We start from the raw sequence: 56,795 nt of genomic DNA, 5'->3' as shown, positions 1-56,795 counted from the left end.
TGCGTGGAGCTCAAGGGGAGCGAGTGGTTCCTGCAGAAGGGCAAGATGATCGCGTACTACGGCTCGATGGAGTTCAACGGCATCGGGCACGGCCGCCTCGACCGTCTGGTGCGTACGTCGTTCCATTCGCCACTGCACGCAGGCGACTGGGTGGTGGCTTCCGGCTCGGGCAAGATGCTCCTCGCCGACCGGGCCTTCGATGTGAACTCGTACGACCTGGACGAGGGCAATCTGACCATTCGCTCGGGCAACCTCCTCGCTTTTCAGCCAAGTCTCGCGCTGAAGCAGTCGATCGTGCCGGGCTTTCTGACGCTGATCGGGACGGGCAAGTTCGTGGCCGCCTCGAACGGTCCGGTGGTGTTCATGGAGCCGCCGATCCGGGTCGACCCGCAGGCCCTCGTCGGCTGGGCCGACTGCCCCTCCCCGTGCCACCACTACGACCACGGCTACATGACGGGCGTGATGGGCGGTCTACGTGCGCTGACCGGCATCGGAGGAGCCTCCGGGGAGGAGCACCAGTTCGAGTTCGTGGGCGCCGGCACGGTGCTGCTGCAGTCCAGCGAGACCCTGATGGCCGAGGAGGCGACGGGGGCGGTCCCGCAGCAGGCGGGCGTGCCCGGTGGCGGGCCCGGCGGTCACGGGCCGCAATCCGGCACACCGCGCCTTCCCGGACAGCTGGGCGACCTCCAGCGTCGCTTCGGGCTGTGAGCGGTAGTCTGCGGAGTGTTACATCGAACGCGTGCACACAGTCAGACAAACCCTCATAAGTTCGCCTTTCAACTTCTTAGGTAGAATCCATTTATGGAGACCGAGACGGCCACACGCTGGCTGACCGATGCGGAACAGTGCGCATGGCGTACCCACCTGGAGGTCAACCGGCTGCTGACGTACCAGCTCGAAAGGGACCTCCAGCCGTACGGCCTGACGATGAACGACTACGAGATCCTGGTGAACCTCTCGGAGTCGGAGGGCCTGCGGATGCGGATGAGCGACCTCGCGTCCGCCACCCTCCAGTCCAAGAGCCGCCTCTCACACCAGATCACCCGCATGGAGAACGCGGACCTGGTGCGCAGGGAGAACTGCGAGTCGGACCGCCGTGGGCTGTACGCCGTGCTGACGGACCACGGCCTGGAGACGATGAAGAAGGTCGCGCCCCATCATGTGGCGTCTGTGCGGCGGCACTTCATCGATCTGCTCCCGCCTGAGGCACTGACGGACCTCCACACGTCCCTGTTGCCGATCGCGGATCACCTACGAGGTCACCGGGGACGTCCCTGACGTCGTCGAAGCCCTGATTCACCTCACCTGATCGAGGGGCAGGCGGAGTTCGAACAGGGCTCCGCCTGCGGGCGCTTCGCGGACGGTGAGTGATCCACCGTGCCGTACGGCGACATCGCGGGCGATGGCGAGGCCGAGACCGGCTCCGCCGTCATCACGGTTGCGGGCCTCGTCGAGACGCACGAAGCGCTCGAAGATCCGCTCGCGTTCGGTGGCCGGCACGCCCTTGCCGTCGTCGGCGACCGCCAGAACCGCCTGCTCTCCGTCGCTCCGCACCGTCACCGAGACCGATGACCGCGTGTGCCGCTGGGCGTTGTTCAGCAGATTGCCGAGGACCCGCGCCAAATGGCCGCGCGACCCGGTCACGTCGGCAGGCACGGCGTCGACGGTCACGGCGAACCGGTCGCCGGCCCGCTGGGACACCTCCTCACGCACGAATGCCGCCAGGTCGAACCGCGCGCCCGGGGGCCGCTCCCCCGCGTCCAGGCGGGCGAGCAGCAACAGATCGGCGGCCAGTTCCTGCAGTCGTACGGTGTCCTCTACGGCGCCCCCGACATCCAGCAACTCCGGGTGGGCGACACCCACTTCGAGTTGGGTGCGCAGCGAGGCGATGGGGCTGCGCAGCTCATGCGAGGCGTCGGCGACGAACCTCCGCTGCCGCTCCACTGACGTCTCCAGCGCGGCGAGCGTCTCATTGGTCGTACGCGCCAGCCGGGCGACCTCGTCGTGCGTCTCCGGCTCGGGGACGCGCCGCGCGAGGTCCTCGGAGGCGGTGATCGCGGCCATCTCGCGGCGGATGCCCTCGACGGGGCGCAGGGCTCGGCGGGTGACGACCCAGGTCACCAGGGCCACCACGGCCAGCAGCAGCGGGAAACCGATCAGCATGACGGTCTGGGCGGTGCTCACGGCGCTCTGTTCGGTGGCCAGCGGCGCACCGGCGTACACGGTGAGGGTGCCCTTGTTCTCCACGCCCACCCGGACACGGGCGAAGCGGTAGTCCCCCTCGTCGCCGTCGATCGTGGCGGACCCGTTGCTGAAGGTCGTCTCCGCGTCGACCTCGCCGGGATCGAGGGCCTCGCCGTCGGCGGCCTTGTCGTCGGCGGCCTTGTCGTCGGCCGCTTTGTCGTCGTCGGGTTCCTGGTCGTCATCGTCGTCGTCGCGGCCGGCGGCCGGAGCCGAGGACGCGGCCCGCGGCTTCACGTCGGCCAGACCCGTGCCGCTGATCCGTTCCAGATCCTCGCTGGCCGCGACCAGCCTGTGGGAGTCGTCGACGACTTGGACCGGCCGTTCGTCGTCGTCCAGCGACAGCTGGTCGTAACTCTTCGCGAGGGTGAGAACCGTGGCGATCTCGCGCGCGGAACGGTCCGCCCGCGTACTCGCCTCCCCGCTCAGGCTGGACCGCAGGGACAGCAGCACAGCCGTCCCCGCCGCGACCAGCGCGATGGCGACGACGAGGGTCGCCGCGAGCGTGGCCCTGGCGCGTACGGAGCCGAGAACGCGCCTCATCTCGCCTCCAAGCGGTAACCGGCGCCGCGTACGGTCCTGATCAGCGAGGCGCCGAGCTTGCGGCGCAGGGTGCTGATGTACACCTCGACGATGTTCGGGTCGCCCTCGTACGCGAAGTCCCAGACGTGATCCAGGATGTCGGACTTGGAGACGACCTCGCCGGCGCGCACCACGAGCTGCTCCAGCACCGAGAACTCCTTGGCGGTGAGGGTGATTTCCTCCTCACCTCTCAGGACGCGCTGGGCCGCCGTGTCGATCTTGAACTCGCCCAGTACGTGCACGGGCGAGCCGCCCGACGGTCCGCGGCGCCGCAGCAGCGCCTTCACGCGGGCCACCAGGACGACGTATGAGAACGGCTTGGTGAGGTAGTCGTCGGCGCCGGTGTCGAGGCCCTCGGCCTCGTCGTACTCGCCGTCCTTGGCGGTGAGCATCAGGATCGGCACGTCGTGTCCGGCGGCCCGCAGGGCGCCGCACACCCGGTAGCCGTTCATGCCGGGCAGCATGATGTCGAGGATGACGAGGTCGTACGAGCCCTCGCCGGCCCGGTGCAGGCCCTCCCGGCCGTCGTGGACGACGTCCACGGCGTACCCCTCTGCCGTCAGGCCCTTGGCCAGCGACAGGGCCAGCCGCTTCTCGTCCTCCACGATCAACAGGCGCATGCCCCCAGCTTCGCAGGGCGAACCTGAAGCCTTCTTCAGGCTCCTTCAGCTCCGCTTCAGCGTGCCTCCAGCAGATTGGTTCACGTCGCAACCGGACAACGTCGAAACCGCAGAACCCCCGGAGGAACCCCATGAAGCGCAACATCGTCATCGCCACCATCGCCGCCGCCGCCCTCGTCGGAGGCGGTACGGCGACGGCTCTCGCGGTCACGAGTGACGACGCGTCGGCGGCGACGAAGCCCTCGGGCGTGGCCCCGGCCGACAACAGCCGCGAGGACGCCGACGACACCGACGACGGCCGCGACAAGGACGACCGCGACGACAGCCGGGCCGACGACGACCGGGCTGACGACAACCAGGCCGACGACGACACCGACCAGGTCACGGTCACCAAGGTCACGGCGGCCGAGGCCATCGAGGCCGCCCTCCGTCACACGTCGGGCACCGTGGTCTCCGCCGACCTGGACGGCAAGGACGAGGACGGCCCGGCGAACTGGGAGGTCGAGGTCCTCGCCAAGGACAGCACCTGGCACAGCGTCCAGCTCGACCCGGCCAGCGGCAAGGTCCTCGGTGCGCACGTCGAGAACGTCGAGAAGGACGACGCGGACGACACCGCCCAGGTGCGAGCCGCCCTGAAGGGCGCGTCTGTCTCGGCCGAGGAGGCCGCCAAGGCCGCAGCCGCGAAGGGCACGGTGACGTCCGTGGACCTGGACGACGACGGGAAGTCCCCCTCCTGGGGCGCCGACACCCGCGCCTCGGGCGGCACCGAGCGCGAGTGGAACGTCGACCTGAACAGCGCCCGGGTCACCGCCGACAAGGACAACGCGTCGGACGACGCCGACAACAGCGCCGCCGACGACAAGGACGACGCCGACTCGGACGACTGACGTAGCCCCCTCGCTTCAGCGGACGACCTCAGCAGCCTCCCCGGTGTGCACCGCCGGGGAGGCTGTGCCGCGCCAGGACGCGAGCGCCGCGACCAGGGCGGCCGCGCCGGACACGGCGAAGCACACGGCGAGCGGCAGCCGTCCGACCAGGAGCCCCACCCCGGCGGCACCGGCCGAAGAGCCCGCGTTCACCGCGGTGTTGACCCACGCCCCGGCCTGGGTACGGAAGCCGGGCGGCGCGGCCTCGTCGGCGAGCAGGTAGGACGTGATGAGCGCCGGGGCGACGAACAGCCCCGCGACAGCCATGGCGGCGGAGAGCGTCACGAGGCCCGGTGCCCATCCGGCCGCGCCCAGGGCGAGCGCGAGGCCGACCGCCAGCAGCGGAAGCCGTACGCGGGCGGACACACGCCAGTTGACCGCACCGTTCAGGAGTCCGCCCACCGCGCTGCCCGCCGACAGGGCGGCGAGCACCCAGGCGACGGTGTCGTCCCCGTGGTGGCGCTGCCCGGCGAAGGCCAGCACCAGGAGTTCCACCGCTCCCAGGGCGAGCCCCACTCCCCCGGCCACGGCCACGGGTTGCAGCAGCCCGCCGCGCCGGCCCCGCATCCGCAGGCGCCTGCGCGAGGCCCGTACGGCCACGCCCCGCACGGCCGGGGACATGACGAATCCCAGGGTCCCCGCCCCCACCAGCGCGGCGCTCACGGCGACACCGGCCGCGGGAGGCGCGAACCGGACCACCACCCCCATGAGCAGCGGCCCGGTCACGAACGTCAGCTCCTCGGCGACCCCGTCCAGGCTGTACGCGCGCTGCAACAGCCGCCGGTCCGCGATGAGTTCACCCCATACGGCACGCATGGTGGCTCCGAGCGGCGGCGTACAGGCCCCGGCGGCGACGGCGACCACCGTCAGCAGCGCCGGCGACGCCCCCGGCCGCCAGCTCACCGCGGCCAGCACACCGAGCAGCCCCGCGTACAGCGCGGCCATGGGCAGCAGCGCCCGGCGCGGGCCGTGCCGGTCGACCAGGGCGGCCCGCAGGGGCGTCAGAAACACACTGGCGGCTCCGAAGAGCGCCATCACGGTGCCGGCCACGGCGTACGACCCGGTGGCCCGGCTCACCGCCATCATCACGGCCAGGGAGACCATCCCGTACGAGAGCCGGCCGACGACGGCGGCGGTGAAGGTGCGCCTGGCGTAGGGCATGCGCAGAACCGCGGCATACGAAGGCCGCGTTGAAGACGCAGACATGCGAAGAGTTCCTCAGGGAGAGGGCGCCGAGACGGGCGCCCGGGCAGACAGGGACGCCTGATCGCCGCGACGGCGGCGTCCATGCGCTGCCGATCGCGGGCCGGGGCGGGCCCTATGCCAAGAGGAGGAACACGCGGTCAAGGTAACAGTGGCGTACTCGGCCTGTCCGGCATTTTGAGGACGAGGCCGTTCAGGCCGATACGAGGGTCTGGGGGCGGAGCCCCCAGGTACGGGACGGGTAGGGGCGGCGGGGGCGAGGAAACCTCCCGCGCTGCCCCCTCAGCCCGCGCTGCCCCCTCAGCCCTCGGTGAGCCCTGCCACCAGTTCATCGGCCGCCCGGTAGGGGTCGAGCTCGCCGGTCACGATGCGCTCGGCCAGCGCGCCGAGGTGGCGGTCACCGTGTAGATCGCCGATCCGCTCGCGCAGGGCCGTGACCGCGATCGTCTCGACCTCGTGGGAGGCGCGGGCGAGGCGCCGCTCGGCGAGCACGCCGTGCTCCTCCATCCAGGCGCGGTGCTTCTCCAGGGCCTCGACGACCTCGTCGACGCCCTCGCCGCGCGCGGCCACCGTCTTCACGATGGGCGGGCGCCAGTCGCCGGGGCCGCGGGATTCCCCGAGGCCGAGCATGTGGTTGAGCTCACGGGCGGTGGCGTCGGCGCCGTCCCGGTCCGCCTTGTTGACGACGTAGACGTCGCCGATCTCCAGGATTCCGGCCTTCGCCGCCTGGATACCGTCGCCCATGCCGGGCGCGAGGAGCACCACGGACGTGTCCGCCTGGGAGGCGATCTCGACCTCGGACTGGCCGACGCCGACCGTCTCGACGAGGATGACGTCGCATCCGGCCGCGTCCAGCACACGGATCGCCTGGGGGGCTGCCCAGGCGAGTCCGCCGAGATGTCCGCGGGTGGCCATGGAGCGGATGTAGACACCGGCGTCGGACGCGTGCTCCGACATCCGTACGCGGTCGCCGAGCAGCGCGCCGCCGGAGAACGGCGAGGACGGGTCGACGGCGAGCACGCCGACCCGCTTGCCCTGCCGCCGGTACGCGGTCACGAGCGCGGACGTGGACGTGGACTTGCCCACGCCCGGCGATCCCGTGATTCCCACGACGTACGCGTTCCCGGCGAGCGGTGCCAGGGCCGCCATGACCTCACGGAGCTGCTCGGACGCCCCCTCCACCAGGGAGATCAACCGGGCCACGGCCCGCGGCCGGCCCTCCCTGGCCTGGGCCACCAGCGTGGGGACGTCCTGCATCACAGCTCCCATCCAGTCACTCGTCCGTCCGTACGGAGGTCGATCCGTACGAAAAAAGCAGATGCGCTCACTCAGCCCTTGGGTACCCGCACGATCAGCGCGTCACCCTGGCCGCCGCCACCGCACAGCGCCGCCGCGCCCACGCCGCCGCCCCGCCGCTTCAGCTCCAGGGCGAGGTGCAGGACGAGCCGGGCGCCCGACATCCCGATCGGGTGGCCCAGGGCAATCGCTCCGCCGTTGACGTTCACCTTTTCCGTGGATACCCCGAGGTCCTTCATTGACTGGACCGCGACGGCCGCGAAGGCTTCGTTGATCTCGATCAGGTCGAGATCCTCGGCGCTCAGGCCCTCCTTCTTCAGGGCGTGCTGGATGGCGTTCGAGGGCTGGGACTGGAGCGAGTTGTCGGGTCCGGCCACGTTCCCGTGCGCCCCGATCTCGGCGATCCACTCGAGGCCCAGCTCCTGCGCCTTGGCCTTGCTCATGACGACCACGGCGGCCGCGCCGTCGGAGATCTGCGAGGCGGAACCGGCCGTGATCGTCCCGTCCTTGGTGAACGCCGGCCGCAGCTTGCCCAGCGACTCGGTGGTCGTCTCGCCGCGGATGCCCTCGTCCGTGCTGAAGACGACGGGCTCGCCCTTGCGCTGCGGAATCTCCACCGGCGTGATCTCGGCCTCGAAGACGCCGTTCTTCTGCGCGGCGGCGGCCCGCTGGTGCGAGAGCGCGGCGATCTCGTCCTGCTCGGGACGCAGGATTCCGAGGCGTGTGTTGTGCTTCTCGGTCGACTCGCCCATGGCGATGTTCTCGAAGGCGTCCGTCAGCCCGTCGTGCGCCATCGCGTCGAGCATCTCGATCGCGCCGTACTTGTATCCCTCGCGGGACTTCGGCAGCAGATGCGGCGCGTTCGTCATGGACTCCTGGCCGCCCGCCACGATCACGTCGAACTCACCCGCCCGGATGAGCTGGTCGGCCAGCGCGATCGCGTCCAGGCCCGAGAGACAGACCTTGTTGACCGTCAGCGCCGGGACGTTCATCGGGATGCCCGCCCTGACCGCGGCCTGCCGCGCCGGGATCTGCCCCGCCCCGGCCTGCAGAACCTGGCCCATGATCACGTACTGCACCTGGTCGCCACCGATCCCCGCACGGTCGAGGGCGGCCTTGATCGCGAATCCACCGAGGTCGGCTCCCGAGAAGGACTTCAGGGAGCCGAGCAGCCGTCCCATCGGGGTGCGGGCACCCGCGACGATCACGGAGGTGGTGCTGTTCGTTCCAGACATGAGGAGCGATCCCCTTCCAGCTTGCACAGCTGAGGAGTGAACGAGGGTTTACTTGAATGTACTGAGCGGTAAGCCACCCGTCATCCGGGAGGCGGTGTGATCGCCCGCACGTTGCGTAACCACGTCAGGAGCGCTGCACTAACACCATGCTGACGCGAATCGACCACATCGGGATCGCCTGCTTCGACCTCGACAGGACTGTCGAGTTCTACCGTGCCACTTACGGCTTCGAAGTCTTCCACTCCGAGATCAACGAGGAGCAGGGCGTACGCGAGGCCATGCTCAAGATCAACGAGACGTCCGACGGCGGCGCCTCCTACCTCCAGCTGCTGGAGCCGACCCGCGACGACTCCACCGTCGCGAAGTGGCTGGCCAAGAACGGTGAGGGCGTGCACCACATCGCCTTCGGCACGGCGGACGTCGACGCGGAGGCGGCCGACATCAAGGACAAGGGCGTACGCGTCCTGTACGAGGAGCCGCGCAGGGGATCGATGGGATCGCGGATCACCTTCCTGCACCCCAAGGACTGCCACGGCGTTCTGACGGAACTGGTCACTTCCGCCGCTGTCGAATCGGCTGTCGAACGGGCTGTTGAGTCGAACGAGCGGTGATCTCCGTACTGCATGTTCCGGGGACCGTTTCGTCGGCGCAGTACCGCGGCCCCGGACTCCCCCCAGCCGGAAAAGCCGGTTGGCCAGGCCCCCGGGTGGATGCGGCCCGGTAGGGTTGGGTGCGGTCGTCGCTCCGTGAGGGCGACCGCGGGCCGGGGTCCGGGTTTCGGGGGACGAGCGTCGGGGCAGCAGCCCATGCTCCGCCGTTGATCTGACACCATTCCCCGGGGGCCCCGTTCGGCGGATGGACGGAGCTCGTTTGGAGAGACTTGCGACCAGGGGACGGATGGGACCGCGCAGTGCGGGGCTACGAACGCCAGGAGCGAGAGCCGGCGGCTGACGTCGACCACCTCTCTCGGTTCGAGGCCGAGATGGAACGGCTGAAGACCGAGCGGGAGAAGGCCGTCCAGCACGCCGAGGACCTCGGCTATCAGGTCGAGGTGCTGCGCGCCAAGCTGCACGAGGCGCGGCGCAACCTCGCGTCCCGTCCTGCCTACGACGGCGGCGACATCGGCTACCAGGCCGAGCAGATGCTCCGTAACGCGCAGATCCAGGCGGACCAGCTGCGCCAGGACGCGGAGCGGGAGCTGAGCCAGGCCCGCGCGCAGACCCAGCGCATCCTCCAGGAACACGCCGAGCAGGCCGCCCGTCTCCAGGCGGAGCTGCACGCCGAGGCCGTCTCCCGCCGCCAGAAGCTCGACCAGGAGCTGGCCGAGCGCCGGCAGACCGTCGAGACGCACGTCAACGAGAACGTGGCCTGGGCCGAGCAGCTGCGCGCCCGCAGCGAGCAGCAGGCCCGCCGCCTCCTGGACGAGTCCCGTGCCGAGGCCGAGCAGGCGCTGTCCACCGCCCGCGCGGAGGCCGAGCGGGTCGCCGCCGAGGCCCGGCAGCGCCTCCAGAGCGAGGCCGAGGCCGCCCGCACGGAGGCCGAAGCGCTGCTGCGCCGGGCCCGTACGGACGCAGAGCGCCTGCTGAACGCCGCGTCCACGCAGGCACAGGAGGCCACCGACCACGCCGAGCAGCTGCGCAGCTCCACGGCGACCGAGTCCGACAGCGCCCGCCGCCAGGCCACCGAGCTGAGCCGGGCCGCCGAGCAGCGCATGACCGAGGCCGAGACGGCGCTGCGCGAGGCGCGGGCCGAGGCGGACAAGCTCGTCGCCGAGGCGAAGGAGGCCGCGGCCAAGGCCCTGGCGAGCGCCGAGTCCACCAACGAGCAGCGCACGCGTACGGCCAAGGAGCAGGTCGCCCGGCTGGTCGGCGAGGCCACGAAGGAGGCCGAGACCACCAAGGCGGACGCCGAGCAGGTCGTCGCGGACGCCCGCCTGGAGGCCGAGCGGATCCTCGCGGAGGCCGGTGAAAGCGCCCGCAGCGCGACGGCCGAGGAGACCGCCTCCCAGCTCTCCAAGGCCGCGCGTACGGCCGAGGAGGTCCTCAACAAGGCGTCGGAGGACGCCAAGCAGACCACCAGGGCGGCGGCCGAGGAGGCCGAGCGGATCCGGTCCGAGGCCGAGGCCGAGGCGGACCGGCTGCGTGCCGAGGCGCACGACATCGCCGAGGAGCTCAAGGGCGCGGCGAAGGACGACACCAAGGAGTACCGCGCCAAGACGGTCGAGCTGCAGGAGGAGGCGCGCAGGCTGCGTGGCGACGCCGAGCAGCTGCGTGCCGACGCGGTCGCAGAGGGCGAGCGGATCCGCTCCGAGGCGCGGCGCGAGGCCGTCCAGCAGATCGAGGAGGCGGCCAAGACCGCCGAGGAGCTGCTCGCCAAGGCGAAGGCCGACGCGGACGAGCTGCGCTCCACCGCCACGACCGACAGCGAGCGGGTGCGCACGGAGGCCATCGAGCGCGCCACGACGCTGCGCCGCCAGGCTGAGGAGACGCTGAAGCGCACGCGCGACGAGGCCGAGCGGAACCGGGCGGAAGCCCTGGAGCAGGCCGAGGCGCTCAAGGCGGAGGCCGAGCAGGCCGCGCAGGAGATGCGTAAGGACTCCGAGCGCGCGATCACCGCCCGGCAGGCCGAGGCCGCCGAGGAGCTGACCCGGCTGCATTCGGAGGCCGAGGACCGCTTCGCCGCCGCCGAGCAGGCCCTGACGGACGCCCGCGCGGAGGCCGAGCGGATCCGCCGCGAGGCCGTCGAGGAGTCGGACCGGCTGCGCTCCGAGGCCGCCGAGCGGATCCGTACGCTCCAGGCGCAGGCCGAGGCGGAGGCCGAGCGGCTGCGCACGGAGGCCGCTTCCGACGCCTCCGCGTCGCGCGCCGAGGGCGAGGCCATCGCCGTACGGCTGCGTTCGGAGGCTTCGGCCGAGGCCGAGCGAATGAAGTCGGAGGCCCAGGACTCCGCCGACCGTGTCCGGGCGGAGGCGCAGACCGCCGCGGAGCGGCTGGCGGCCGAGGGCGCCGAGACGCTGGCCGCCGCCCAGGAGGAGGCCGCCCGGCGCCGCCGCGAGGCCGACGATCTCCTCGGCTCCGCGCGCGAAGAGGCCCACCAGGAGCGGGAGCGGGCGCGCGAGCAGAGCGAGGAGCTGCTGGCCTCGGCGCGCAACCGCGTGGAGGAGGCTCAGGCCGAGGCCCGCCGGCTGGTGGAGGAGGCCGACCGCCGCGCCACCGAGATGGTCTCGACCGCCGAGCAGACCGCGCAGCAGGTACGGGACTCCGTGGCCGGGCTGCACGAGATGGCGCAGGAGGAGATCGCCGGGCTGCGCTCGGCCGCCGAGCACGCCGCGGAGCGTACGCGCACGGAGGCGCAGGAGGAGGCGGACCGGGTCCGCTCCGACGCGTACGCCGAGCGCGAGCGGGCCGCCGAGGACGGCAACCGTCTGCGGCGCGAGGCGCAGGAGGAGGCGGAAGCCGCCAAGGCCCTCGCCGAGCGCACGGTCTCGGAGGCGATCAACGAGTCCGACCGGATCCGGTCGGAGGCCCGCGAGGACGCCCACCGCGCCCGTTCGGACGCGGCGACGCAGGCGGACACCCTCATCACCGAGGCGACCGCCGAGGCGGAGCGGCTCACCACCGAGACGAACACGGAGGCGGACCGGGTCCGCACCGAGTCCGTGGCGAAGGCCGAGAAGCTGATCTCGGACGCGACGAGCGACGCCGAGCGGCTGCGTGCCGAGGCCGCCGAGACCGTCGGCTCCGCGCGGCAGCACGCCGAGCGGGTCCGCAGCGACGCGGAGCGGCTCCGCGCCGAGACCGAGGCGGAGGCCGAGCGGGTCATGTCGGCCGCGCGCGATGAGGCCGACCGCACGCTGGACGAGGCCCGCAAGGACGCCAACAAGCGGCGTTCGGAGGCGGCCGAGCAGGTCGACAAGCTCATGACGGAGGCGACCTCCGAGGCCGAGAAGCTGACTTCGGAGGCCCGGCAGACCGCCCTCAAGACGACCGCGGACGCCGAGTCGCAGGCCGACACGATGGTGGGCGCGGCCCGCAACGAAGCGGAGCGCCTGGTCTCCGAGGCCACCGTCGAGGGCAATTCGAGGGTGGAGCGGGCCCGTACGGACGCGGACGAGCTGCTGGTCGGCGCGCGCCGGGACGCCACGGCGATCAGGGAACGCGCGGAGGAGCTGCGCGACCGGATCACCGGCGAGATCGAGGAGCTGCACGAGCGGGCCCGCCGCGAGTCCGCCGAGGCGATGAAGTCGGCCGGCGAGCGGTGCGACGCCCTGGTGAAGGCCGCGGAGGAGCAGCTGCAGGAGGCGGAGGCGAAGGCCAAGGACATGGTCTCGGAGGCCAACTCCGAGGCGGGCAAGGTGCGTATCGCCGCCGTGCGGAAGGCCGAGGGGCTTCTCAAGGAGGCCGAGCAGAAGAAGTCCGCGCTCATCGCCGAGGCCGAGCAGATCCGCACCGACGCCGAGCGTGAGGCGAAGCGGATGGTGGAGGAGGGCAAGCGTGAGCTCGAGGTGCTGGTCCGCCGACGCGAGGACATCAATGCCGAGATCTCCCGTGTCCAGGACGTCCTTGAGGCGTTGGAATCTTTTGAGACCCCGTCGAGCGGCAAGGACGGGGGCGTCAAGGCGGCTGCTGCGGCCGGTGCGACTCGTTCGGGGGGCAAGTCGTCCGACGGCTAGCGTGAAGCACAGATTTTGTGCTTGTTGGGGAGCTTCGGCGCCGTCTCTGGCAAGCTCTCCGGATGTTAGCCACCAAAAAGGGTGTCATTCTCCATATCAATCGGGCTTCTGCTCGATGACACGCCGCCTTGGCCCCTAGGATTCCACCTATCACCTCACTCACCGGTCTCATTCGACAGGAACCCCATGAGCGACACTTCCCCCTACGGCTTCGAGCTTGTGCGGCGTGGATACGACCGCGCTCAGGTGGACGAACGCATTTCGAAGCTCGTCTCCGACCGTGACAGCGCTCTGGCCCGTATCACTGCTCTGGAAAAGCGCATCGAGGAGCTCCACCTCGAGACGCAGAACGCCCAGGCCCAGGTGAACGACGCGGAGCCGTCGTACGCGGGTCTCGGCGCGCGCGTCGAGAAGATCCTCCGTCTCGCCGAGGAGGAGGCGAAGGATCTGCGCGAGGAGGCCCGTCGCGCGGCCGAGCAGCACCGCGAGCTCGCCGAGTCCGCTGCCCAGCAGGTGCGTAACGACGCGGAATCGTTCGCTGCCGACCGCAAGGCCAAGGCAGAGGACGAGGGCGTCCGGATCGTCGAGAAGGCCAAGACCGAAGCTGGGCAGCTGCGTTCCGACGCGCAGAAGGACGCGCAGTCCAAGCGCGAGGAGGCGGACGCCCTCTTCGAGGAGACCCGGGCCAAGGCCGCGCAGGCCGCCGCCGACTTCGAGACGAACCTCGCCAAGCGCCGCGAGCAGTCCGAGCGCGACCTGGCGTCGCGTCAGGCCAAGGCCGAGAAGCGTCTCGCGGAGATCGAGCACCGCGCGGAGCAGCTGCGCCTGGAGGCGGAGAAGCTGCGTACGGACGCCGAGCGCCGTGCCCGTCAGACCGTCGAGACGGCCCAGCGCCAGGCCGAGGACATCGTGGCCGACGCGAACGCCAAGGCGGACCGGATCCGTTCGGAATCCGAGCGCGAGCTGGCGGCTCTCACCAACCGCCGCGACTCGATCAACGCTCAGCTGACGAACGTCCGCGAGATGCTCGCGACGCTGACCGGTGCGGCTGTCGCTGCCGCGGGCACTCCGGAGCAGGACGAGCCGGTCTCTCGTGGCGTTCCGGCGCAGCAGTCCCGGTAAGCGCGGTTCATAGGGGACCTGCGGGTCGGCTGTAGCTGGTCGCGCCCACGCGGCGGGGCCGCACCTGTCACAGCCCCGATCCCCTTTGGGGCGCTCGAAGCCCCCTGCCACTCCGGTGGCAGGGGGCTTTGTCCCGTTTTAGCGTGGGCGCATGATCGAGCTCGAAGGGCTGACCAAGCGGTACGGCGAGAAGCTGGCGGTGAACCGTCTGACCTTCACCGTGCGGCCCGGCATGGTCACCGGGTTTCTGGGGCCGAACGGCGCGGGGAAGTCCACGACGATGCGGATGATGCTCGGGCTCGACCGGCCGACCGCGGGGGACGTGCGGATCGACGGGCAGCACTACGACGGCCTCAGGGACCCGCTGAAGTACATCGGGGCCCTGCTCGACGCCAAAGGCATGCACGGCGGCCGCAGCGCCTTCAACCACCTGCTGTGCCTCGCGCAGAGCAACGGCATCCCGAAGAGCCGGGTGCACGAGGTCCTCGACACGGTGGGCCTGACGGCGGTGGCCCGCAAGAAGGCGAAGGGCTTCTCGCTCGGCATGGGCCAGCGCCTCGGCATCGCGGGCGCGCTGCTCGGCGACCCACGGATCCTGATGTTCGACGAGCCCGTCAACGGCCTCGACCCCGAAGGCATCCACTGGATCCGGACGCTGATGAAATCCCTGGCGGCCCAGGGCCGTACGGTCTTCGTCTCCTCCCACCTCATGAGCGAGATGGCGCTGACCGCCGACCACCTCGTCGTGATCGGCCAGGGCCGACTGCTCGCCGACACGTCCATGGCCGACTTCATCCGGCAGAACTCACGCTCGTACGTGCGCATCCGCTCCCCGCAGCCGGAGCAGCTGCTCGACGCGCTGTCCGGGGCGGGGATCATCGCTGTCCGCGCCGTCGACGGCGCGCTCGAAGTGGACGGCGGCAAACCGGAGCACATCGGCGAGCTGGCCGCGCAGCACCAGGTCGCGCTGCATGAGCTGAGCCCTCAACAGGCGTCCCTGGAGGAGGCGTTCATGCGGCTGACGGCCGAGTCGGTGGAGTACCACGCGCACTCCGGCCCGCCCGGCGCCGGCCGGCCCGACGCCGTCACGCCCGACGCCGTCACGCCCGCGTCGAGGCAGGGCTGGGGCAGCGACTGGAAGAAGGGCTGAACCATGGCCGCGACCCAGGTCGTCCAGTCCGAGTGGACCAAGATCCGGTCCGTGGCGTCCACCGTGTGGACACTGAGTCTCGCCGCGGTGGTCACCGTCGCGCTCGGCATGCTCATCTCGCTCCTGTCCGCGGACGAGTGGGCCACCATGAGCCCGCGCGAAAGGCTGTCCTTCGACCCCACGTTCATCAGTTTCGCGGGCATGAGTCTGGGCCAGCTGGCGATGATCGTGTTCGGCGTGCTCGTCGTCTCGAACGAGTACAGCACCGGCATGATCCGCACCTCGCTCGCGGCCGTCCCGCAACGCGGCACCTTCCTGTTCAGCAAGCTCGCGGTGGCGACCGCGCTCGCCTTCGTCGTCAGCCTCGCCACCAGCTTCGTCGCCTTCTTCCTCGGTCAGGCCATGCTCGGCGAGCACAGCGCCTCGCTCGGCGACGCGGGGGTACTGCGCGCGGTCCTCGGTGGCGGCCTCTACATGACGCTCATCGCGGTCTTCTCGATGGGGGTCGCGGCGATGCTGCGCAGCCCGATGCTCTCGCTCGGCATCCTGATGCCGTTCTTCTTCCTGATCTCCGCCATCCTGGGCAATGTCTCGGCGACCAAGAAGGTCGGACAGTTCCTCCCGGACCAGGCCGGCAGCAAGATCATGCAGGTGGTCGCTCCGGCCGACAACGACACCCCGTACGGGCCCTGGGGCGGCCTGGGGATCATGGTGCTGTGGGTGGCGGTGGCGCTCCTGGGCGGGTACACGCTGCTGAAGAAGCGGGACGCGTAGAGGTCGAGAGGGCCGGGGGGGGCGGGACGGGCAGATGGGGCCGGTCCGACCCGGGGGATTTTGCTCGCTCTTGTAGGGAACCGTCAGCTCCCGGTTATCCTCCTAACCCTTACGGGGGCGTGTGCCCGAAGTCCTGAACCTTTCGATGGGTGCGGAGAATGATCGAGGCAGTCGGCCTGACCAAGCGCTACGGCGCGAAGACGGCCGTGTACAACCTTTCTTTCCAGGTGCGGCCGGGTGCCGTCACCGGCTTCCTCGGGCCCAACGGGTCGGGCAAGTCGACGACGATGCGGATGATTCTCGGCCTGGACAACCCCACCTCGGGGCAGGTGACCATCGGCGGCTTCCCGTACCGGAAGCTGCCGAACGCGCCCCGGCAGGTCGGCGCGCTGCTCGACGCCAAGGCCGTGCACGGCGGCCGGCACGCCCGCAACCACCTGCTGTGCCTCGCTCAGCTGTCGGGCATCCCGGCCCGCCGCGTGGACGAGGTGCTCGGTGTCGTGGGTCTGCAGGACGTGGCGAAGAGGCGCTCCAAGGGCTTCTCGCTCGGCATGGGCCAGCGCCTCGGCATCGCGGCCGCGCTGCTCGGCGACCCGCAGGTGCTGCTCTTCGACGAGCCGGTCAACGGCCTCGACCCCGAGGGCATCCTGTGGGTGCGTAACCTCATGAAGTCCCTTGCCGCCGAGGGCCGTACGGTCTTCGTGTCCTCGCACCTGATGAGCGAGATGGCGCTGACCGCCGACCACCTGATCGTGATCGGGCGCGGTCAACTGCTCTCCGACATGAGCGTGAAGGACTTCATCTCCGCCAACTCCGCTGACTTCGCGCGCGTACGGACGCCCGACACCGAGCCGCAGCAGCGCGAGAAGCTGTCCGCCGCGCTGACCGAGGCGGGCGGCCAGGTGCTGCCCGAGCAGGACGGGGCGCTGCGCGTCACCGGTCTGCCGCTGCCCCGCATCAGCGACCTCGCGCACGGCGCCGACGTACGCCTGTGGGAACTGTCACCGCACCAGGCCTCGCTGGAGGAGGCGTACATGCGGATGACCCAGGGCGCCGTCGACTACCGCTCGACCATCGACCAGCGCTCGGGCCTCCAGCAGGAGATGCCGCCGGGCGCCATGCCGCCGCCGCAGATGCCGGTGGCCGGGCAGGGGCAGCCGGGCTGGTACGCCCCGCCGCCGCCCCAGCAGGGCGGGCAGCCGTTCGCGATGCCTCAGGGGCAGCCCGCCGGCCCGTACGGGGCTCCTGCCGCTCCCGCCGCGCCTGCCGCACCCGGCAGCACCGGCGGGCCGAACCCGTACGCCCAGGCCGCGCAGCCCTCCGCCGCTGCCGCGCAGCCCGCCGCCTCCGACCTGACCAAGCCCGAGGACGCCCGATGAGCACGCCCCAGCCCCCGATGCCGCAGCAGGCCGCACCCCAGCCCTCTATGCCGCCGCAGCAGGCCGCGCCCAACTGGCAGGCGGCGCCCGCCCCTTCGTACACCTCGCCGATCCCGATCGTCCGCACGCACCTGGGACACGCCCTCTCCTCGGAGTGGACGAAGATCAGGTCGGTGCGCTCCACGATGTGGACGCTCGGCGTCTTCGTCCTGCTCGTGGTCGGCATCGGCCTCGCCGCCGGCGCGGCCGTCTCCTCCTCCTCGCCGGACCTGTCCGGCGAGAACCCGCTGTCCCTTGGCTTCTTCGGGCTGCTCCTCGGCAGCATGTGCATCATCACGCTCGGCGTGCTGACCACCGCCTCCGAGTACGGCACGGGCATGATCCGGACCACGATGACCGCGTGCCCGAGCCGAGGACGGGTGCTGGCGGCGAAGGCGATCGTGTTCTTCGTGGTCGCTTTCGTGATCACGGTGGTGTCAGCCGCGTTCGTCGGTTTCGCCCAGGTGGCCATGCTGGACGGCACGGGCGCGGACGAGCCCACCGGCGACGACTGGCTGAAGGGCACCGTCGGGATCGGGCTCTACATCGCGCTGCTCGGACTGCTCTCACTCATCGTCGGATCGCTCGTCCGGCACTCGGCGGGCGCCATCACCATCATGATCGGAACGGTGCTCGCTCCGCTGGTCATCGCGATGTTCATGTTCTCGGAGTCGCTGAGCGACCTGCGCGACGCCCTCTTCGAGTACTCGATCCCGAACCAGCTCAGCGTCTTCTACGACAACTCGCTCAGCCGGTCCGGGCCGTCCGGCTGGGACCCGCTGTGGATCATTCTGGGCGTGACGGCCGTCGCGTTCGTCGCCGCTTACGCCCTGCTGGAGAAGCGGGACGTGTAGCGGACGTAGTGCGAGGACCTCAGAACCTCGGCCCGTTGCGGGACCGCTGCACCCGGGTGGTGCGGCGGTCCTTCGCGTTCCAGCACGCCTTGTGCCAGTGGCGGCGGTCGTCCACGCCCGCGTGCGCGGGCCAGGCCACCACGTGCGGGAGGCCGGAGGGGATCATCTGGTCGCAGCCCGGGCAGCGGTAGGTCTTGCCCTCGGCGCTCGCGCCCGCCACATGGCGCACGCTCCACTCGTCGCCCTGCCAGCTCTCCGTGGACTGCCAGCCGCCGTAGCGGTCGGTACGGTCCTCGCCCCCTCTCCGGCCGGACGAGTCGGCGCCCTTGGGACGATTGCGGCGCGGGGACACAGGACACCTCACGAGCTTTTACAGGGAGCACGGGCCGCCTCCAGCCTACGCGGGGCAACCGTGGGTAGACGTACCTCACCGAGCCCACAGAGCCGCCGCACGACCGGCTCACTTTGCAGACAATCCGCCAATCTCCCCGTCAAGCCGTGTCTTTGGCACGTGTCAGACGGTTATGCGGGTTGGGGGAGTCGCGTCGGCGCCAAGGAGGCAGGAGTGCGATGCGCGTAGGAAGCTTTGTACTGGCAGCCCAGTTCCCGGGGCAGGGCCAGGGGGAGGCGCTGCACCGCGCGGTGCGTTCGGCGGAGGTCGCCGAGGAGGCGGGGCTCGACACAATATGGCTGGCAGAGCACCACTTCGTGCCGTACGGGACGTGCCCGTCGGCGGTCACACTCGCCGCTTTGCTGCTCGGCCGCACCCGTCGCATCCGGGTCGGCACGGCGGTCAGCGTGCTGCCCACCGCACACCCCGTGGCGCTCGGCGAGCAGGCCGCGCTGCTGCACGTGACGTCCGGTGGACGGTTCTCGCTGGGAGTGGGACGCGGTGGGCCGTGGGTCGACCTGGAGGTCTTCGGGGCGGGCCTCGAGGCGTACGAGAAGGGGTTCCCGGAATCACTCGATCTGCTGGTTCGCTGGCTGCGCGAACCCTCCGTCGCGGGCGAGGGCAAGCGCTTCGCCTTCCGTGAAGTCCCCGTCGTCCCCAGGCCGTCGGAGGCCCTGACGGGCGGGGACGGGCCGGAGGTCGTCGTCGCCTGCACATCACCGGCGAGCGTCCGGCTGGCCGCCGAGCGCGGCCTGTCGATGCTGCTCGGCATGCATGTCGGGGACGAGGAGAAGGCGGAGATGGTCGCGCTGTGGCGCGCCTGCGCGCGGGCCGCGGGGCGCTCGTCCGACGAGATCGCGGGCGCGGCCCATGTCTCGGCCGGTGTCGCACAGATCGCGGACCGTCGCACCGACGCGGCCGAAGCGCTCCTCAAGGCGATGCCGGGCTGGCTGAAGCAGGGACTCGAAGCCCATGTGACGGTGGACGGCCGCGCCCGCGCGATGCGCGACCCGCTGGCCTACACCGAACTGCTCTGCGGCCTGCACCCGGTAGGCACCCCCCAACTGTGCGCCGACCGCCTGGCAGCCACCTCGGAACGCACGGGCATCACGCGCTTCGCTCTCCTCGTGGAGGGCTCGGGCGACCTGGCCGCCACGGAGGAGAACGTACGACGCCTGGGCGCCGAGGTACTGCCCCGCCTGCGGTGAACGGCCCCGCAGAACGGATCCACGGAACGGCCCCTCAGCGGGGCTGAACAGGCCGATGCCACGGGAAGCTTGCCGCCCCGGTACCAGATGCACCTCCCGCGTGCGGGGCGGCAAGCCATACGGCATCGCTGCGCTCAGCAGTCCCGGAACTCCGGAGACTGGTTCAGCAGTTGGCTGCGCACCGAGGTGAAGCGCGTCAGGGTGTCGTCCACCGACCCGTCCAGCGGGAACACGGCCACCCGGTGGCAGTTCTGGAAGGCCAGCCGCACTCCGAAGTGCCGCTGCAGCGCACCGCGTATCGCGTCGCTCGCGAGCGCACGCAGCAGCTGGCCACGTGCCTGCTCGTCCGGTGGCGGTGTCTGGTTGTCGGCGAACGGGCCGCCGTCCACCTTCAGCTGGGCCACCAGGGAGCTGATCATCTCCCATGCATAGGGCAGGGAGGTCCGGACGCAGTCGACGAATTCCGCTTCGTCGACCTCGCCTCGCTCGGCCTTTTCGAGTAGGGCCGGTGAGACGTCCAGCGACATGGGTTCTCCTCTCGCACCCCCTCTCGCCAGAGGGGGTTGACTGACAGGGAGGGAGGCCGACCATCGAACACGCTGCGTATACGCACCGCGACCTCCCGTTTATACGGTAGGCAACTGTTCTTGATCGCACCAGGACATCTGGAACACAGACAGGGCCCAATGTGCACACAACCGGCCACTTCCGAACAGCACTTGCCACAGGCAATTGGGCACGACGCGACGATTCGGGTTCAGGGGAGAGAGGTGGCAAAGGGAGAGGTAATGGGTGCGAACCGGAGCTTCTCCACGGGGCGATGGGGCGTCGCCGGTAGGCGAATCGCGCGGACCGCCACCCGTCGAGTAGCGTTGCCGACCATGCGTCTCGTCATTGCCCGCTGCTCCGTCGACTACGCCGGCCGGCTCACCGCTCATCTCCCGTCGGCGCCCCGCCTCGTCCTGGTGAAGGCGGACGGCAGTGTCTCGATCCATGCGGACGACCGGGCCTACAAGCCCCTCAACTGGATGTCTCCGCCCTGCACCGTGAAGGAGGGGCCGGGAGACGACGGGGACACGGCAGCCGTGTGGACCGTCAGCAACAAGGCAGGCGAGAAACTCATCATCACGATGGAGGAGATCCTCCACGACTCCTCGCACGAGCTCGGCGTGGACCCCGGCCTGATCAAGGATGGCGTGGAAGCACACCTCCAGGAGCTGCTCGCCGACCGCATCGAGACCCTCGGCGAGGGCTACTCGCTGATCCGCCGCGAGTACATGACGGCCATCGGTCCCGTGGACATCCTCTGCCGGGACGCCGAAGGACAGACCGTCGCCGTGGAGATCAAGCGGCGCGGCGAGATCGACGGCGTGGAGCAACTGACGCGGTATCTGGACCTGTTGAACCGCGACCCGCACCTCGCGCCGGTACGCGGCATCTTCGCGGCCCAGGAGATCAAGCCGCAGGCCCGCGTACTCGCCACCGACCGCGGCATCGGCTGCACGGTGCTCGACTACGACGCCCTGCGCGGCATCGAGGACGACAAGCTGCGGTTGTTCTGACCGCTTTACGGGCGACGGGCCCCTCTGCCCCCCTCCGCCCCCTCTGCCCGTCTGACCCCTGAGACGACGAAAGGGCCGGGTCCCTCGACAGGACCCGGCCCTCTGCCATGTGCTCGTGGTCAGATCACCGTCGGCGTATCGGCCGTATCGGATCCGCTCGGCGACCCCGGCGCGTCGCTGTCCGCCGGGCCGCTCGCGGAGCTGCTCACTGCCGGGCTGGAAGCCGGTGCGCTGGGGGCCGGGCCACTGGCCGAGTCCGAGGTCTCCGGGGACGACGGGGGGTCCGACGGCTCCGGGCTGGACGCCGGTGGACTCGACGGCGGCCTCGGCGAGGACGGCGGCGGGCTCGACGGCGGCCTCGGGCTGGACGGCGGCGGGCTCGACGGCGGCTTCGGCGAGGACGGTGGCTTCGACGTCGACTGGGGCGGGTCACTCGGGTCCTTCGACCCGCTCGGGGCGTCCGACGGCTCCCCGCCCGTACCGCTCGACGGCGTCGGGTCGTCCGCGGTGCCCAGCACACCGTCCTCCCCCGGGTCCGTCGGACGGCTCGTCGAACCCGCGTCGCCGCCGTCCTTCCTCGGCTCGTCCGCGCCGAGGCCGCCGCCGCCCTCGCCCGCGCTCGCCGACGGGTTGACGCCGACCTTCTCCGACGGAGTGTTGTCGTTGTTCGAGGTCGCGCCGAGCGTCACCACCGTGCCGAGCACGGCGACGAGGAGCGCGCCCGCGCTCGCGGCCACCAGATTGCGCCGGGTGCCGCTCACCAGACGCTTGACGCCACCCGGGCGCGGCTGCGAGGACGGCCCGGTCCGGTGCGTGACCAACGTCGAGGGATCGCCGAACTGTTGGGGCGGCTGGACCGGTGGGACCGCGGCAAACGCGGCCGGTACGCCACCGGGAGGCGACGCCGACTCCTCGTAACGCGCGCCGGACACCTCCTCGCCCGCCGGAGAGCCCAGCCCGCTCGGCGTGACTCCGGAGCGGTCGGCGACCAGTGCCAGGGCTCGCCGGCCGGCGACCGTGCCGCGCTTGTCGGCAAGGGCGCCACGCAGCCCGATGGAGGCCTCCAACTCGGCCCGGGCCCGCTCGAACTGTCCGTCGCAGAGGGCGAGTATGCCCAACTCGTGGTGGAAGTAGGCCTGATCGGGGACCTCACCGGTGAGCCGGGACGCCTCTGCACCGCAGCGCAGCGCGCGCTCCCAGGCGCTCCAGTGCAACCCCGCGGCCAACGCGGGCGCGGCCGAGCGCGCCAGCCGCACGGCGACGCTCTCCTCCTCCTCGTCGTCGGCCGGTGGCACGCTGACCGGCACCAGGGCGGTCAGCGCCGCGAGCACGGCGTCCGCCTCGGCGGCGACCCGCTCCGGGGTGACCGACGGATGCCCCGTCCACCAGGCATAGTGCTCGGCCGCGGCGCGCACTTTTTCCCCGGCATCGGACGCGAACCCGACCGCCTCCAGCTGGGTCTGCACGCCGGCCGCGAGCCGGTAGTGCGAGCCGACCGGCGTGACGAGCGCGCAGCCGACGAGCTCCGCGAGCGCGGCGTCCGCGTGCGTGTCCCCGACCAGCGCGGGCAGATGCGCCTGGTGCGGCACCTCGCCGCCCAGCGCGACCGCGAACCGCAGCGTGCTGCGCGCCGACTCGCTGAGCCGGGACGCGAGCAGCTCCGCGGGCGCGGCGCCCTCGGCGAGCGACGGCAGCGGTACGTCGTGGCCGTCCTCGGCGTCGAAGGGCGCGTCCACGGGAGCGTCCTCGAAGTACCCGAACTCGTCGAAGGCGTTCGGGTCGGCGCGCAGTTGGTCGCGCTGCCGCAGCAGCGCGCCGGCCTGCACGAAGCGCAGCGGCAGCCCTTCGGACTCGAACCAGAGGTCGCCCGCCCAGTCCGCCTCGTTGTCGGTCAGTACGCGTCCGACGGCCCGCTCGAGCAGTTCGAGCCCGCCGGCGCGGCCGAGACCGCCGAGGAACACCTCTTCGAGGAGGGAATCGGCGGACGGCGCGGCGACATCGGGCGTCGCGGAGATCAAGAAGGCACACTCGGGCGTCGCGTCGAGCAGTTCGTCCAGCGCGCTGCCGCCGAACTCCACGTCGTCGAGGATGACGACCGCGCCGATCTCGCGGACGAGCGTGAGCAGTTCGTCCTGTTCCGGCCGGTACAGCGGGGCGCTGTAGACGGACGCGAAGAGGTCACGCAGCAGATCGTTCGCCGTGCGGCGGTGTCCGCTGAGGCGCACGACACCGTCGGGCGCGAGGTCCGCGCAGTCGTCGGCGACGGCGTCGAGGAGCACGGTGCGGCCCGAGCCCGAGGGCCCGGTCAGCCGTACGGAGCGCCCGCGCGCAAGCAGGCGTACAAGCCGCTCACGCTCCTCCTGACGCTCCAGGAGCGGCAGCCTGGGCTGGGCCGGCCCGGGTGGTACGGGCGGCCGCGAGGCGCGGGCCTGTTCGGCGCGCTCGGCGGGCGTGAACCTGGTGGGCGTTCCCGGCCGCTCTCCCGGTGGGCAGAGCTCTATCTCACTGCCGTCGACGGGGTTGACGGTGAGCAGGTAGTCGCCCGACACCAGCTGGACGGTGCGGGCCAGTGCCGACGCCTGCTGGGCGTTTCCCTGCCCCAGGGCGTACGTGATCGGATCGCGCGGCGGGCGCTGGCGAGGCGCCTGGCCGTCATCGTCATGGCCGTACTCTTCGGGTCCCCGGTTCGTCGGGTCCATAGGTCCAAGCCCCCCAAAAGCGTCGTGTGCCGAGCCCCTCCCGGCCTTGCCGCACACTGCGCTGTCGCTTCTGGTCCGGTGCCCGCTCATGGGTTTGTGGAGCGGCGGGCAGCCGAACCTTAAACCTTTTCTCAGTATCTACGAACACAGGGGGTACGGAGCCGTCCGAGACGTCACAGCTTCGTGAGGATTGCGCTTGCCGCACGTTTCACCTGGCGGGCGGCGGCCCGGGGCCCTCACTCCGGGCCTTCAGACCCGAGGCAGCGACTCCACCCCGATGCCACCCTCGATCGCCAGGATCCGGTGCAACCGGGTCGCCACCAGCAGGCGTTGCATTTGCGGCGGTACGCCGCGCAGCACAAGCGTCCGGCCGCACCGCCCCGCCCGCCGGTGGGCCCCCATGATGACACCGAGCCCGGTGGCGTCCCAGGAGTCCAGCTCTGACAGGTCGAGCACCAGGTCGCCGGCTCCGTCGTCGACAGCCGAGTGCAGGACCGTACGGGCGTCCGCCGCGCTGACTACGTCGAGGCGGCCCCCGACGACCAGCTCGGCGTGGTCGCCCCTGATGTGCATATGCGCTCCCCGAGAGTGCGTTTCGTGCTCCGCGTCTTCCGAACGTCTTCCGTGTCCTGTGTTGTGCCAGGACTGACTGCCTTACAGGGGCAGAAGTTGCCCTCTGTAAGCGAACCGATACCGAAATCACTCCGAAGGGTGACGGCAGTACAGGCCGACACAAAGTCAGTACGTGTAGAAGCCCTGCCCGCTCTTGCGACCGATGTCACCGGCATCCACCATGCGGCGCATCAGTTCCGGCGGGGCGAACTTCTCGTCCTGGGACTCCGTGTAGATGTTGCTCGTGGCGTGCAGCAGGATGTCGACGCCCGTCAGGTCGGCGGTGGCGAGCGGCCCCATGGCATGGCCGAAGCCCAGCTTGCAGGCGAGGTCGATGTCCTCTGCGGTGGCCACGCCCGACTCGTAGAGCTTGGCCGCCTCGACGACGAGCGCCGAGATGAGCCGCGTCGTGACAAAGCCGGCCACGTCGCGGTTGACGACGATGCAGGTCTTGCCGACGGATTCGGCGAACGCCCGCGCGGTGGCGAGGGTTTCGTCGCTCGTCTTGTAGCCGCGCACGAGTTCGCACAGCTGCATCATGGGGACCGGCGAGAAGAAGTGGACGCCGACGACCCGCTCCGGACGCTCGGTGGCCGCCGCGATCTTGGTGATCGGGATGGCGGAGGTGTTGGACGCGAGCACGGTCTCGTCCCGCACCAGCTTGTCGAGCGTGCGGAAGATCTCGTGCTTGACTTCCAGCTTCTCGAAGACGGCCTCGACGACGATGTCCGCGTCGGCGGCCGCGTCCAGGTCGGTGGTCGCGGTGATCCGGCCGAGTGCGGCCTCCGCCTCGGCGGCGTCCAGCTTCCCCTTGCCGACGAACTTGTCGTACGAGGCCTTGATGCCGTCGGTGCCACGGGTCAGTGCCTCATCGGTGACATCGCGCAGGACGACGTCCCAGCCCGCCTGCGCGGATACCTGGGCAATACCGGAACCCATGAGCCCCGCCCCGATGACGGCAAGCTTCCGTGCCACAGTCCGACTCCCTAACACGCCGTTTATATGTCCCTCTCCGGCGGACCTTAGCGCTCGTGAGGGGCTGTGTGACCGGTAAGTAATGCGCGTCACGTCTCATCTGACGGACGTCACACCGGCAGCACTCATTCCGCCGCCCGTACGGCGTAGTTGAGGACCTTCTCACTCAAAAGGTCTTCCATGTCGTCGAGAAGGCCGAGGGCTTCGCGGGACACTTCGGCGGGCTTGCCACCGGCGACCATCGCGCGCCCGATCATGGCCATGAGGGTGGACTGCACCCAGGCGAGCTGACCGGCGACCAGGGTGGGCATCGGGTCGCTCTCGCCCGCGCCCGTCTCCTCGCGCAGTGTCGCCTCCAGCCTGTCGAGCACCTCCTGCTGGATGTACCAGAGACGGGCCTTGAGCCCGGCCGCGCCATGGATCACCTTCATGAACCGGTCGTAGCCCTCCATCAGGCCGATCCGGGGGGATACCGCCTCGACCTCCGCGCGCAGCTCTCGCAGCACGGCGGCACCCGCCGACTCGCCCACGTCCCGGGCCCGCACACAGCGCGAGAGCTTGCCGACGACACCCTCGACACGGTCCAGAAACAGGTCTTCCTTGCTGGGGAAGTAGTTGTAGACCGTATTGACCGAGACGTCCGCCGCCTCCGCGATCTCCGCGATCGTCACCGCGTCGAAGCCGCGCTCCAGGAACAGACCGGTCGCCACGTCGGAGATGTACTGCCTGGTCTGGCGCTTCTTCCGCTCCCTGAGCCCCTCTGCCATGCCCTCATCGTAGCGCTCGCTGGACTCCCTTAAAATTTGGGGTCGTTGCAAAATTTCAGTGACTCTGTTTTTCTTGTGGGCATGGCAATCATCAGTACGGCCGGCCTGGCCCGGACCTTCCAGACGAAACGCGGCCCGGTGGAGGCGGTACGGGGCATCGACCTCACCGTCCGGCCGGGCGAGATCCTGGGCTTCCTCGGCCCCAACGGCGCCGGCAAGACGACCACCCTCCGGATGCTCACCACGCTGCTCGCCCCCACCGGCGGCGCCGCCACCGTCGCGGGCTGCGACCTGGCCCGCGACCCCGGCGGCGTACGCGAGAAGACCGGCTACGTCGCCCAGTCCGGCGGCGTCGACCCGACCATCTCCGTACGCGAGGAACTGGTCACCCAGGGGCGCCTCTATCGCCTGACGAAACCTCAGGCGGCCGCGCGCGCCGAGGAGTTGGCGGGCCAACTGCATCTGACCGAGCTCCTGGACCGCAAGTGCGCCGCGCTCTCCGGCGGGCAACGCCGCCGGCTGGACATCGCGATGGGCCTGATGCACCGGCCCGAGGTGCTCTTCCTCGACGAGCCGACGACCGGTCTCGACCCGGGAAGCCGCGCCGACCTGTGGGACCTGGTGCGGCGGCTGCGCGACGAGTACGGCACCACGGTCTTCCTCACCACGCACTACCTCGACGAGGCAGACGCGCTCGCCGACCGTCTGGTGATCGTGGACAAGGGCACGGTCGTCGCCGAGGGCACGCCGAGCGCACTCAAGCTCACGTACGCCGGGTCGGTCGACGCCACGCTCCAGGACGCCTTCCTCGCCATCACCGGGCGCGGCCCCGCGCCCCAGGACCAGACTCCCGTCGCCGTCTAGCCCTCCCCAGGACTCACAGGACATCTCATGCTGCTGCACGACATCGCGCTGGTCTTCGGCCGATACGCCCGCCAGACCCTGCGCTCCAGGTTCCAGATGCTCTTCGGCATCCTCATGCCGCTGCTCTACCTGCTCTTCTTCGGACCGCTGCTCACCGATCTGCCCCTCGGCTCACACGGGTCGTCGTGGCAGGTCCTGGTCCCGGGGCTGCTGCTTCAGCTCGGCCTGTTCGGCGCCGCCTTCAGCGGTTTCGCGGTCATCATCGAGAAGCAGACCGGAGTGCTCGAGCGGATGCGGGTGACGCCGGTCAGCCGGCTGGCCCTGCTGCTCGGGCGGGTACTGCGCGACGCCCTGCTCTTCGTCTTCCAGTCCGTGCTGCTGGTGCTGGCGGCGATGGCGATGGGCCTGCGCGCGCCCCTGGCCGGCGTCCTGATCGGCTTCGCCTTCGTGGGGCTGCTCTCCATGTCGCTCGCCGCGCTCTCGTGCGCGTTCGCGATGACCGTGCAGACCCCGGTGGAGTTCGGTCCGGTGATCAACTCGATCGCGATGCCATCGATGCTGCTGTCCGGGCTGATGCTGCCGATGGCCCTGGCCCCGGGCTGGCTGGACGTGCTCTCACGCTTCATGCCGGTGCGCTATCTGGTGGACGCGATGCGGGACGCGTACGTCGGCGAGTACGCGACCTCCTCCATGCTGTACGGCGTGATCGTGGCCCTCTGCTTCGCGACGCTCGCCGTGACAGTGGGCACACGAGTGTTCCGGAAGGCCGGAGCGTAACTACGCTGGTCACATGGTCAATCTGACGCGCATCTACACCAGGACCGGCGACCAGGGCACCACCGCCCTCGGCGACATGAGCCGGGTCGCCAAGACCGATCTGCGGATCGCGGCGTACGCCGACGCGAACGAGGCGAACGCGGTCATCGGCACGGCGATCGCCCTGGGCGGGCTGGGCGAGGACGTCGTCAAGATCCTCACCCGCGTCCAGAACGACCTCTTCGACGTGGGCGCGGACCTCTCCACTCCGGTCGTGGAGAACCCGCAGTTCCCGCCCCTGCGCGTGGAGCAGTTCTACATCGACAAGCTGGAGGCGGACTGCGACCGCTTCCTCGCCGAACTGGAGAAACTGCGCTCCTTCATCCTGCCCGGGGGCACCCCCGGTGCCGCACTGCTGCACCAGGCGTGCACGGTCGTGCGGCGGGCGGAGCGGTCGACGTGGGCGGCGCTGGAGGTGCACGGCGAGGTGATGAACCCGCTCACGGCGACCTATCTGAACCGGCTGTCGGACCTACTGTTCGTCCTTGCGCGGACGGCCAACAAGGACGTCGGGGACGTGCTCTGGGTCCCGGGCGGGGAGCGCTGACTTCTCTCCGTACGGAGCCTTCTTCGGGAACAGCGTGTAGTTGAGCCCGATGACGACGTTGATGCCGATCACGAACAGCATCCTCGTCTGCCAGGTGCGCAGCGAGCCGGTATCGCCGTCGGAGCCGATGTACCAGATCGCGGCCTGGAGCAGCGCCAGCGCGACCACCGCCGCGGTGATCCAGCGGCCCGCGACCCGCCACTCGTGGACCGCGCGGGCCGCCCCGTACTTCGGCGGCCTGACCGGCGGCGGTCCGCCCGCGAAACGGTGGGCGACCCAGGCATCGGCCCATTTGATCGTGGAGTGCCCGAGGCCCACCGTGAAGCCGATGTAGACGGCGGCGACACCGTGCTTCCAGTCGGGATCCGCGCCGTCCTTGAGGTCGATCGCGGTGACGGCGAACAGCACGACTTCGAGCAGTGGTTCGCACAGCAGCAGCGCGAGCCCCGTCCGCGGCATCTTGAACAGATAGCGCGCGGCCAGGCCCGCGGCCAAGAGCACCCAGAAGGCGACTTCGCAGGCGATGATGAGTGTGACGATCACAGCTCGCTCCTCTCGGTCACCACTCCAGGCTCCCGGCGCCGCTCGGCCGACGCGTCGTCGCGAGTGACGAAACGCCACTGCATCCTTCGATGTAGCCGCAGACCGTCCCCCGGCATCACGCGACGGGCGCATACGCCGTGTTGGATGGACGCATGGCCGTACGACTCCCCCGCCCCCACCGCGACGATTTACGGATCGCGGTCGGGGGCCTGCTCGGTGGGCTCATCCTGTACGGCGTCGGGCTCGGCACCCGCGCCGACCAGCCGATGGTCCTGTGGCCCGACAGCCGGGTGCTGCTACTGCCGCTCGTGGTGATGGCGGGCTGCGAGCTGCTGCGCCGGTCCATGCCGCGCACGGCCCTGCTGATCGGCACGGTCGCAGTGACCGCCGATCTCCTTACGCGGGGCAGCCTGGCCACGGTCCTGATGTTCACCGACCTCGTGTACGCGGCGGTGGTGTACGGCCCCCCGGCCTCCGCCCGGCGCATCCCCTGGATCGCCGGGCTGCTCACGGTGGCCGGCACGGTGGTGCCCACCGCGGTCTTGCGCGTGCCCGAGGCCCTGCTGATCGGCGTGGCGGTCGGTGTGGTGGCGTTGGGCCCCGCCGCCACCGGCTGGATCATCCGCAACCACCGCGACACCGCCGCAGCGGAGCGCCTGCGCGCCGAACAGACCGCCCTGCTCGCCGAGATCGACCGCACCCAGGCCGTCACCGCCGAACGCGCTCGGATGGCAAGGGAGTTGCACGACATGGTGGCCAACCACCTGTCCGCGATCGCCATCCACTCCACGGCCGCGCTCTCGCTCGACGACCCGGGCACCTCGAAGGAGGCCCTCGCCGTCATCCGCGAGAACAGCGTCGAGGGGCTCGCCGAGATGCGGCGGCTGATCGGCATACTCCGGGACGACAGCGGCGAGACGGAGCCGGCCGCGGCGCCCACCCTCGACGGCCTCGGCGCACTGGTGGAGGGCGCCCGCGCCAACGGCCTCGACGTCTCGCTCGACACCACGCACGGCAAGCTCCCCGCGCCGGTCGGGCTCGCCGCCTACCGGATCGTCCAGGAGTCCCTGACCAACGCCCTCAAGCACGCCTCCCCCGGCCGGGTCCTCGTGGCGCTGACCCAGCGGGACGGCTCGCTCTCGGTACGGGTGACCAGCCCGTACGGCGATCGTGACGCGCCACGGGCACCCGGCTCGGGCGCCGGGCTCGTCGGCATGCGCGAGCGGATCGCGCTGCTGGGCGGCAGCTTCGAAGCCGGCCCCGAGAGCGCGCCGGGCGGCAAGATCTGGACCGTACACGCCACATTGCCGACCACCCTGGGAGGGACCGAATGATCCGCGTGCTCGTCGCCGAGGACCAGTCCGCCGTACGGGCAGGGCTCGTCCTGATCCTGCGCAGCGCGCCCGACATCGAGGTCGTCGGCGAGGCAGCCGACGGCGAACAGGCGGTCACGCTTGCGCGTGAACTCCGGCCCGATCTGGTGCTGATGGATGTGCAGATGCCCCGCCTCGACGGCGTCTCCGCGACCCGTGAGGTGGTCGGCGAGAGTCTCGCCGATGTGCTGGTGCTGACCACCTTCGACCTCGACGAGTACGTCTTCGGCGCCTTGCGGGCCGGCGCCGCCGGGTTCCTGCTCAAGAACACGGACGCGCAGGACCTGCTCGCGGCGGTGCGGACGGTGGCTCGCGGTGAAGGGCTGATCGCGCCCGCGGTGACCCGGCGGCTGATCGCCGAGTTCGCTGCGAAGCCGGTACGAGAGCCGGGGACGGACCCGTCGGTGCTGGACTCCCTCACCCGCCGCGAGCGCGAGGTGCTGTCCTGCCTCGGCGGCGGGCTGTCCAACGCCGAGATCGCGGACCGGCTGGCGATGGCCGAGGCGACCGTGAAGACCCACGTCAGCAGGCTCCTCGGCAAGCTCGAACTGCGCAGCCGGGTCCAGGCGGCCGTGCTGGCACAGGAGTTGGGTGTCTGACCAGGGGGCGGAGCCCCGGGCCGACTGAGCGAGGGCGGCGGGCACCCGGGCCGACTGATCCGGGGCGGGCGCACGGGCTGACTGATCACAGTCACTGGTCCAGACCTATTGACCGATGGTCCAGACCTTTCTATTCTCGCGGCACTGCGCTCACGCATGCACCAACAACCTCAAGGAGGCGCAGCATGCGCTTCAGACACAAGGCAGCAGCAGGGTTCGCCACCCTGATGCTGCCGCTCGCCGGTCTGGTCGCCCTCGCGAGCCCCGCCCAGACCGCGACCACCACGTCAGCCACGTCTGCCACTTCTGCCACGTCCGCATCAAGCGGTGTGGTCGCTCCGGGTCCCAGCGCCAAGGTCAAACTCGGTTACTTCATCGAATGGGGCGTCTACGGCCGCAACTACAACGTCAAGAACCTGGTGACGTCCGGCTCCGCCGAGAAGATCACCCACATCAACTACGCCTTCGGCAACGTCGTCGACGGCAAGTGCGCGATCGGCGACTCGTGGGCCGATTACGAAATGCCGGTCTCCGCGGACAATTCGGTGACCGGCGAGGCCGACACCGCGGACCAGCCGCTGAAGGGCAACTTCAATCAGCTGCGCCAGCTGAAGGCCAAGTACCCGAACATCAAGATCCTGTGGTCCTTCGGCGGCTGGACCTGGTCCGGCGGCTTCACGGAGGCGGCCAAGAACCCGGCGGCCTTCGCCAAGTCCTGCTACGACCTGGTCGAGGACCCGCGCTGGGCCGATGTCTTCGACGGCATCGACCTGGACTGGGAGTACCCGAACGCCTGCGGCCTGACCTGCGACAACAGCGGCGCCCCGGCCATCAAGGACATGATGAAGGCCATGCGCGCCGAGTTCGGCTCGCAGAACCTGGTCACCGCGGCCGTCACCGCCGACGCCTCCGACGGCGGCAAGATCGAAGCGGCCGAGTACGCGGGCGCCGCGAAGTACCTCAACTGGTACAACGTGATGACGTACGACTTCTTCGGCGCCTGGGCCGCGAACGGCCCGACCGCGCCGCACTCCCCGCTCACCTCGTACAAGGGCATCCCGGCTCAGGGCTTCAACTCGGCCGCCGCGATCGCCAAGTACAAGGACGCGGGCGTGCCCGCGAACAAGCTGCTGCTCGGCATCGGTTTCTACGGCCGCGGTTGGACCGGCGTCACCCAGGACACACCGGGCGGCACGGCCACCGGAGCGGCGGCGGGCACCTGGGAGGCGGGATTCGAGGACTACAAGGTCCTCAAGGCGTCCTGCCCGGCCACCGGCACGATCGCCGGGACGGCTTACGCGCACTGCGGCAGCGACTGGTGGTCCTACGACACTCCGTCGACGGTCCTCGGGAAGATGAGCTGGGCCAAGAAGCAGGGCCTGGGCGGCGCCTTCTTCTGGGAGTTCAGCGGCGACACCGGTGACGGTGAGCTTGTGAGCGCGATCAACACCGGTCTCAAGTAACCATCAGCAAGATCACGTGACATCGACGAGTCGGTGCGGCCTTCGGGTCACACCGACTCGTTGTCGTTCCTCACTCGTCAGGCCACATTCACTCGTTGACCGGGAGGGGCCGCCTCCAGCCACGCGAGGAAACCGGTCAGCGCGTCCTCGCTCATCGCCAGTTCCAGCCTTGTCCCCCGGTGGAGACAGGTGAGCACGATCGCGTCGGAGAGCAGCGCCAGCTCCTCCTCGCCGTCGGGGGCCCGCCGGCCGGCCACCTCGATCGCCGAACGTTCCAGGATGCGGCGCGGGCGGGGGGCGTACGAGAAGACGCGGAACCACTCGATGCGGTCACCGTTGTAGCGGGCGATGCCGTAACCCCAGCCTTTGCCGCTGGTGTCGCCCTTCTCGGGGGTGTTCCAGCGGAGGCTGCAGTCGAAGGTGCCACCGGAGCGCTGGATCAGCCTGCGGCGCAGACCGAAGACGAAGAGTCCGACCGCCACCAGTACGACTACCAACCCGCACACAGTCAGAGCGAGGACCATCGACACCGACCTCCTCGTCTCCTAGGTAACGGAAAGGGAAAAAGTACCCGCATCGCCTCAGCCGCGACCCGGTCCGGAGAAAGCTCCGGTCCTGGCCGCGGCTGAGTCATGTTCCTGTGGCGCGCTGGTTCAGCGTGCCGCCACCGCTCGCAGTCGGACATCCGCGCGACGCTCGGCAAAGGCATCGCCCTCCGCCTTCGCGCGCTCGAGTTCCCGCTCCGCGCTCTGGACATCGATCTCGTCCGACAGCTCGGCGATCTCGGCCAGCAGCGACAGCTTGTTGTCCGCGAACGAGATGAAACCGCCGTGCACCGCGGCGACGACCGTTCCTCCCTCACTCGTACGGATGGTCACCGGGCCCGACTCCAGCACACCGAGCAGCGGCTGGTGACCGGGCATGACGCCGATGTCGCCGGACGCGGTGCGTGCGACGACCAGGGTGGCCTCGCCGGACCAGACACTACGGTCCGCGGCGACGAGCTCGACGTGCAGCTCAGCAGCCAAGGTGGGCTCCTCGGGTCACCACCCGGTGATGGATACCGGGTGTTGGGTCAAAGTCTAGTAGGCGTACGAAGGGGGACGGGACGCACCCGCCCCCCTTCATGAACACGAGGTTCAGGAGACGCCGAGCTCCTTGGCCTTGGCCTTGAGGTCCTCCAGGCCACCGCACATGAAGAACGCCTGCTCCGGGAAGTGGTCGTACTCACCGTCGCAGATCGAGTTGAACGCGGCGATCGACTCGTCGAGCGGCACGTCCGAACCGTCCAGGCCGGTGAACTGCTTGGCGGCGTGGGTGTTCTGCGACAGGAAGCGCTCGACGCGACGGGCACGGTGGACGACGAGCTTGTCCTCCTCGCCGAGCTCGTCGATACCGAGGATCGCGATGATGTCCTGGAGGTCCTTGTTCTTCTGCAGGATCGTCTTGACGCGCATGGCGCAGTCGTAGTGTTCCTGCGAGATGTAACGCGGGTCCAGGATGCGGGACGTGGAGTCCAGCGGGTCCACGGCCGGGTAGATGCCCTTCTCGGAGATCGGACGGGAGAGCACCGTCGTCGCGTCGAGGTGGGCGAAGGTCGTGGCCGGGGCCGGGTCGGTCAGGTCGTCCGCGGGGACGTAGATCGCCTGCATCGAGGTGATCGAGTGACCACGGGTCGAGGTGATGCGCTCCTGGAGCTGGCCCATCTCGTCCGCGAGGTTGGGCTGGTAGCCCACCGCGGACGGCATGCGGCCGAGCAGGGTCGACACCTCGGAACCGGCCTGGGTGAAGCGGAAGATGTTGTCGATGAAGAACAGCACGTCCTGCTTCTGCACATCGCGGAAGTACTCCGCCATGGTCAGACCGGCCAGGGCCACGCGCAGACGGGTGCCCGGGGGCTCGTCCATCTGGCCGAAGACCAGCGCGGTCTTGTCCAGCACGCCGGACTCGGTCATCTCGTCGATGAGGTCGTTGCCCTCACGGGTGCGCTCACCGACGCCGGCGAAGACGGAAACGCCCTCGTGCAGCTTGGCCACACGCATGATCATTTCCTGGATCAGCACGGTCTTGCCGACACCGGCACCACCGAACAGACCGATCTTGCCGCCTCGGACGTACGGGGTGAGAAGGTCGACGACCTTCAGGCCCGTCTCGAACATCTCGGTCTTCGACTCGAGCTGGTCGAAGGCCGGGGCCTTGCGGTGGATCGGCCAGCGCTCGCCCTCGAACTGCTCGTCGACGTTCAGCACCTCACCGAGGGTGTTGAACACCTTGCCCTTGGTGAAGTCGCCGACCGGGACGGTGATGCCCGTGCCGGTGTCGGTGACCGGGGCCTGGCGGACCAGACCGTCGGTGGGCTGCATGGAGATCGTGCGGACCAGGCCGTCACCCAGGTGCTGGGCGACCTCCAGGGTCAGGATCTTCTTCTCGCCGGCTTTGGCCGGGTCGGCCACCTCGACGTGAAGGGCGTTGTAGATCTCCGGCATCGCGTCGACGGGGAACTCCACGTCGACGACCGGGCCGATGACCCGGGCGACGCGGCCCGTGGCAACGGCCGTCTCAACTGTCGTCGTCATTACCTGTCACTCCCCGCGGTCGCGTCGGCCAAGGCGCTGGCGCCACCGACGATCTCGCTGATTTCCTGGGTGATGTCGGCCTGGCGGGCCGCGTTGGCAAGCCGGGTGAGGTTCTCGATGAGATCTCCGGCGTTGTCGGTGGCCGACTTCATCGCGCGGCGCGTGGCGGCGTGCTTGGAGGCAGCCGACTGGAGCAGCGCGTTGTAGATACGGCTCTCGACGTAACGTGGCAGCAGGGCGTCGAGGACGTCCTCCGCCGACGGCTCGAAGTCGTACAGCGGAAGAATCTCGTCCTTGGCGGGAGATTCCGCGGCGACCTCTTCGAGACTGAGCGGCAGCAGGCGGCTGTCGACCGCCGTCTGCGTCATCATCGACACGAACTCGGTGTAGACGATGTGGAGTTCGTCCACGCCGCCGTCCGCCGTCTCCGTCTCGATGGCCTCGATCAGCGGGCCCGCGACCTTCTTCGCGTCCGCGTACGAGGGCGCGTCGGTGAAGCCGGTCCACTGCTCCGCGATCTTGCGCTCACGGAAGTTGTAGTGGGCGACACCGCGGCGGCCGACGATGTACACGTCGACCTCCTTGCCCTCGCCCTCGAGGCGGTCGGTCAGCTGCTCCGCCGCCTTGATCGCGTTGGAGTTGAAGGCGCCGGCCAGTCCGCGGTCGCTCGTGAGGAGCAGCACCGCGGCGCGGGTCGCCGACTCCGCCTCCGTCGTCAGCGGGTGCTTGGTGTTCGAACCCGTCCCGACAGCCGTGACCGCGCGCGTGAGCTCGGTCGCGTACGGCGTGGAGGCCGCCACCTTGCGCTGCGCCTTGACGACGCGCGAGGCGGCGATCATCTCCATCGCCTTCGTGATCTTCTTGGTCGCGGTGACGGATCGGATGCGACGCTTGTAGACCCGGAGCTGGGCTCCCATGAGTCAGGTCCCTTCCTTACGTCACTTGGCGGCGGCCGAAGCGTCCTCGCCGAGAAGCTTCCCGTCCGAGGTCTCGAACTGCTTCTTGAACTCCGCGACGGCGTCACTCATGGCCGTGATCGTGTCGTCCGACATCTTGCCGCCCTCCTTGATGGAGGTCAGCAGGCCCTGCTCCTTGCGGTGCAGGTACTCGAGCAGCTCCTTCTCGAAGCGGCGGATGTCGGCGACCGGCACCTCGTCCATCCTGCCGGTGGTGCCGGCCCAGATGGAGACGACCTGGTCCTCGGTGGCCATCGGCTGGTACTGCGGCTGCTTGAGCAGCTCGACCATGCGCTGACCGCGCTCCAGCTGCGCCTTCGACGCGGCGTCCAGGTCGGAACCGAAGGCGGCGAAGGCCTCCAGCTCGCGGTACTGAGCGAGGTCGACGCGCAGACGGCCGGAGACCTGGCGGATCGCCTTGTGCTGCGCGGAACCACCGACTCGGGAGACGGAGATACCGACGTTCAGCGCGGGGCGCTGACCGGCGTTGAACAGGTCCGACTCCAGGAAGCACTGGCCGTCGGTGATGGAGATGACGTTGGTCGGGATGAACGCCGAGACGTCGTTGGCCTTGGTCTCGACGATCGGCAGACCGGTCATCGAGCCCTTGCCCATGTCGTCGGAGAGCTTCGCGCAGCGCTCCAGCAGACGGGAGTGCAGGTAGAAGACGTCACCGGGGTAGGCCTCGCGCCCCGGCGGACGGCGGAGCAGCAGGGACACGGCGCGGTAGGCGTCGGCCTGCTTCGAGAGGTCGTCGAAGACGATGAGGACGTGCTTGCCCTCGTACATCCAGTGCTGGCCGATGGCCGAACCGGTGTACGGCGCAAGGTACTTGAAGCCGGCCGGGTCGGACGCCGGGGCGGCGACGATGGTCGTGTACTCCAGGGCGCCGGCCTCTTCGAGGGCACCACGCACGGAGGCGATGGTCGAGCCCTTCTGACCGATGGCGACGTAGATGCAGCGGACCTGCTTGTTCGGGTCGCCCGTGCGCCAGTTGTCGCGCTGGTTGATGATCGTGTCGACGGCCAGGGCGGTCTTGCCGGTCTGACGGTCACCGATGATCAGCTGACGCTGGCCGCGGCCGATCGGGGTCATCGTGTCGACGGCCTTGTAGCCGGTCTCCATCGGCTCGTGCACCGACTTACGGACCATGACGCCCGGGGCCTGCAGCTCGAGGGCGCGGCGGCCGGACGTCTCGATCTCGCCGAGGCCGTCGATCGGGGTACCGAGCGGGTCGACGACGCGGCCGAGGTAGCCCTCGCCCACCGCGACCGACAGGACCTCGCCGGTACGGCTGACCGGCTGGCCCTCCTCGATGCCGTTGAACTCGCCGAGGACGATGGCGCCGATCTCGCGCTCTTCCAGGTTGAGCGCGAGGCCGAGGGTGCCGTCCTCGAACTTCAGCAGTTCGTTGGCCATGGCCGAGGGCAGGCCCTCGACCTTCGCGATGCCGTCGCCGGCAAGGGTGACCGTACCGACCTCCTCGCGCGAGGCCGCGTCCGGCTTGTACGCCTGGACAAAGTTCTCCAGTGCGTCCCGGATCTCCTCCGGCCGGATCGTGAGCTCCGCCATCTGGGTTCCCTGCTCTCCTTGTTGGGCCCGAAGTTTCACTTGGGGGGATGGGGACTCCCCCCTGAACGAGGTGAATCCTCTGCACGGCCCAACCAGGGCCGTAGGTGCTGCTTGTGTACGTGTGTTGTGTTGCTGCTAGCCCGCCATGCGGCGGCTGGCGTCCTCGAGCCGGTCCGCGAGGGAGCCGTTGATGACCTCGTCGCCGACCTGCACCCGGATCCCGCCGAGGACCTCGGGGTCCACGTCGAGGTTGAGGTGCATCTGACGGCCGTAGAGCTTCGCGAGGGCAGCGCCCAGGCGCCGCTTCTGCGGGTCGCTCAGCGGAACCGCCGAGGTGACGACGGCGACCATGCGGTCCCGGCGATCGGCGGCGAGCCTGGACAGGGACTCGAGTCCAGCTTCCAGGCTACGTCCCCGCGGCGCGGTCACAAGGCGCGTGACCAATCGCACGGTCCCGGCCTTGGCCCGGCCGCCGAGCAGGCTGTGCACCAGCTCGCTCTTGGCAGCGGCGCCGGCGGCGCGGTTCGTCAGCGCGGCACGCAGCTCGGTGTTCGAGGAGATGATCCGGGCGAACCGGAACAGCTCGTCCTCGACCTCGTCGAGCACGCCCGCCTTCTGCGCGGCGGTGAGGTCGGCCGTGTTCGCCAGCTCCTCGAGCGCGTCCACCAGGTCGCGCGGCTGCGACCAGCGGGAGCGCACCATGCCGGACACGAGGTCCGCGGTCGGGCCGCCGACCTGGCCGGCGAGCAGCCGTCCGACCAACTCGGCCTTCGCCTCACCGGCCTGCGCCGGATCGGTGAGAACCCGACGCAGCGACACCTCGCGGTCGAGCAGCGCCGTGACGGCGGCCAGCTCGTCGGCGAGCGCGACCGGGTCCACGGACGTGCTGTCCGTCAGCGCGTCGAGACGCTCACGGGCGGCAGCGGTTGCCTCGCGGCTCGCTCCGTGCGCAGTCATCGAGTCGCCTCGGCCTTCTCCTCGAGCTCGTCGAGGAAGCGGTCGATGGTGCGGCTCTGACGGGCGTGGTCCTCAAGGGACTCGCCGACGAGCTTGCCGGCCAGGTCGGTGGCGAGCTTGCCCACGTCCTGACGCAGCGCGGACGCGGCGGCCTTGCGGTCGGCCTCGATCTGCGTGTGACCGGCGGCGATGATCTCCTCACGCTGCCGCTGGCCTTCCGCACGCATCTCGGCGATGAGCGCGGCGCCCTGCTCCTGCGCCTCCTGGCGCAGACGCGCGGCCTCGTGCCGGGCCTCGGCGAGCTGAGCCTTGTACTGCTCCAGCACGCTCTGGGCCTCGACCTTCATGGCGTCGGCCTCTTCGATACCGCCTTCGATCGCCGCGCGGCGCTCTTCCAGAACCTTGTTGATGTTCGGGAGGAGCTTCTTCCAGAAGAAGAAGAACACGATGGCGAAGGCGATGGTGCCGACGAGCAGCTCGGGACCCGGCGGGACGAGCGGGTTCTGCTCCTCCTCGGCCGCCAGCTGTACCAGGTTGGCGATCACATCAGTGCCTTCCGTTGAAAAGTTCGCTCGTCAAGGTCCGGTCATCCGTAGACGAACGGCATGACGATGCCGATGAGGGCGAGCGCCTCACAGAAGGCGAAGCCGAGGATCTGGTTGGCGCGGATCAGGCCGGCGGCCTCGGGCTGGCGGGCGAGGGCCTGGGTGCCGTTACCGAAGATGATGCCGACGCCGACGCCGGGGCCGATGGCGGCGAGGCCATAGCCGATGGAACCGATGTTGCCTTCGACAGCGGCGAGGGTCTCAAGGGCAGCCATGCTGATTCTTCCTTCTCTTTCATGGACCGGCGGGGGTTGGCCACCGGACGTTCTAGGGGCTTGGGGCGGTGCGGCTCAGTGGTGCTCGGCCAGTGCGCCCTGGATGTACGAGCAGGCCAGCAGCACGAAGACGTACGCCTGAACAGCCTGCACGAAAAGCTCGAAGAGGATCATGACCATGGTCATGACGAAGGAGACACCGGCCGCCGGGATCATCCAGCTGTTCAGCAAGTACCAGGAGGCAACGGTGAACATCACCAGCATCAGGTGGCCGGCGAACATGTTGGCGAAGAGTCGGACCGCGTGCGTGAACGGTCGGACCAGCAGGTTCGAGAAGAACTCAATGACCATCACGAGCGGCAGAACCGCGCCCAGCGACTTGTCGTAGCCAGTGACGTTCTTGAAGAAGCCGACGAAACCGTGGCGCTTGAACGTCAGCGAGACCCAGATGATCCAGACGATGGCGGCCAACACCATCGGGAACGCGATGATCGACGAGACCGGGAACTGGGCCAGCGGGATCACGGACCAGATGTTCATGATCCAGATGAAGAAGAACAGCGAGACCATGAAGGGGACGTACTTCTCGCCCTCCTTCTTACCGAGGGTCTCGTACACGATGCCGCGGCGGACGAAGTCATACCCGGCCTCGCCGACCATCTGCAGCCTGCCCGGGACCACCTTGGCCTTGCCGAAAGCCGCGTAGAAGAAACTGATGACGAGCCCCGTGGTGATGAGGGCGAGCAGCATCACCTTGTTGAACTCGAACCCGCCGACCTCGACCAGCGGCTTGAAGAGGAACGAGTGCAGGCCCGGAGCCGGGAAGCCGCAGCCGTTGTCGGACATGATCCGACAGCTCCAGTCAAAGGCGAGCTGGGTCTGGTCAGCACTCACCACGGGCTCCTTCGGCGTGACGCATAGGTACGGCAACCTCGTTGTGTCGGCGCGGCGCGCAGCCGCGGTTCGGCACTGGACTGGTGTTACGGATGTGGGGGCGGCAGTAGGGCATCGAGCCTCGCACTAGAGCAGGCGTCAGCTCGGATGCCCGCGCCCGCGATGCCGCAGTTGGCACCGGACGATAGCAGGATCTCTTACGCCTACTTATCCCGGCCCTACCTCTCACGACGAGGGCCCCGTCTTCTCAGGCTTTTCGTCCTTCGAGGGATCGGGTTCGACGTAGAGGATCTTGGCCTTCATCTGAGCAAGAGCCTGGCAGCCGATCCACACGAGGGTGGCGGCGACCAGCGTGAACGCGAAGGCCTTGGGGTTGAACAGCGTCGTGTCCTTGAACGCGGCGACGAACATGAACAGCAGCAGGATCTGTGCCGTATAGAGCATCAGACCCATGGCCTGGAAAAGGTGCGGAAGCGATTTGGCGGTGCGCTGCAGAACGTACAACCCGATACCCATGAAGAGGATCACGACCAGCGTCGCGACGACCGCCCCGACCGCCCCCTTGCCCCCGGTGACCACACCACTGACGACGGCGGCAATCGCGCCGACGGCAGCCGTGGGCACGGCAGCCTGAAGGAGAATCCGGGCGTCATTGGACGGCATGGCGGCAACTCCGCTTACTGAAGGGGGCAGGTGTCGTCATGGACGAGCGTAATCCCGGGTCGAGAGAGAACCTCACGCCAATGAACCGTCGCACTGCGGTCCTTCGGCTCTACCCCGGGCTTTCGTGAACCGTATCACAAACTATTTGATGAGGTCTTTACCTGCTTGATGTGCTCGGCGTCACACATGAGAGTGAACATGCGCGTCTGTGCACCCGCAGAGCCAAGATGTCTGATATTGGGGCGATTTGCGATGTGCGTGCCCGGTAAAACTCTTACCTTGCTCTAGCGTGACGATCGCGCCTCACGCCCCTCCAGGAGACGCGCACGGGCGCCAACAGCCGTCGCCCCATTGACTCCTGAGACTCCGGCGACCACCGGAGCGCGGCGTCCCGCGTCGCCGGTGCGCCCCTCGCCGCCCACACTCGTGCCTTCGCCGCTCGTGGCGTACGCGGCCGAGGGCGCCGCCTGCGCCCCCGCCTCCGCGGCATCCCCTGCCTCCGCGGCTTCCTCCGCTTCCGCGGCGATCCGGCGCCGGTACCGCGGGGGCACGAAGGCCTCGGCCCAGCGCGGGGTGCGCGGTGTGAAGCGGGGCAGCAGGAGCAGGACCAGGCCCACCGCGCTGAGCGCCATGATGCCGAGCACGATCCACATGGCCCCCGAGTTCACCGAGTACGCGAGGGCGCCGAAGGCGATCAGGGCCGACCAGAAGTACATGATGAGCACGGCCCGGCTGTGCGAGTGCCCGATCTCCAGCAGGCGGTGATGCAGGTGCCCGCGGTCGGCGGCGAACGGGGACTGTCCGCGCCAGGTGCGCCGCACGATGGCGAGCACCAGGTCGGCCGCCGGGACGGCGATGATCGTCAGCGGCAGCAGCAGCGGGATGTAGACCGGCACCGTCTGGTGCACGGCCGCTTTCTCGGACCCGGCGAACAGGTTCATCGCGTCGGGGTCGACCTGCCCGGTGATGGAGATGGCGCCGGCCGCGAGGACGAGGCCGATCAGCATCGAGCCCGAGTCGCCCATGAAGATACGGGCGGGGTGCATGTTGTGCGGCAGGAAGCCGAGACACATGCCCATCAGGATCGCGGAGAACAGGGTCGCGGGGGCGGCGGACTCGAGCCCGTAGCCGTACCAGATGCGGTACGCGTACATGAAGAACGCCGCGGCCGCGATGCAGACCATGCCGGCGGCGAGACCGTCGAGGCCGTCGACGAAGTTCACGGCGTTGATGGTGATGACGACGAGCGCGACGGTCAGCAGCGTGCCCTGCCACTGGGTCAGCGAGACCGAGCCGACGCCCGGCACCGGCAGCCACAGGATCGTCAGGCCCTGCATCACCATGACGCCGGCGGCGATCATCTGGCCGCCCAGCTTGATGAGGGCGTCGATCTCGAACTTGTCGTCCAGGACGCCGATCAGCCAGATCAGGGCGGCTCCGGAGAGCAGCGCGCGGGGTTCGTTGGAGTTCTCGAACACCTCGCTGAGGTTCGTCAGATGGTCGGCGACCAGCAGGCCGGCGCACAGTCCGAAGAACATCGCGATTCCGCCGAGCCGTGGCGTGGGTTCCCGGTGCACGTCACGTGCCCGGATCTCCGGCATCGCCCCGGCCACGATCGCGAATTTCCGCACCGGCCCGGTCAGCAGGTACGTCACCGCGGCCGTGATGCAGAGCGTCAGGAGGTATTCACGCACAGGCTTCCCCACAGGTGTCGCTGGCCATCTCAGCCCCACACCCTAGCTCCGAGCGCATACGGTTGGGGACTTCCGGGTAGAGCCGATGGTTGCACGAGTGTCTGTGCACAGGTTCGCGTCCACCCCGCGCTAGACCGGATACGGCGGAAATCTTCCGGTCAGGTCCCGTACTTCTTCACGTACCTCGCGGCCCGCACGTTCCTCACGCAGCGCCTCGGCGAACAGTACGGCGATCCGGGACATTTCGACCTCACCCATGCCTTGGGTGGTGACGGCGGCCGTGCCCAGGCGCAGTCCGCGCACGTCCGGGTGGGGCAGGGCGCAGGTGTCGAGGACCATTCCGGCGGCGGCCAGGCGGCCGCGGGCGGTGCGGGCGTCCACGCCGAGCGGGGCCGGGTCGACGGTCAGCAGGTGGGTGTCGGTGCCACCGGTGGTGACCGCGAGCCCCTCGGCGGCCAGGCCCCGCGCCAACGCCCGGGCGTTCACGACCACTTGATGGGCGTACGCGGTGAAGGCCGACGTCGCCGCCTCGCCGAACGCTACGGCCTTGGCGGCGATCGTGTGCATCTGGGCGCCGCCCTGGGTGAACGGGAAGACGGCCCGGTCGACGCGCTCGGCCAGCTCCGCGCCGCACAGCAGCATGCCGCCGCGCGGGCCGCGCAGCACCTTGTGCGTGGTCGCGCAGACGATGTCGGCGTACGGCACCGGACTGGGTGCCGCTCCCCCGGCGACGAGCCCGATGGGATGGGCGGCGTCGGCGATGAGATACGCGCCCACCGCCTCGGCCACGTCCTTGAAGGCGCCGTAGTCGATATGCCTCGGGTAGGAGATGGACCCGCACACGATGGCCTTGGGGCGGTGCGTCCGGGCCAGCGCGAGCACCTGGTCGTAGTCGATGAGCCCGCTCTCCGGGTCGACGCCGTAGCCGACGAAGTCGAACCAGCGGCCCGAGAAGTTGGCGGGTGAGCCGTGGGTGAGGTGGCCGCCGTGCGGGAGGCCCATGGCGAGGACGGTGTCCCCGGGCCGCAGCAGGGCCGCGTACGCGGCGAGCACGGCCGAAGACCCCGAGTGGGACTGGACGTTGGCGTGTTCGGCTCCGAAGAGGGCCTTGGTGCGCTCGACGGCGATGCGCTCGGCCACGTCCACGATCTCGCATCCGCCGTGATGCCGGGCGCCGGGATATCCCTCGGCGTACTTGTTGGCGAGCGGCGACCCCAGGGCCGCGAGCACCGCGGGCGAGGTGAAGTTCTCGGCGGCGATCAGCTGCAGCGTCGTCGACTGCCGGTCCAGCTCGCCGATGAGAATCTCGGCCAGCTCGGGATCCTGCCGACCGAGCACATCGGTCGGCAGCAGGCCTTCCAGCGTATGCGTGACCACCATGGTGGACTCCGGTCCTCGGCGGGATCTCAGTCCAATGTAGAACCACGCTCCCCACAGCGCCCGCTGTTACGTCCGACCCGGTACACGAACCAGCCCCGGCACCGACCCCGCGGACGCCCCGCGCCGCCGCCGTACGCACCCCCGGCTCAAGCCCGCGCGGCAACCCCCGTCAACGCCGTCACCACCGGATCCAACGCCTGATGGATCTCATCCCCCACCGAACGAAAGAACGGCAACGGCGCCCCATACGGGTCATACACCTCGTCCGCCTCCGCCGTCGGCGCCAGCAGCCACCCACGCAGCGCCGCCGCCGCGCGCACCAACGCCCGGGCACGAGCGACCACGCCATCCTCCAGGGGCGGCAGCGTCGCGCCGTCGATCGCCTTCACGAGGCGGGTGAACTCCTTGAGCGTGAAGGTGCGCAGGCCCGCGGAGTGGCCCATGGAGATGACCTGTGCGCGGTGGTCGCGCGTGGCCGTCAGCACCAGGTCGGCCCTGATCACGTGCTCGTCCAGCAGTTCCCGGCCCACAAAGCCGGAGGCATCCGCTCCGAAGTCCGCGAGGACCGTCTCCGCGTTGGCCTCCATGGGCGCGCCCTCGTGGCCCCAGGTGCCGGCGCTCTCCACTATCAGGCCGCCCCACAAAGGGTCGCCGAGCCGGTCCGCCAGGGCATGGCGGGTCAGCCGCTCGGTGATCGGCGAGCGGCACACATTGCCGGTGCTGACGTGGAGGATGCGGAAAGAGTCCCCCGAGGCCCCGTCCCAGTGAGTCCCCGCGTTCCCCGTGTTCCCCGTGCCTATGCCACGCCCCGCTTCAGGGGCTGTCAATTCGCCACCTCGAGGTCGGGTACGACCTTCCTGAGCTCCTCTTCGGACAGGGCGCCCGCGCGCAGCAGGACGGGCACCTTGCCGGTGACGTCGACGATCGAGGAAGGGACGTTGCCCGGAGTCGGGCCGCCGTCCAGGTAGACCGAGATGGAGTCGCCGAGCATCTCCTGCGCGGCGTCGCAGTCCTCCGGCGCCGGGTGACCGGTCAGGTTCGCCGAGGACACGGCCATGGGGCCGACCTCGGTCAGCAGCTCGATCGCCACCGGGTGCAGCGGCATGCGCACGGCAACGGTGCCACGGGTGTCCCCCAGGTCCCACTGCAGCGACGGCTGGTGCTTGGCGACGAGGGTCAGGGCACCCGGCCAGAACGCGTCGACGAGCTCCCAGGCCATCTCGGAGAAGTCGGTGACCAGCCCGTGCAGCGTGTTCGGGGAGCCGATGAGCACGGGAGTGGGCATGTTGCGCCCCCGGCCCTTGGCCTCCAGCAGGTCGGAAACGGCCTCCGAGGAGAACGCGTCGGCGCCCACGCCGTACACGGTGTCGGTGGGGAGGACCACGAGCTCGCCGCGGCGGACGGCGGACGCGGCCTCGCGCAGACCGGTCGCGCGGTCGGTGGCGTCGTTGGTGTCGTATCGCCGTGCCATCGTTAGCGAGCCTCCTCGTACACGTACTGCTGGCTGGAAGTGCTGAAGCGCGTACTCACGGCGTCGCCCTGCGGGCGGTCGCGAACCGCGGTCGGTTGTTGAGGTCGGGGTGGTCGGCGGCGTCGGCCCAGCCCCGCTCCTCGGTGAAGATCCACGGCACCTGCCCGCCCTGGGTGTCGGCGTGCTCGATGACGACGACGCCGCCGGGGCGCAGCAGCCGGTGCGCGGTGCGCTCCAGACCGCGAATGAGGTCGAGTCCGTCCTCGCCGGAGAAGAGGGCGAGGCCGGGATCGTAGTCCCGGGCCTCGGGCGCGACGTACTCCCACTCGGTCAGCGGGATGTACGGCGGGTTGGAGATGACGAGGTCCACCTGGCCGTCGAGGTCGTGGAAGGCGTCCAGGGCGTCTCCCTGACGCAGGTCGACCCTGGATCCCTCGACGTTCTTGCGCGTCCACTGGAGCGCGTCCTCGGACAGCTCCACGGCGTGCACGCGGGAGCGCGGCACCTCCTGCGCCATGGCGAGCGCGATGGCCCCGGATCCCGTGCACAGGTCGACGATGAGCGGCTCGACGACGTCCATCGCGCGTACGGCGTCTATGGCCCACCCGACGACCGACTCGGTCTCCGGGCGCGGCACGAACACCCCTGGCCCGACCTGGAGTTCCAGATACCGGAAGAAGGCCCGCCCGGTGATGTGCTGGAGCGGCTCGCGGGCCTCGCGGCGCGCGATGACCTCCCAGTACCGGGCGTCGAAGTCGGCGTCCTTGACGGTGTGCAGCCCGCCCCGCTTCACACCGTGCACAAAGGCTGCGAGCTCCTCCGCGTCGTTGCGCGGCGAGGGCACGCCGGCGTCGGCCAACCGCTGGGTGGCCTGGGCGACTTCCGCGAGCAGCACGCTGCGGGGGTTGGGGGGCCGCCCCCCACTGTGTTGCTGCACGCTGGTCCTCCGGGCTGAGCTGTTGTCGTGTACGTCAGGCTGCGGCGAGCTTCGCGGCCGAGTCCGCGTCCACACAGGCCTGGATCACCGCGTCGAGGTCGCCGTCCAGTACCTGGTCCAGGTTGTACGCCTTGAAGCCGACGCGGTGGTCCGAAATGCGGTTCTCCGGGAAGTTGTACGTACGGATCTTCTCGGAGCGGTCGACGGTACGGACCTGGCTGCGGCGGGCGTCCGCGGCCTCCTTCTCCGCTTCCTCCTGTGCCGCCGCGAGGAGCCTGGAGCGCAGGATACGCATCGCCTGCTCCTTGTTCTGCAACTGGCTCTTCTCGTTCTGGCAGGAGGCGACGACTCCGGTGGGAACGTGCGTGATACGCACCGCGGAGTCGGTCGTGTTGACGGACTGGCCACCGGGCCCGGAGGAGCGGTAGACGTCGATCCTCAGATCATTCTGGTTGATCTCGACGTCGATCTCCTCGGCCTCGGGGGTCACGAGGACACCGGCGGCGGAGGTGTGGATCCGGCCCTGGGACTCGGTCGCGGGCACGCGCTGCACGCGGTGCACCCCGCCCTCGTACTTCAGCCGCGCCCAGACGCCCTGGCCGGGCTCGGTGGCGCCCTGGCCGCCCTTGGTCTTCACGGCGACCTGGACGTCCTTGTAGCCGCCGAGCTCGGACTCGGTGGAGTCGATGATCTCGGTCTTCCAGCCGACGCGCTCGGCGTAGCGCAGGTACATGCGCAGCAGGTCGCCCGCGAACAACGCGGACTCGTCGCCGCCGGCGCCGGCTTTGATCTCGAGGATGACGTCCTTGTCGTCGCTGGGGTCGCGCGGGACCAGCAGCAGCCGGAGCTTCTCAGTGAGCTCCTCGCGCTGCTTCTCCAGTTCCTTGACCTCGGCCGCGAAGTCCGGGTCGTCGGCGGCGAATTCGCGGGCCGTCTCGACGTCGTCGCCGGTCTGCCTCCAGGAGCGGTACGTCGCGACGACCGGGGTCAGCTCGGCGTAGCGCTTGTTCAGCTTGCGCGCGTTCGCCTGGTCCGCGTGGACCGACGGGTCGGCGAGCCTCTTCTCAAGATCGGCGTGCTCGCCGATCAGTTCCTCGACCGCCTCGAACATCTCCGGCTCCAATGGACTGCCCCTTCGCTCGGCAGGAGCTCGAGGGACGTGCGTACGACATGGGGGTCCCCCCTGCTCGAGCGAAGTCGAGAGCTTGGGGGAGGGGACTGCACCGCAAAGCGCCGGTCCCGATGCCCCTGCGGGGGCAACGAAGACCGGCGCTGTGAGGTCGCTACTTCTTGGCAGCGGCAGCCTTGCCGAAGCGGGCCTCGAAGCGGGCCACACGGCCACCGGTGTCGAGGATCTTCTGCTTGCCCGTGTAGAACGGGTGGCACTCGGAGCAGACCTCGGCACGGATGGAGCCGGCCTCGATCGTGCTACGGGTGGTGAACGACGCGCCACAGGTGCAGCTGACCTGCGTCTCGACGTACTGGGGGTGGATGTCGCGCTTCAAGGTGTCTCCTAGTTTCGGGAGGGCGCCGGGTCGCATGCGCGGGATGCGGATGCGTGAACCGGAGCCGACGTACCAGTCTGCCAGGACTGGCCGTATCCCCCAAAACCGAGGGGCTGGGCGATCTATTCCCGGGCCCCGCGCGGCGCCCGGCGGGGGCGTGTGTGGATGCCCGGCGGGGACCCGTGCGGTTGGCCGGCAGGCCAGTGCGGTTGCCGGGTCGGGCGTGTGCGGTTGGCCGGCAGGCCCTTGCGGTGGCCCGGCAGGGGCGTGTGCGGTTGCCCGGCAGGGGCGTGTGCGGTGGCCCGGCAGAGGCGTGTGCGGTTGCCCGGCAGGAGGCGCGGTCGCCCGGCAGGGGCCGTGCCGTTTACCCGGCCGGGGGCGCGCGGTCGCCCGGCAGGCGCCTATGCGGGTGCCCCGCCAGGGGCTCGCGTGGGTGCCGGGTCGGAGCCTGTACGGGTGCGCGGCCGGGCCCCGTGCGGTTGCCCCGCCAGAGGCTCGCGGGGGTAACCCAGCCGGGGGCGCATGCGGATACCCCGCCGGAGCCCATGCAGTTCAGGCAGGAGCCCGTGTGAGGGCCCGGCCGGAGCCCCTGCGGTTGTCCGGCCGGAGCTGTGCGCTTGCCCGGCCGAGAGCGTGCGGTTACGCGGTGCAGGAACCCCCGCGGCCGCCCGGCAGAAGCCTCGCCGCGTGCCCGGCAGGCGCGCCTGTTTCGGGCTGCCGACCGGGGCTCGTGCGGGTACCCGACCCGGGGCGCGTGCCCGGCCCGGCAGGCGCCTGCGCAAGTGCCCGGCCGGAGCCCATGCGTGTGCGGGCCCGGCCGGAGCCCCTGCGGTTGTCCGGCCGGAGCTGTGCGCTTGCCCGGCCGAGAGCGTGCGGTTACGCGGTGCAGGAACCCCCGCGGCCGCCCGGCAGAAGCCTCGCCGCGTGCCCGGCAGGCGCGCCTGTTTCGGGCTGCCGGCCGAGGCTCGTGCGGGTGTCCGGCCCCGGGCGCGTGCGCGGCCCGGCAGGCGCCTGCGCAAGTGCCCGGCCGGAGCCCGTGCGTGTGCGGGCCCGGTCGAGGCCCCCGCGGTTGTCCAGCCGGAGCTCCTGCGTGTGCGGGTGTCGCGCCGAGGGCTCGGACGGTGTCTTGCCGGGGGCCCGGCCGCAGCCCGTGTGGGGCCGCGGGTGGGCGATGGGCGCGCCTGTGCCCTGGAGGGCGGCCGGGGCGCGTGTGGACCCCGGCCAGGGGTCAGCCGGAGCTGACGACGCCCTTCGCGCCTCCGGAGGCGGTGCCCTTGGTGGCGGACTTCGGGATGGGCCGGTCGTCCCTGAGCGCGGCCCAGACACGCTTGGACTTGGCCTTGTCGATGAGGACCCGGTTGGCGTCCGCCGCGTCGTACTGCACCGGCATCGTCACCATGTTCATGTTCCCGGGGCTGATGCCCTTGAGCCCGTTGGCGAACGAGGCCAGGTCCTTGACCGAGTCGAGCTCGGAGTCGGTGGTCACGGTCTTCGTCGCGGTGTCGGCGAGATCGAACAGCTCCTTCGGGTTGCTCAGTACGCCGATCTCCTTGACCTGTTCGACCAGAGCCTTGATGAACGCCTGCTGGAGCTGGATGCGGCCGAGGTCGGATCCGTCCCCGACGCCGTGCCGGGTGCGGACCAGGCCGAGGGCCTGCTTGCCGGTGAGCTGGTGGGTGCCGGCCTTCAGGTCGAGGTGGCTCTCGGGATCCGAGATGTTCTTGGTCGTGGTGACCTTGACGCCGCCGAGCTCGTCGATGAGCTTCTGGAAGCCACTGAAGTCGACCTCGACGTAGTGGTCCATACGGATACCGGTCATCGACTCGACGGTCTTCACCGCGCACGCCGCCCCGCCGGTGCTGTACGCGGAGTTGAACATCGCGGTCGTCGCGCCGTCGTGCTCGACACCCTTGCTGTCGGTGCACTCGGGGCGCTTGACGAGGGTGTCCCTGGGTATCGAGACCACGCTGGCCTTCTTGTGGCCCTTGTAGATGTGCACGATCATCGCCGTGTCCGAGCGGGCCGAGCCGTCGTCGGTGCCGCCGCCCAGCTTCTTGTTGCTGCCGGAGCGGGTGTCGGAGCCCAGTACGAGAATGTCCTGCGAGCCGTTGTCGACGTCCAGGGGCCGGTCGCTGCCGAGGGCCTGGTTGATGTCGACGCTGTTGATGTTGCCGTTGAGCTTGAAGTACACGTAGCCGAGGCCGGTGCCGCCCAGCACCACGATGCCTGCCGCCGCCCACGCCGTGATGAGGAGGGCCTTGCGGCCCTTGGTGCGCGGCTTGCGCCGGCGGCCCGTGGCGCGATGGCGCGGGCCGCTGGAACCGGAGGCTTCCGCGGTGCCGGATCCCGGCGTGCTCTCGGCAGACATGTGCTCCTCAGTCCTCGTTCGGTCGGTTACCCCCTGCTTTCGGGGTCAGGCACGGTCATCGGCCCTGACATACCCGTCAGCGCCCGTCAGGTCAGACGGCGAAACCGAAAAAAGGGTTGCACAACGCACTGTGGTCAACCTGTGGGCCAATGTGCACAATTTGTAACCAAGAAGATCGTCAGCCAACCGCTCACCTGCGATTTCAAGCCAACCCAATGCACTCTCCGCGATCTGTGGCCCTACCCCGCCATGTGGCCAAGGTCTCGCCGAGCGCATACAAAAGGGCCGTCCCCGTCACGAGCGTGACGGGGACGGCCCTTGAGAAACGAACGCTGACGCCGGCCTCAGTCGCCGTTGGGCATCGGCGTCGTCTTCTGGATCTGCAGCAGGAACTCGCCGTTCGACTTCGTCTGCTTCATCTTGTCCAGCAGCAGCTCGATCGCCTGCTGCTGGTCGAGCGCGTGCAGCACCCGGCGCAGCTTCCAGGTGATGGCGAGCTCGTCGCTGCCGAGCAGGATCTCTTCCTTACGGGTACCGGACGCGTCCACGTCCACCGCCGGGAAGATGCGCTTGTCGGCGAGCTTCCGGTCGAGCTTGAGCTCCGCGTTGCCGGTGCCCTTGAACTCCTCGAAGATCACCTCGTCCATGCGCGAGCCGGTGTCGACGAGCGCGGTGGCCAGGATGGTCAGCGAGCCGCCGTCCTCGATGTTGCGCGCGGCACCGAAGAAGCGCTTCGGCGGGTACAGCGCGGTCGAGTCGACACCACCGGACAGGATGCGGCCGGAGGCCGGGGCGGCGAGGTTGTACGCACGGCCCAGACGCGTGATCGAGTCGAGCAGTACGACGACGTCGTGACCCAGCTCCACCAGGCGCTTGGCGCGCTCGATGGCCAGCTCGGCGACCGTGGTGTGGTCCTCGGCCGGACGGTCGAAGGTCGAGGAGATGACCTCGCCCTTCACCGACCGCTGCATGTCGGTGACCTCTTCCGGACGCTCGTCGACGAGGACGACCATCAGGTGGCACTCGGGGTTGTTGTGCGTGATCGCGTTGGCGATCGCCTGCATGATCATGGTCTTGCCGGTCTTCGGCGGGGCCACGATCAGACCGCGCTGGCCCTTACCGATCGGCGCGACGAGGTCGATGATGCGGGTGGTCAGCACGCCCGGGTCGGTCTCCAGACGGAGCCGGTCCTGCGGGTACAGCGGCGTCAGCTTGTTGAACTCCGGCCGTCCGCGCCCGGATTCGGGCGCCATGCCGTTGACGGAGTCCAGGCGGACCAGCGCGTTGAACTTCTCACGGCGCTCGCCCTCCTTGGGCTGGCGGACCGCGCCGGTGACGTGGTCGCCCTTGCGCAGACCGTTCTTGCGGACCTGGGCGAGGGAGACGTACACGTCGTTCGGGCCCGGGAGGTAGCCGGACGTACGGATGAACGCGTAGTTGTCGAGGATGTCCAGGATGCCCGCGACGGGGATCAGGACGTCGTCCTCGGCGACCTGCGGCTCGGCGATCTCGTCACGGCCACGGCGGCCACGGCGGTCCCGGTAGCGACCGCGACGGCCGCGGCGGCCGCCCCCGTCGTCGTCGTAACCGTCGTCCTGGCGGTCCTGGCGGTCCTGGCGGCCGCCACCCTGCTGCTGGCCGCGCTGCTGGCTGCCGCCGCCGCCCTGGTTCTGCTGGTCGTCGCCCTTGCCGCGGCCGCCCCGGTCGCGGTCACGGCCGCCCCGGTCACGGTCACCACGGTCGCGGTCACGACGGCCCTGGCGGCCCTGACGGCCTTCGCCGCCCTGGTCACCGGCGTCGCCCTGGGACTGAGGCTGCGTCTGGGCCGGAGCCTCAGTCTTCGGCTCGGTCTTCGCCTCGGCGGCGACCGTCTCGGGGGCGCCCGCCTCGGCGGTGGCCCGGCGACGGCGGCGCTCCCCGGCGGGGGCGTCGTCGCTCGCGGGCTGGCCGGGAATCTCGATCTGCTGCTGGGCCACGGCCTTCTCGGCCTTCTCGGCCTTGCCCGCCGGCTTGTCCTGCTTGGCCTGCTTCTCGGCGGGCTTCCCCGCGGTAGACGCGGTTTCCTCCCCCGTACGAGCCTTCGAGGTGGCCCGGCGCTTCGGCTTGGTCTCGGCGGCTGCCTCGGCGGTCTTCGCCGGGGCACCCCCTCCCGCCTGCGCCTCCTTGATGACCTCGATCAGCTGGCTCTTGCGCATCCGCGCGGTGCCCCTGATGCCGAGGCCGGATGCGACCTGCTGCAGCTCGGCCAGCACCATGCCCTCAAGGCCGGTACCGCGGCGCCGACGGGAGCCCGAAGCACCGGTGGCAGGCGCGGCGGAGGCGTCCGTGGCGGGCGCGGCAGCGGTCTCCTCGACACGTGCGCCCATCAGATCGGTGGTGTCGCTCACGAAGGGTCCTTCCCTGGAGCGGACGTCGGCCTGTCTGGCTCGGCGACCGTTTGTGCTGTCCGGCTTTGGTCTGTGTATGGACCGTGCCGGGGCGGTGGTCCGCCAAAAGGCGGAGGGGAATATCTGGTGACGGCGTTTCCCGGGGCCGCGACACTCAGGTTCGGTGTCGGTCGGCTCGGTGACGCCGGTTCCGGAGCGTGCTCAGTACTGCTCAGCGCATAGCATCCAATGCGTGGCACAAAGCAGTTTGGGGGGCTCCCGGAAGAAGGTCTGTCCCGGACGGGGACACGAAGCACCTCGCCATGGTGGGGTCGGGTGCAGACTTGAGGTTAACACTACCGGATCCAACAAATATTCCCCCTCTCCAAATCCGGCAACCGTGTGTCAGGTGGCAAGCGGCAGCACGCTCGCTCCCTGGGCATCGAGGCTCAGCCGGTTGGCCGCCCAGCCCTCGCCGGCCAGGCGGGAGACCTTGTCGGCGGCCGCTTCATCGGCCAGCGCGAGCACCGTGGGGCCCGCGCCGGAGATCACCGCGGGGATTCCGTCGGCCCGCAGCCGCTCCACCAGGGCGGCGCTCTCCGGCATGGCGGGAGCGCGGTACTCCTGGTGCAGACGGTCATCGGTGGCGGGCAGCAGCAGCTCGGGGCGCCTGGTCAGGGCCTCGACGAGCAGTGCGGCGCGGCCCGCGTTGGCGGCGGCGTCGACGTGTGGCACGGTGCGCGGCAGCAGGCCGCGGGCGGTCTCGGTCAGGACCGGTTTCCCCGGTACGAAGACCACCGGAACGATGGAATCGGCGGGATCCATCCTGATGGCGCGGGCGGCGCCGCCCTCCATCCAGGACAGCGTGAAACCGCCGAGCAGACAGGCGGCGACGTTGTCGGGGTGGCCCTCGATCTCGGTGGCGAGCTCAAGGAGCGCCGCGTCGTCGAGCTTGGTGTCGCCGCCTATGGTCACGGCGCGCGCGGCGACGATGCCGGCGCAGATCGCGGCGGACGAGGAGCCGAGGCCGCGGCCGTGCGGAATGCGGTTGGCGCAGACGATCTCGAGGCCGCGCGGCTGTCCGCCCAGCAGATCGAAGGCGGTACGCAGGGAACGTACGAGGAGGTGACTCTCGTCACGCGGAAGTGTCTCGTCGCCCTCACCTGCGATGTCGATGTTCAGCCCGGAGTCGGCCACCCGGACGACCACGTCGTCGTAGAGCCCCAGCGACAGGCCGAGGGCGTCGAAGCCCGGGCCGAGATTGGCGCTGGTGGCGGGGACGCGCACCCGGACGGCGGCGGCGCGGAACGCTGGACCGGCCATCGCTCGATGACTCTCCTTGAGCTTGAGCTGCGAGATTTTCGAAATCCTGCGAGGCGAACGGAAGACCACGGAAAGACCCTGCGGCCGCAAGGACGGCGCGGCACCGCGGCATATGCGGCGGGCGGGTTCCCTACAGCCTATCGAAGGAAGGTTCTGTGGCGACATAGGGCGCACAGGAGGCGCACGATGCGTGTCGTAAGCCCCCCGTGCACCCGCCGTCAGGTGTGGTGCCAGGTTAGCCGTCAGGTGTGGTGACAGGTTATGCGAGACCGAGGCGTTCCGCGGCCGTGGCCGCGTCCACCGGGACCGTGACGGGCTGCGGGGCGCCCGCGACGGCCCAGTCCGGGTCCTTGAGGCCGTTGCCGGTCACCGTGCAGACGATTCGCTGGCCCGGGTCGACCTTGCCCTGCTCGGCGGCCTTCAGCAGGCCGGCGACGGACGCGGCGGACGCGGGCTCGACGAAGACACCCTCCTGAGAGGCCAACAGCCGGTAGCAGCGCAGAATCTCACGGTCCGTCACCTCATCGATGAAACCGCCCGATTCGTCCCGCGCGGCCAGCGCCAGCTTCCACGACGCGGGGTTGCCGATGCGGATCGCGGTGGCGATGGTCGACGGGTCCTTGACCACCTCGCCGCGCACGATCGGGGCGGAACCGGCGGCCTGGAAGCCCCACATCCGGGGGGTCCGCGCGGCGACACCATCGGCGGCGTACTCCTTGTAGCCCTTCCAGTACGCCGTGATGTTGCCCGCATTGCCCACCGGCAGGACGTGGATGTCGGGTGCGTCACCCAGCATGTCCACGATCTCGAACGCGGCGGTCTTCTGCCCCTCGATGCGCACCGGATTGACTGAATTCACCAGCGCCACGGGGTAGTTCTCGGACAGAGCGCGCGCGAGAGTGAGGCAGTCGTCGAAGTTCCCGTCCACCTGAAGGATCTTCGCGCCGTGCACGAGCGCCTGGCCCATCTTGCCGAGCGCGATCTTGCCCTGCGGAACGAGAACGGCGGACACCATTCCGGCCCGTACGGCATAGGCGGCCGCCGAGGCGGACGTGTTGCCGGTGGAGGCGCAGATGACAGCCTTCGCGCCCTCCTCCTTGGCCTTGCTGATGGCCATGGTCATGCCGCGGTCCTTGAAGGACCCGGTGGGGTTCGCGCCCTCCACCTTGAGGTGGACCTCACAGCCCGTGCGCTCGGAGAGCACCTGCGCGGGCACGAGAGGCGTGCCGCCCTCGCGGAGCGTCACGACCGGCGTGCTGTCGGATACCGGCAGCCGGTCCCGGTACTCCTCTATGATTCCGCGCCACTGGTGGGTCATTGCTGGTTACTCTCCTTCAACCCGCATGATGCTGGCGACACCCCGCACGGTGTCGAGGGTGCGCAGCGCCTCGACCGTCCCGTTGAGGGACGCGTCGGACGCACGGTGGGTGACGACGACGAGGGAGGCCTCGCCGTCCTTGCCCTGTTGGCGAACCGTATCGATCGAGACACCGTGCTCGGCGAATACGGTTGCAACCTGGGCGAGAACACCCGGTTTGTCGGCCACATCGAGGCTGATGTGGTACCGCGTGACCACCTCGCCCATGGGGGACACAGGCAGCTGGGTGTACGCGGAGTCGCCCGGTCCGGTCGCGCCGCTGAGCCGGTTGCGGCAGACGGCCACGAGGTCGCCGAGGACCGCGGAGGCGGTGGGCGCACCGCCCGCACCGGGACCGTAGAACATCAACTGGCCCGCGGCGTCGGACTCGACGAAGACGGCGTTGTACGCGCCGCGCACGGAGGCGAGCGGGTGGGTCAGCGGAATCATCGCGGGGTGCACCCGGGCGGTCACGGACCCCCCGTCGGCCGCCCGCTCACAGATGGCGAGCAGCTTGATGGTGCAGCCCATCTCCTTCGCCGAGGCGAAGTCGGCGGCGGTGACCTCGGTCATGCCCTCGCGGTACACGTCGTCGAGGCGCACGCGCGTGTGGAAGGCGATTCCGGCGAGGATCGCGGCCTTGGCGGCGGCGTCGAACCCCTCGACATCGGCGGTCGGGTCGGCTTCCGCGTACCCGAGCGCGGTGGCCTCGTCGAGGGCTTCCTGATACCCGGCCCCCGTGGAGTCCATCTTGTCGAGGATGAAGTTCGTCGTGCCGTTGACGATGCCGAGCACCCGGTTGACCTTGTCGCCGGCGAGGGACTCGCGCAGCGGCCGGATGAGGGGAATGGCGCCCGCCACCGCCGCCTCGTAGTAGAGGTCCTTGTCGTGTTCCTCGGCGAAGGCGTGCAGCGCGGCGCCGTCCTGGGCGAGCAGCGCCTTGTTGGCGGAGACGACGGACGCGCCGTGCTCGAGGGCGGTGGTGATCAGGGTCCGGGCGGGCTCGATACCACCGATGACCTCGACGACCACGTCGATGTCCCCGCTTTTGACCAGGGCCGTCGCGTCGGTGGTGATGAGTTCGGCGGGAATGCCCTCGCGCACCTTGGAAGGCCGTCGTACGGCGACCCCCGCCAGCTCGACGGGGGCACCGATCCTGGCGGCGAGATCGTCGGCGTGCGTCGTCATGATGCGCGCCACCTCTGAGCCGACAACCCCACAGCCCAGCAGCGCCACCTTCAGCGGACGCGTACGCATCATCCGACCTCGTTTCCTCATACCGTCACGGTTGGTCCAGTCTCACCCACCGAACGGGACTTTCTGCCCATCGTCCGGATCGTGAGACGTCTATTTCATTTCTCCGGCGGCCGATCGCAGGAGATCTTCCGCCTCGTTTTTCCTTGGGGTCCGCCCCGCTTAGGCCCGGCCCGGGACAGGCCCCGGG

50 protein-coding genes and 2 pseudogenes (1 of these 52 running past the window's edge) are annotated in these 56,795 nt (G+C 69.9%); 18 read left to right on the top strand and 34 right to left on the bottom strand.

Annotation, left to right across the window (positions count from 1 at the left end):
• Positions 1–708, top strand: the 3' portion of a protein-coding gene (locus FGD71_RS06080; RefSeq protein ID WP_119099345.1) for an AIM24 family protein. Its footprint begins 84 nt before the window's first position; only the last 708 of its 792 coding nucleotides appear in the window; the start codon falls outside the window, past its left edge; it ends in the stop codon at positions 706–708.
• 93 nt (positions 709–801) lie between these two features.
• The gene (locus FGD71_RS06075; protein ID WP_119099344.1) at positions 802–1,278 is read left to right on the top strand and encodes a MarR family winged helix-turn-helix transcriptional regulator; all 477 of its coding nucleotides are present in this window, start codon (positions 802–804) and stop codon (positions 1,276–1,278) included.
• A gap of 18 nt (positions 1,279–1,296) precedes the next feature.
• Here the strand turns inward: FGD71_RS06075 and FGD71_RS06070 are convergent, their stop codons facing one another.
• Together FGD71_RS06070 and FGD71_RS06065 are read right to left on the bottom strand one after the other, a co-directional pair.
• Complete coding sequence (locus FGD71_RS06070; protein ID WP_119099343.1) at positions 1,297–2,784, bottom strand: sensor histidine kinase; 1,488 nt, start codon at positions 2,782–2,784, stop codon at positions 1,297–1,299.
• Positions 2,781–3,443 (bottom strand): response regulator transcription factor, encoded by a 663-nt coding sequence (locus tag FGD71_RS06065; protein WP_119099342.1) that lies wholly within the window; start codon positions 3,441–3,443, stop codon positions 2,781–2,783. Before FGD71_RS06065 ends, FGD71_RS06070 begins: the two co-directional genes overlap by 4 nt.
• Positions 3,444–3,574: 131 nt before the next feature.
• On the opposite strand from FGD71_RS06065, the gene FGD71_RS06060 reads away from it, so the two are divergent.
• On the top strand, positions 3,575–4,330 hold the full coding sequence (locus FGD71_RS06060) for a PepSY domain-containing protein (RefSeq protein ID WP_119099341.1): 756 nt from the start codon (positions 3,575–3,577) through the stop codon (positions 4,328–4,330).
• Positions 4,331–4,345: 15 nt separating this feature from the next.
• On the opposite strand, the gene FGD71_RS06055 is transcribed toward FGD71_RS06060, so the two are convergent.
• The 3 genes from FGD71_RS06055 to FGD71_RS06040 all read right to left on the bottom strand — a co-directional run bounded on the left by FGD71_RS06055 (position 4,346) and on the right by FGD71_RS06040 (position 8,103).
• Positions 4,346–5,575 carry an MFS transporter gene (locus FGD71_RS06055; RefSeq protein WP_119099340.1) on the bottom strand — a complete coding sequence of 410 codons (1,230 nt, stop codon included), beginning with the start codon at positions 5,573–5,575 and terminating at the stop codon, positions 4,346–4,348.
• Positions 5,576–5,872: 297 nt separating this feature from the next.
• Positions 5,873–6,829 (bottom strand): methylmalonyl Co-A mutase-associated GTPase MeaB, encoded by a 957-nt coding sequence (gene meaB / locus FGD71_RS06045; RefSeq protein ID WP_119099339.1) that lies wholly within the window; start codon positions 6,827–6,829, stop codon positions 5,873–5,875.
• Between the two features lie 71 nt (positions 6,830–6,900).
• Positions 6,901–8,103 carry an acetyl-CoA C-acetyltransferase gene (locus tag FGD71_RS06040; RefSeq protein WP_119099338.1) on the bottom strand — a complete coding sequence of 401 codons (1,203 nt, stop codon included), beginning with the start codon at positions 8,101–8,103 and terminating at the stop codon, positions 6,901–6,903.
• Between the two features lie 146 nt (positions 8,104–8,249).
• On the opposite strand from FGD71_RS06040, the gene mce reads away from it, so the two are divergent.
• From mce to FGD71_RS06005, 7 genes are all read left to right on the top strand, one after another.
• Entirely contained in the window at positions 8,250–8,714 is a 465-nt protein-coding gene (gene mce / locus FGD71_RS06035) for a methylmalonyl-CoA epimerase (RefSeq protein ID WP_119099337.1), read from the top strand.
• 299 nt (positions 8,715–9,013) lie between these two features.
• Positions 9,014–12,775, top strand: coding sequence for a polarized growth protein Scy (gene scy / locus FGD71_RS06030; RefSeq protein ID WP_119099336.1), 3,762 nt, complete (start codon positions 9,014–9,016; stop codon positions 12,773–12,775).
• 186 nt (positions 12,776–12,961) lie between these two features.
• On the top strand, positions 12,962–13,897 hold the full coding sequence (locus tag FGD71_RS06025; RefSeq protein ID WP_119099335.1) for a coiled-coil domain-containing protein: 936 nt from the start codon (positions 12,962–12,964) through the stop codon (positions 13,895–13,897).
• A gap of 151 nt (positions 13,898–14,048) precedes the next feature.
• Complete coding sequence (locus FGD71_RS06020) at positions 14,049–15,047, top strand: ABC transporter ATP-binding protein (RefSeq protein WP_119099334.1); 999 nt, start codon at positions 14,049–14,051, stop codon at positions 15,045–15,047.
• 3 nt (positions 15,048–15,050) lie between these two features.
• The gene (locus tag FGD71_RS06015; protein ID WP_119099333.1) at positions 15,051–15,821 is read left to right on the top strand and encodes an ABC transporter permease; all 771 of its coding nucleotides are present in this window, start codon (positions 15,051–15,053) and stop codon (positions 15,819–15,821) included.
• Between the two features lie 158 nt (positions 15,822–15,979).
• Positions 15,980–17,200: an ABC transporter ATP-binding protein gene (locus FGD71_RS06010; protein WP_119099332.1), complete on the top strand. Its 1,221-nt coding sequence runs from the start codon at positions 15,980–15,982 to the stop codon at positions 17,198–17,200.
• Positions 17,197–18,093 (top strand): ABC transporter permease, encoded by an 897-nt coding sequence (locus FGD71_RS06005; protein WP_119099331.1) that lies wholly within the window; start codon positions 17,197–17,199, stop codon positions 18,091–18,093. The genes FGD71_RS06010 and FGD71_RS06005 overlap by 4 nt, the downstream gene beginning before the upstream one ends.
• A 19-nt stretch (positions 18,094–18,112) precedes the next feature.
• On the opposite strand, the gene FGD71_RS06000 is transcribed toward FGD71_RS06005, so the two are convergent.
• On the bottom strand, positions 18,113–18,445 hold the full coding sequence (locus FGD71_RS06000) for an ATP/GTP-binding protein (protein ID WP_119099330.1): 333 nt from the start codon (positions 18,443–18,445) through the stop codon (positions 18,113–18,115).
• A gap of 218 nt (positions 18,446–18,663) precedes the next feature.
• On the opposite strand from FGD71_RS06000, the gene FGD71_RS05995 reads away from it, so the two are divergent.
• Complete coding sequence (locus FGD71_RS05995; RefSeq protein WP_119099329.1) at positions 18,664–19,692, top strand: LLM class flavin-dependent oxidoreductase; 1,029 nt, start codon at positions 18,664–18,666, stop codon at positions 19,690–19,692.
• Positions 19,693–19,826: 134 nt separating this feature from the next.
• Here the strand turns inward: FGD71_RS05995 and FGD71_RS05990 are convergent, their stop codons facing one another.
• On the bottom strand, positions 19,827–20,219 hold the full coding sequence (locus tag FGD71_RS05990; protein ID WP_119099328.1) for an SCO5389 family protein: 393 nt from the start codon (positions 20,217–20,219) through the stop codon (positions 19,827–19,829).
• 354 nt (positions 20,220–20,573) lie between these two features.
• Here FGD71_RS05990 and nucS point away from each other — a divergent pair, with 354 nt between their 5' ends.
• The gene (gene nucS, locus FGD71_RS05985; protein ID WP_119099327.1) at positions 20,574–21,254 is read left to right on the top strand and encodes an endonuclease NucS; all 681 of its coding nucleotides are present in this window, start codon (positions 20,574–20,576) and stop codon (positions 21,252–21,254) included.
• 119 nt (positions 21,255–21,373) lie between these two features.
• Here the strand turns inward: nucS and FGD71_RS05980 are convergent, their stop codons facing one another.
• The 4 genes from FGD71_RS05980 to FGD71_RS05965 all read right to left on the bottom strand — a co-directional run bounded on the left by FGD71_RS05980 (position 21,374) and on the right by FGD71_RS05965 (position 26,307).
• Positions 21,374–23,953, bottom strand: coding sequence for an ATP-binding protein (locus tag FGD71_RS05980; RefSeq protein WP_119099326.1), 2,580 nt, complete (start codon positions 23,951–23,953; stop codon positions 21,374–21,376).
• 249 nt (positions 23,954–24,202) lie between these two features.
• Positions 24,203–24,526 carry an STAS domain-containing protein gene (locus FGD71_RS05975; protein WP_119099325.1) on the bottom strand — a complete coding sequence of 108 codons (324 nt, stop codon included), beginning with the start codon at positions 24,524–24,526 and terminating at the stop codon, positions 24,203–24,205.
• A gap of 165 nt (positions 24,527–24,691) precedes the next feature.
• Positions 24,692–25,540 carry a 3-hydroxyacyl-CoA dehydrogenase family protein gene (locus FGD71_RS05970; protein ID WP_119099324.1) on the bottom strand — a complete coding sequence of 283 codons (849 nt, stop codon included), beginning with the start codon at positions 25,538–25,540 and terminating at the stop codon, positions 24,692–24,694.
• 125 nt (positions 25,541–25,665) lie between these two features.
• The gene (locus FGD71_RS05965) at positions 25,666–26,307 is read right to left on the bottom strand and encodes a TetR/AcrR family transcriptional regulator (protein WP_119099323.1); all 642 of its coding nucleotides are present in this window, start codon (positions 26,305–26,307) and stop codon (positions 25,666–25,668) included.
• A gap of 162 nt (positions 26,308–26,469) precedes the next feature.
• Here FGD71_RS05965 and FGD71_RS05960 point away from each other — a divergent pair.
• From FGD71_RS05960 to FGD71_RS05950, 3 genes and pseudogenes are all read left to right on the top strand, one after another.
• A pseudogene (locus FGD71_RS05960) lies at positions 26,470–27,171 on the top strand (ABC transporter ATP-binding protein); the annotation flags it as partial.
• Between the two features lie 27 nt (positions 27,172–27,198).
• The gene (locus tag FGD71_RS05955; RefSeq protein WP_119099321.1) at positions 27,199–27,948 is read left to right on the top strand and encodes an ABC transporter permease; all 750 of its coding nucleotides are present in this window, start codon (positions 27,199–27,201) and stop codon (positions 27,946–27,948) included.
• Positions 27,949–27,961: 13 nt separating this feature from the next.
• Positions 27,962–28,534 (top strand): cob(I)yrinic acid a,c-diamide adenosyltransferase, encoded by a 573-nt coding sequence (locus tag FGD71_RS05950; RefSeq protein WP_119099320.1) that lies wholly within the window; start codon positions 27,962–27,964, stop codon positions 28,532–28,534.
• Here the strand turns inward: FGD71_RS05950 and FGD71_RS05945 are convergent.
• Positions 28,460–29,077: a hypothetical protein gene (locus FGD71_RS05945; protein WP_119099319.1), complete on the bottom strand. Its 618-nt coding sequence runs from the start codon at positions 29,075–29,077 to the stop codon at positions 28,460–28,462. The two genes, FGD71_RS05950 and FGD71_RS05945, sit on opposite strands and share 75 nt — an antisense overlap.
• 152 nt (positions 29,078–29,229) lie before the next feature.
• On the opposite strand from FGD71_RS05945, the gene FGD71_RS05940 reads away from it, so the two are divergent.
• From FGD71_RS05940 to FGD71_RS05930, 3 genes and pseudogenes are all read left to right on the top strand, one after another.
• Positions 29,230–30,411: a sensor histidine kinase gene (locus tag FGD71_RS05940; protein ID WP_119099318.1), complete on the top strand. Its 1,182-nt coding sequence runs from the start codon at positions 29,230–29,232 to the stop codon at positions 30,409–30,411.
• Positions 30,408–31,049: a response regulator gene (locus FGD71_RS05935; protein ID WP_119099317.1), complete on the top strand. Its 642-nt coding sequence runs from the start codon at positions 30,408–30,410 to the stop codon at positions 31,047–31,049. Before FGD71_RS05940 ends, FGD71_RS05935 begins: the two co-directional genes overlap by 4 nt.
• A 344-nt stretch (positions 31,050–31,393) precedes the next feature.
• Positions 31,394–32,512, top strand: a pseudogene (locus tag FGD71_RS05930) (glycoside hydrolase family 18 protein); the annotation flags it as partial.
• 77 nt (positions 32,513–32,589) lie between these two features.
• Here FGD71_RS05930 and FGD71_RS05925 read toward each other — a convergent pair.
• The 22 genes from FGD71_RS05925 to FGD71_RS05820 all read right to left on the bottom strand — a co-directional run bounded on the left by FGD71_RS05925 (position 32,590) and on the right by FGD71_RS05820 (position 56,611).
• On the bottom strand, positions 32,590–33,036 hold the full coding sequence (locus FGD71_RS05925) for a DUF2550 domain-containing protein (protein WP_119099316.1): 447 nt from the start codon (positions 33,034–33,036) through the stop codon (positions 32,590–32,592).
• A 129-nt stretch (positions 33,037–33,165) separates the two neighbouring features.
• Positions 33,166–33,540 (bottom strand): F0F1 ATP synthase subunit epsilon, encoded by a 375-nt coding sequence (locus FGD71_RS05920; protein ID WP_119099315.1) that lies wholly within the window; start codon positions 33,538–33,540, stop codon positions 33,166–33,168.
• Positions 33,541–33,651: 111 nt separating this feature from the next.
• Positions 33,652–35,088 carry a F0F1 ATP synthase subunit beta gene (gene atpD / locus FGD71_RS05915; protein ID WP_119099314.1) on the bottom strand — a complete coding sequence of 479 codons (1,437 nt, stop codon included), beginning with the start codon at positions 35,086–35,088 and terminating at the stop codon, positions 33,652–33,654.
• Entirely contained in the window at positions 35,088–36,005 is a 918-nt protein-coding gene (locus tag FGD71_RS05910; protein ID WP_119099313.1) for a F0F1 ATP synthase subunit gamma, read from the bottom strand. Before FGD71_RS05910 ends, atpD begins: the two co-directional genes overlap by 1 nt.
• Positions 36,006–36,026: 21 nt before the next feature.
• Positions 36,027–37,616 carry a F0F1 ATP synthase subunit alpha gene (atpA, locus tag FGD71_RS05905; RefSeq protein ID WP_119099312.1) on the bottom strand — a complete coding sequence of 530 codons (1,590 nt, stop codon included), beginning with the start codon at positions 37,614–37,616 and terminating at the stop codon, positions 36,027–36,029.
• Between the two features lie 135 nt (positions 37,617–37,751).
• The gene (locus tag FGD71_RS05900) at positions 37,752–38,573 is read right to left on the bottom strand and encodes a F0F1 ATP synthase subunit delta (RefSeq protein ID WP_119099311.1); all 822 of its coding nucleotides are present in this window, start codon (positions 38,571–38,573) and stop codon (positions 37,752–37,754) included.
• Entirely contained in the window at positions 38,570–39,118 is a 549-nt protein-coding gene (locus FGD71_RS05895) for a F0F1 ATP synthase subunit B (protein WP_119099310.1), read from the bottom strand. Before FGD71_RS05895 ends, FGD71_RS05900 begins: the two co-directional genes overlap by 4 nt.
• A gap of 41 nt (positions 39,119–39,159) precedes the next feature.
• Positions 39,160–39,393 (bottom strand): ATP synthase F0 subunit C, encoded by a 234-nt coding sequence (gene atpE, locus FGD71_RS05890; protein WP_031485821.1) that lies wholly within the window; start codon positions 39,391–39,393, stop codon positions 39,160–39,162.
• Positions 39,394–39,468: 75 nt separating this feature from the next.
• Entirely contained in the window at positions 39,469–40,287 is an 819-nt protein-coding gene (gene atpB / locus FGD71_RS05885; protein ID WP_483409875.1) for a F0F1 ATP synthase subunit A, read from the bottom strand.
• A gap of 225 nt (positions 40,288–40,512) precedes the next feature.
• The gene (locus FGD71_RS05880) at positions 40,513–40,950 is read right to left on the bottom strand and encodes a Cg1360 family ATP-synthase-associated protein (protein ID WP_119099309.1); all 438 of its coding nucleotides are present in this window, start codon (positions 40,948–40,950) and stop codon (positions 40,513–40,515) included.
• Positions 40,951–41,234: 284 nt separating this feature from the next.
• Complete coding sequence (locus tag FGD71_RS05875) at positions 41,235–42,644, bottom strand: MraY family glycosyltransferase (RefSeq protein ID WP_119099308.1); 1,410 nt, start codon at positions 42,642–42,644, stop codon at positions 41,235–41,237.
• 129 nt (positions 42,645–42,773) lie between these two features.
• Positions 42,774–44,024, bottom strand: coding sequence for a serine hydroxymethyltransferase (locus FGD71_RS05870; protein WP_119099307.1), 1,251 nt, complete (start codon positions 44,022–44,024; stop codon positions 42,774–42,776).
• 146 nt (positions 44,025–44,170) lie between these two features.
• Positions 44,171–44,851: an arsenate reductase/protein-tyrosine-phosphatase family protein gene (locus FGD71_RS05865; RefSeq protein WP_119099306.1), complete on the bottom strand. Its 681-nt coding sequence runs from the start codon at positions 44,849–44,851 to the stop codon at positions 44,171–44,173.
• Entirely contained in the window at positions 44,848–45,495 is a 648-nt protein-coding gene (locus FGD71_RS05860) for an L-threonylcarbamoyladenylate synthase (RefSeq protein WP_119099305.1), read from the bottom strand. The genes FGD71_RS05865 and FGD71_RS05860 overlap by 4 nt, the downstream gene beginning before the upstream one ends.
• Positions 45,496–45,550: 55 nt before the next feature.
• Entirely contained in the window at positions 45,551–46,390 is an 840-nt protein-coding gene (gene prmC, locus FGD71_RS05855; protein ID WP_119099304.1) for a peptide chain release factor N(5)-glutamine methyltransferase, read from the bottom strand.
• Between the two features lie 76 nt (positions 46,391–46,466).
• A complete protein-coding gene (gene prfA, locus FGD71_RS05850; protein ID WP_119099303.1) occupies positions 46,467–47,543 on the bottom strand; it encodes a peptide chain release factor 1 in 1,077 nt (358 codons plus the stop codon).
• Between the two features lie 172 nt (positions 47,544–47,715).
• Positions 47,716–47,937, bottom strand: a complete 222-nt coding sequence (rpmE, locus tag FGD71_RS05845) for a 50S ribosomal protein L31 (RefSeq protein ID WP_119099302.1) — start codon at positions 47,935–47,937, stop codon at positions 47,716–47,718.
• 1,228 nt (positions 47,938–49,165) lie between these two features.
• Positions 49,166–50,305 (bottom strand): LCP family protein, encoded by a 1,140-nt coding sequence (locus tag FGD71_RS05840; protein ID WP_119099301.1) that lies wholly within the window; start codon positions 50,303–50,305, stop codon positions 49,166–49,168.
• A 344-nt stretch (positions 50,306–50,649) separates the two neighbouring features.
• Positions 50,650–52,692, bottom strand: a complete 2,043-nt coding sequence (rho, locus tag FGD71_RS05835) for a transcription termination factor Rho (protein ID WP_119099300.1) — start codon at positions 52,690–52,692, stop codon at positions 50,650–50,652.
• Positions 52,693–53,076: 384 nt separating this feature from the next.
• Positions 53,077–53,994, bottom strand: a complete 918-nt coding sequence (gene thrB / locus FGD71_RS05830) for a homoserine kinase (protein WP_119099299.1) — start codon at positions 53,992–53,994, stop codon at positions 53,077–53,079.
• Between the two features lie 259 nt (positions 53,995–54,253).
• Positions 54,254–55,312 (bottom strand): threonine synthase, encoded by a 1,059-nt coding sequence (thrC, locus tag FGD71_RS05825; protein WP_119099298.1) that lies wholly within the window; start codon positions 55,310–55,312, stop codon positions 54,254–54,256.
• A 6-nt stretch (positions 55,313–55,318) separates the two neighbouring features.
• Positions 55,319–56,611, bottom strand: a complete 1,293-nt coding sequence (locus FGD71_RS05820; RefSeq protein WP_119099297.1) for a homoserine dehydrogenase — start codon at positions 56,609–56,611, stop codon at positions 55,319–55,321.
• Positions 56,612–56,795 lie beyond the last annotated feature (184 nt).

Source organism: Streptomyces sporangiiformans, assembly GCF_005768555.2.
GTDB classification, from domain to species: domain Bacteria; phylum Actinomycetota; class Actinomycetes; order Streptomycetales; family Streptomycetaceae; genus Streptomyces; species Streptomyces sporangiiformans.
This window is presented reverse-complemented; position numbering and strand designations above follow the sequence as displayed.

Excerpts from the sequence above, each read along its gene's own strand:
- FGD71_RS06075 (WP_119099344.1), top strand. The coding sequence starts at position 802 with ATGGAGACCGAGACGGCCACACGCTGGCTGACCGATGCGGAACAGTGC.
- FGD71_RS06070 (WP_119099343.1), bottom strand. The coding sequence starts at position 2,784 with ATGAGGCGCGTTCTCGGCTCCGTACGCGCCAGGGCCACGCTCGCGGCG.
- FGD71_RS06065 (WP_119099342.1), bottom strand. The coding sequence starts at position 3,443 with ATGCGCCTGTTGATCGTGGAGGACGAGAAGCGGCTGGCCCTGTCGCTG.
- FGD71_RS06060 (WP_119099341.1), top strand. The coding sequence starts at position 3,575 with ATGAAGCGCAACATCGTCATCGCCACCATCGCCGCCGCCGCCCTCGTC.
- FGD71_RS06055 (WP_119099340.1), bottom strand. The coding sequence starts at position 5,575 with ATGTCTGCGTCTTCAACGCGGCCTTCGTATGCCGCGGTTCTGCGCATG.
- meaB (WP_119099339.1), bottom strand. The coding sequence starts at position 6,829 with ATGCAGGACGTCCCCACGCTGGTGGCCCAGGCCAGGGAGGGCCGGCCG.
- FGD71_RS06040 (WP_119099338.1), bottom strand. The coding sequence starts at position 8,103 with ATGTCTGGAACGAACAGCACCACCTCCGTGATCGTCGCGGGTGCCCGC.
- mce (WP_119099337.1), top strand. The coding sequence starts at position 8,250 with ATGCTGACGCGAATCGACCACATCGGGATCGCCTGCTTCGACCTCGAC.
- FGD71_RS06025 (WP_119099335.1), top strand. The coding sequence starts at position 12,962 with ATGAGCGACACTTCCCCCTACGGCTTCGAGCTTGTGCGGCGTGGATAC.
- FGD71_RS06020 (WP_119099334.1), top strand. The coding sequence starts at position 14,049 with ATGATCGAGCTCGAAGGGCTGACCAAGCGGTACGGCGAGAAGCTGGCG.
- FGD71_RS06015 (WP_119099333.1), top strand. The coding sequence starts at position 15,051 with ATGGCCGCGACCCAGGTCGTCCAGTCCGAGTGGACCAAGATCCGGTCC.
- FGD71_RS06010 (WP_119099332.1), top strand. The coding sequence starts at position 15,980 with ATGATCGAGGCAGTCGGCCTGACCAAGCGCTACGGCGCGAAGACGGCC.
- FGD71_RS06005 (WP_119099331.1), top strand. The coding sequence starts at position 17,197 with ATGAGCACGCCCCAGCCCCCGATGCCGCAGCAGGCCGCACCCCAGCCC.
- FGD71_RS05995 (WP_119099329.1), top strand. The coding sequence starts at position 18,664 with ATGCGCGTAGGAAGCTTTGTACTGGCAGCCCAGTTCCCGGGGCAGGGC.
- FGD71_RS05990 (WP_119099328.1), bottom strand. The coding sequence starts at position 20,219 with ATGTCGCTGGACGTCTCACCGGCCCTACTCGAAAAGGCCGAGCGAGGC.
- nucS (WP_119099327.1), top strand. The coding sequence starts at position 20,574 with ATGCGTCTCGTCATTGCCCGCTGCTCCGTCGACTACGCCGGCCGGCTC.
- FGD71_RS05980 (WP_119099326.1), bottom strand. The coding sequence starts at position 23,953 with ATGGACCCGACGAACCGGGGACCCGAAGAGTACGGCCATGACGATGAC.
- FGD71_RS05975 (WP_119099325.1), bottom strand. The coding sequence starts at position 24,526 with ATGCACATCAGGGGCGACCACGCCGAGCTGGTCGTCGGGGGCCGCCTC.
- FGD71_RS05965 (WP_119099323.1), bottom strand. The coding sequence starts at position 26,307 with ATGGCAGAGGGGCTCAGGGAGCGGAAGAAGCGCCAGACCAGGCAGTAC.
- FGD71_RS05955 (WP_119099321.1), top strand. The coding sequence starts at position 27,199 with ATGCTGCTGCACGACATCGCGCTGGTCTTCGGCCGATACGCCCGCCAG.
- FGD71_RS05950 (WP_119099320.1), top strand. The coding sequence starts at position 27,962 with ATGGTCAATCTGACGCGCATCTACACCAGGACCGGCGACCAGGGCACC.
- FGD71_RS05940 (WP_119099318.1), top strand. The coding sequence starts at position 29,230 with ATGGCCGTACGACTCCCCCGCCCCCACCGCGACGATTTACGGATCGCG.
- FGD71_RS05935 (WP_119099317.1), top strand. The coding sequence starts at position 30,408 with ATGATCCGCGTGCTCGTCGCCGAGGACCAGTCCGCCGTACGGGCAGGG.
- FGD71_RS05925 (WP_119099316.1), bottom strand. The coding sequence starts at position 33,036 with ATGGTCCTCGCTCTGACTGTGTGCGGGTTGGTAGTCGTACTGGTGGCG.
- atpD (WP_119099314.1), bottom strand. The coding sequence starts at position 35,088 with ATGACGACGACAGTTGAGACGGCCGTTGCCACGGGCCGCGTCGCCCGG.
- FGD71_RS05910 (WP_119099313.1), bottom strand. The coding sequence starts at position 36,005 with ATGGGAGCCCAGCTCCGGGTCTACAAGCGTCGCATCCGATCCGTCACC.
- atpA (WP_119099312.1), bottom strand. The coding sequence starts at position 37,616 with ATGGCGGAGCTCACGATCCGGCCGGAGGAGATCCGGGACGCACTGGAG.
- FGD71_RS05900 (WP_119099311.1), bottom strand. The coding sequence starts at position 38,573 with ATGACTGCGCACGGAGCGAGCCGCGAGGCAACCGCTGCCGCCCGTGAG.
- atpE (WP_031485821.1), bottom strand. The coding sequence starts at position 39,393 with ATGGCTGCCCTTGAGACCCTCGCCGCTGTCGAAGGCAACATCGGTTCC.
- FGD71_RS05880 (WP_119099309.1), bottom strand. The coding sequence starts at position 40,950 with ATGCCGTCCAATGACGCCCGGATTCTCCTTCAGGCTGCCGTGCCCACG.
- FGD71_RS05870 (WP_119099307.1), bottom strand. The coding sequence starts at position 44,024 with ATGGTGGTCACGCATACGCTGGAAGGCCTGCTGCCGACCGATGTGCTC.
- FGD71_RS05860 (WP_119099305.1), bottom strand. The coding sequence starts at position 45,495 with ATGGCACGGCGATACGACACCAACGACGCCACCGACCGCGCGACCGGT.
- prfA (WP_119099303.1), bottom strand. The coding sequence starts at position 47,543 with ATGTTCGAGGCGGTCGAGGAACTGATCGGCGAGCACGCCGATCTTGAG.
- FGD71_RS05840 (WP_119099301.1), bottom strand. The coding sequence starts at position 50,305 with ATGTCTGCCGAGAGCACGCCGGGATCCGGCACCGCGGAAGCCTCCGGT.
- thrB (WP_119099299.1), bottom strand. The coding sequence starts at position 53,994 with ATGGCCGGTCCAGCGTTCCGCGCCGCCGCCGTCCGGGTGCGCGTCCCC.
- thrC (WP_119099298.1), bottom strand. The coding sequence starts at position 55,312 with ATGACCCACCAGTGGCGCGGAATCATAGAGGAGTACCGGGACCGGCTG.
- FGD71_RS05820 (WP_119099297.1), bottom strand. The coding sequence starts at position 56,611 with ATGATGCGTACGCGTCCGCTGAAGGTGGCGCTGCTGGGCTGTGGGGTT.